The sequence below is a fragment of the Bacillus sp. JJ675 genome, assembly GCF_036963165.1.
Lineage (GTDB): Bacteria > Bacillota > Bacilli > Bacillales > Bacillaceae > Bacillus > Bacillus glycinifermentans.
Genome location: NZ_JBALMR010000043.1, coordinates 1 through 55,413, shown reverse-complemented (window position 1 = coordinate 55,413; position 55,413 = coordinate 1). Strand labels below are relative to the sequence as shown.

Below are 55,413 nucleotides of genomic sequence, written 5' to 3'. Positions count from 1 at the left end.
ATAAAGAAGGCTATGCGCTTATAAGCGAAGACATCCTAGAAGAAGACGGGAAATACTATGAGATTCTTGCAGCCGAAATCGGCGATAAGGATGCGGCATACGAAGACATTTCTTTTGAGGCCGGCTTGCTTGTAGGTCCATTTTTGGCTAAAGAAAAAAGCGCCGTTTTTATAAAAAAATGGTCCCAAGAGCTTGAACATCTGAAAAACATTCATCAACAAATTAAAGGCGCTGCCCCAAGCATGGAAAATCAGCAAAAATTGCATGAGCTGTCAGAGCGGATTGAGATTTTAAAGGAGGTTATAGAACGTGGGTAAGTTGGTGAACGGTCAAGAAATGATTCAACTGTTTGAACAGTTTTCCCCGAAGTCTTTGGCCGTTGAAGGAGATAAAATCGGCCTGCAGATCGGGACGCTTAATAAAAACGTCAAAAACATCATGGTAACCCTTGACGTACTTGAAGAAACTGTGGATGAAGCGATTGCGAAAAACGTAGATTTAATCATTGCACATCACCCTCCGGTCTTTCGGCCGCTGCAGAATATCGTGACAGATCAGCCGGGCGGAAGACTGATTGAAAAATGCATGAAACATGACATTGCCGTTTATGCGGCCCATACGAACCTCGACGTGGCTGACGGGGGTGTCAATGACATGCTGGCAGAAGCTCTTGGTCTTGAGGATACAAAGGTGCTTGTTCCGACGTATGAAGAGCCGCTTAAAAAGCTTGCCGTTTATGTGCCGAAAGATTATGAAGAACAAGTCAGGACGGCTCTTGGGAATGCGGGAGCCGGCCATATCGGGGCGTACAGCCATTGCGCTTTTTCCTCAGAAGGAGTCGGCAGCTTCCGTCCGCTTGAAGAAGCAAACCCGTTTATCGGCCAATCCGGAAAGCTTGAACGGGTTGAAGAGGCCAGGATTGAGACGGTCTACCCGTCAAGCCTTGAAAAGGCCGTATTAACGGCGATGAAGAAGGCTCATCCGTATGAAGAAGTCGCCTACGACATTTACCCGGTCGAACAAAATCCGCTGCAAAAAGGGCTCGGGCGGATCGGCACTCTGAGAGAGGAAATGACGCTTGCTGATTTTGCGCGCCATGTAAAGGAAAGGCTTCATGCGAATGGAGCGCGGATGGTGGGAAAACCCGATTCCAAAGTGAAAAAAGTAGCCGTGCTCGGCGGTGACGGAAACAAGTATATTTACGCCGCAAAACGGATGGGTGCCGATGTATATGTAACAGGAGACCTTTATTTCCATACCGCACACGATGCGATGGCGCTCGGCCTGAATGTCGTAGATCCAGGGCATTACGCCGAACACATTATGAAACAAGGCGTCGCCCAAAAGCTTTCGGAAATGTGTGCAGAGAAAAAATACGAGGTCCGCATTTTCCCTTCAGAAACCGATACTAATCCGTTTGTCTTTCTATAAGAAAAACCTGAGGCAGATGGCCTCAGGTTTTTGACTTTACTTTCGGCAATATTTTTTGCAGCGGGACTTCATGACTGGTTTTCCATGTGGACGGATCATTATGATCAAATTGCTCTAAAAAGCGGATGACTTCTTTAGTAATCGGCGTCGGCGTTGACGCCCCCGCCGTCACGGCCACCGTATCCACTCCTTCAAGCCATTCCAGCTTTAATTCGCTTAAGTCTCCGATCCGGTATGCTTTCGTGCCGGCGATTTCCTCAGAGACCTGTGCAAGACGGTTCGAATTGTTGCTTTTTGGATCGCCGACGACGATGGTCAAATCGGCTTTTTTCGCTTGTTCAGAGACCGCTTCCTGCCGAACCTGGGTCGCCAGGCAAATTTCTTGGTGGAATTCGACATGAGGATATTTCTCTTTCACTTTTTCCATAATGTCGTGGACATCCCATTGTGACATGGTTGTCTGGTTTGTGACGATCAATTTGTCTGCATCAACAGTCAGGCGCTCGACGTCTTCTTCGGTTTCGACAAGGTGAACGATATCGGGCGCAACGCCGACGGCGCCCTCCGGTTCAGGATGGCCCTTTTTGCCAATATAGATGACATGGTAGCCTTTCGCTTTCATTTCCCTGATTAAATCATGGGTTTTCGTCACATCGGGACAGGTCGCATCAATAGCAACAAGTCCTTTCTCCTCAGCCGCTCTTCGGACTTCGGGCGATACGCCGTGGGCGGTGAATATAACGGTTCCCTTGTCGACCTTATTTAAAATCTCAAGCCGGTTCGGACCGTCCAGAGTATAGATGCCTTCTTTCTCAAAAGCGTCTGTTACGTGTTTATTGTGAACAATCATTCCCAAAATATAGATGGGTCTTGGCAGGCTTTTATCAAGAGCCGCGTTTTTGGCGATCACCATGGCGTCAACGACACCGTAGCAGTAGCCGCGCGGAGAAATTTTAATAACGTTCATTCTAGTAGTCCTCCTAAAAAGAAGTAAGAGCCGGACATGATAAAAAGCCGCAAAAACGGCTTATATTCTCACAGTCTCTATAGACCCCATTATATCCGATCCTTTAGGAGATATCAAAGAATGTTATATATACAGTTTCGGGATTGATGCTCCTTCATTTGTTCTTTTTGGGGATTCAGGCCGGCTGGATTTTTGACCGCTCCTTTCCGCTTTTGATTTTTCCGGTTTTTTCGATTTTTCCGGTTTGGAAGAGTTCTTGCTTTGTTCCGCGGCTTTGCCAGTTTCACCGCTTTTTTCAGATTCGGACGATTCCGGTGATTCGGTTTCTTGCTCTTCTTCGCTTTCGCTTGTTTCATCGTCGGCAGAGTTCAGCTGTCTGAACATTTTGACCATGCCCGGCAGGTTGCGTACGAGGGGGCCGTATTGCTGAATCATCGGCGTCACTTGCTGAGCCACGCCAAGCACTTTTTGCACATTGCCGAGCATGTTTGAGATAGAAGCCGGGGTTGCAAGTCCTTGGAGCCCGCCGAGTCCGCTCCCCGTTCCGCCAAGTCCCGCTCCTGCTCCGCTTCCGCCGAGTCCTGCTCCGGTGCCCCCCGAAGCGGCTGGTCCTCCGGGAAGAAACCTGGAAAGAAATCCTTGTATTCCTCCTCCGCGTGCTCCGGCCTGCTGGGCTGTGCCCATCGGATTAAAAAGCTGCTGGAGTCCTTGCTGCTGCCCGGCGGCCGGCCCCGTTCTCATGCCCATGTTTCTGGGAGTGAGCAGCCTGCTCGGTCTCTGCAGCCCCGGAGGCCTTCTCATAGGCTGTTGTGGAAACATATTTGTACCTCCTTTCACATCCTTCTCTAAAGTAGGATATGCAGGTCCTTCATAAAGTGCTTTTGCCCCCGTGCCCGATTCCGTCTGTGATGATGGTTTTTTTCCGCAGGATCAGTTATAATTTAATGATGGACATGATACCAGCCTTTTTTTGAGCCGCACGGCATAAAAAAGGATACATAAGCGCACAATTCAGCCATATAGGATAAAGCTTGGGACGCTATAAATAGGCGCTTTCCAAGAAGGAGTTGGGAAAATGAAGCAAACGAAATTTGACATGTACGATTTAAAGCCGTTTATCATAGAGGCTGTTCACCAATTGGGATTTTACGAGCCGACTGATATTCAAAAAAGGCTGATCCCTTCAGCGCTGAAAGGAGAGAGTGCCATCGGGCAGTCTCAGACGGGGACGGGGAAGACCCATGCATATCTGCTGCCGATCCTAAGCCGGATCGATCCTGACAAAACATTTGTTCAAGCCGTGATTACGGCGCCGACAAGGGAGCTCGCGAACCAGATTCATCAGGAAGTGTTGAAAATCACCAAGTTTTCGGGACCGGATGATGGGATTCGCTCAAAATGTTTTATCGGCGGTACGGATAAGCAAAAATCAATCGATAAATTAAAAACGCAGCTCCACCTTGTTGTCGGAACGCCAGGCAGAATCGCCGATTTGATCAGGGAACAGGCGCTTGACGTCCATAAAGCGGATGCGCTCGTCATTGATGAGGCCGATTTAATGCTCGATATGGGGTTTTTGGAAGACGTCGATTTTATCGGCTCCAATATGCCTGAGAACCTGCAGATGCTCGTGTTTTCCGCGACGATCCCGGAAAAGCTGAAGCCTTTTCTGAAAAAGTATATGGAAAATCCGAAGTATGCGCACGTCGAACCGCGGCATATCACGGCGGAAAAAATAGAGCACATCCTGATTCCGTCGAGGCACAGGGATAAAAATCAGCTTTTATTAGAGGTTATGACTCATTTAAATCCGTATTTGGCGATCGTTTTTGCCAATACGAAGACGACGGCTGACGAAATCGCCGCATTTCTTGCCGACAAGGGAATGAAAGTCGGGCTTCTTCACGGCGGTCTGACACCGAGGGAGCGCAAAAAAGTGATGAAGCAGATCGGCGATCTTGAATTCACCTATATCATCGCTACAGACTTGGCCGCAAGAGGCATCGATATAAAAGGCGTCAGCCATGTCATCAACTATGAGCTGCCGGAAGATCTCGATTTTTACGTGCACCGTGTCGGCCGGACGGCGCGCGCCGGCACATCGGGAACGGCCATGACGTTTTATGATACTTCTGATGAAGATGCGCTCGCAAGGCTTGAACAGATGGGGATTATTTTTGAAAACATGAGGCTTGAAAAAGGCGAGTGGAAAAAGATTGATGACAGAAAGCGCCGGCAAAACCGCAAGCGCACTCCGGATGAAACGGATGAAATCGCCAAGCGGCTTGTCAGAAAACCGAAAAAAGTCAAGCCGGGCTACAAGAAAAAAATGAAGACGGAAATCAATAAAATCAAAAGACAGCAAAAGAGAAAGCAATTTAGAAAAGGAAAGTAGGGGAAACAGCTTTGTTGAAAATCGGTTCTCACGTCTCAATGAGCGGAAAGCATATGCTGCTTGCGGCCAGCCAGGAAGCAAGCTCATACGGCGCCAATACGTTTATGATTTACACGGGCGCTCCGCAAAACACACGCAGGAAAAAAATCGAGGATTTGAATATTGAAGCGGGCCGGGCTCACATGGAAGAGCACGGAATCAGCGATATTGTCGTTCATGCGCCGTATATCATCAATATTGCCAACACGACGAATCCGGCGACATTTGAGCTCGGCGTCGATTTTCTCCGTTCTGAAATCGAAAGGACGGCAGCCATCGGAGCCAAGCAGATCGTTCTTCACCCGGGGGCACACGTCGGAGCCGGGGCGGAAACAGGCATAAAAAAAATCATCGAGGGGCTGAACGAAGTCATCGATCCCGGCCAGGATGTCCAGATCGCTCTGGAAACGATGGCAGGCAAAGGATCTGAATGCGGACGGACATTTGAAGAGCTCGCTCAGATCATTGATGGCGTCACACATAACGAGCATTTGTCGGTCTGCTTTGATACGTGCCATACCCATGATGCAGGTTATGATGTCGTCTCTGATTTTGACGGTGTATTAAATGAATTTGACAAAATCGTCGGAATCGACCGTTTAAAAGTGCTCCACATCAACGACAGCAAAAATGTCAAAGGAGCAAGAAAAGACCGCCACGAAAACATCGGCTTTGGAGAAATCGGCTTTGATGCGCTTCAATATATCGTCCACCACGATCAGCTTCAGGACATACCGAAAATCCTTGAGACGCCTTATGTCGGGGAAGATAAGAAGAACAAAAAGCCGCCATACCGCTTTGAAATCGAAATGCTCAGAAACAAACAATTTGATGCTGAACTGTTGGAGAAAATCAAACAGCAATAATACAAGGGGCTTTTTTAGCCCCTTGATACATACTGTTCAAACAGCTGGTTGAGCAGCTGAACGGCTTCTTTTGAAGTTACGGCTTCCACTTGGCTGAGCAGTTTGTTCCGTTCTTTTTCATTAAAAATGTTAATGTTTTTTCCGTTTACGAGCTTTTCCACTTCGAGCGCTTGCTTTCTAGTCACATGTATTCCGTACTGTTTTGCGTATTTGAGCACCTCATCGGCAGTTACCTGATTTAAGCGCTGCAATACGATTTTCTGAAATAAAATCACGCCCATTCCTCCCTTCTGAAATAATGTATGGCGGAAAATTAAAAATGTGTCATTTTTTTATTTCACGCTGTTAAATGATATGATAGTAAAAGGAGTAGATTTGGCCAGTTCAGATAAAAAGGAGAGACAGCATGGCAACAAAAAAACAACATAAAAAGGAATCATTGGTCCGCCTGTCGTTTCGGATCATCATGATTCTCATCGGTGCTGCCTGTGCAGCCTTAAGCATTGAATTATTTTTAGTACCAAACAACATCATCGACGGGGGCATCATCGGAATTTCGCTTATTTTGGATCACATTTTCAAGGACAACCCTTATTTGAACTTTGCGCTGTTCGTCGTGGTTCTCAACATCCCGTTTATGATTTCCGGCTACAAGCACATCGGAAAAACGTTTCTTATCTCCACGATCATCGGGATTGTCAGCTTATCAGTAATTGAAACGATGTTGCATCATGTAGAAGGGGTTACGACTCAGCCCATTTTGGCAGCCGTTTTCGGAGGGCTTTTGCTCGGATTCGGCGTAGGGCTTGTTATTCGTAACGGCGGTTCTATGGATGGAACGGAAATACTGGGGATTTTGTTCACAAAAAAACTCCCGTTTTCAGTAGGCGAATTCGTCATGTTCGTCAACGTTTTTATTTTTGCGTGGGCCGCTTTCATATTCGGCCTTGAGCAGGCGATGTATTCGGTTATGACGTACTACATCGCGATGAAGACGATCGATGCCGTCATTCAGGGGCTTGACGAAACGAAAGCGGTCATCATTGTGTCAGATCAGTACGAGGAGATTTCCGACGCCCTTTTGCACCGTCTTGGCAGGGGAACGACAAAGCTGAAAGGAAAAGGCGGCTATTCGGATGAAGATACGGAAGTGATCTATGCCGTGGTGACAAGGCTTGAAGTCACAAAGCTGAAGTCAATCGTATTTGAAATCGACAGAAACGCGTTTATTACGATTATGGATACGCACGAAACAAGAGGCGGAAAGTTTAAAAACGCCATTCATTAGGCTTTCATTTACTTTTTTAAAGATTATATGTATAATTTAAAAATGAACTGGTCAAACGATGAAAATGGTTTGCTGCATTAGGCTGCCATTTTCTTTTTGTTTGCTAAATCGTAATGATTCTGGAGAATGTGAAGGTGAACGAAAATTGAAACAACCGATTATCGAGATGAAACATGTATCATATTCTTATGATCATCGAAATGTGATAGAAGATATCAATTTAACCATTGAGGAAGGGACGTTTCTCGGCTTGGTCGGTCCGAACGGCTCGGGAAAAACGACATTGCTCAAATGCATTCTCGGGCTCATTAAACCGCAAAAAGGAGAACTGAAACTGTTCGGCGTCCCCCAGAAAAAGTTTAAGGACTGGAACCAGATCGGATTTGTCTCACAAAAGGCAAACAGCTTTAACACCGGCTTTCCCGCTTCGGTGTACGAAGTGGTGGCAAGCGGTTTAACCGCCAAGCTCGGCCTGTTTAAACGAATGTCAAAAGAGGATAGAAAAAAAGTGGATGAGGCGATTGACGCTGTTGGAATCGGTTCCCTTAAAGGCAAGAACATCGGCGAGCTATCAGGGGGACAGCAGCAGAGAACGTTTATCGCAAGAGCCCTTGTAAGCGAGCCTAAGCTTTTGATTCTCGATGAGCCGACGGTCGGGGTTGATCAGCTGACGGTTGAAAGCTTTTATCGCCTGCTTGAGAAGCTGAACAGGGAGAAAGGAATTACATTGATTCTCGTCACCCATGATGTAGGCACCGTTTCCGATAAAGTTACACATGTTGCCTGCATGAATAAACATCTTCATTTTCATGGCAATGCAAACGAATTTGAACAGGTGACAGATCGGGACCTTTCGCAATTTTACGGGCACGATGTCCAGGCACTCAGCCACGATCACCATCACCATGGAGGACAAGAAACATGCTGACACCTTTTTTTCATTATGAGTTTTTGCAAAACGCATTTATTTCCGGTTTATTAATCGGCCTTATCGCTCCTTTGCTCGGGGTGTTTATCGTCGTCAGACGGCTGTCTTTGATTGCCGACGCCCTCAGCCACGTTTCGTTGGCAGGGATTGCGGCAAGCCTTTATTTAGGAAGCCGGTTTACGATGCTTGCCGGCGTCAGTCCGATTTATTTCGGGATGCTGTTCTCAGTTACAGGCTCTTTAATCATCGAGAAACTCAGGACGGTATATAAACATTACCAGGAGCTTGCGATTCCGATTATCATGTCGGGAGGCATCGGTATTTCCGTTATTTTCATTTCGCTTGCGGACGGATTTAACACAGATTTGTTCAGCTATTTATTCGGCAGCGTCAGCGCGGTGTCAAGAGAGGATCTTCTCGTGATCATCGGAATTTCTGCCGCCGTTCTGATCGTCATTTTTTCTCTTTTTAAAGAGCTGTTTTTGCTTTCGTTTGATGAAGAGCATGCCAAAGCGTCGGGAATTTCAGCCAAATGGATTCATTTTATCTTTATCCTGATCGTCGCGCTCGTGATTGCCGCTTCGATGAGAATCGTCGGCACATTGCTCGTTTCCGCGCTGATGACGCTTCCCGTCGCGGCCAGCATGCGCATTGCAAAAGGATTTAAACAGGCGATCTTCTTTTCTGTTTTGTTCGGGGAACTGTCCGTCATTCTCGGACTTATCCTTGCTTATCAATTGGATCTCGCCCCGGGGGGAACGATCGTGCTGCTGTCCATTCTCATACTGATATTGTGTATCAGCTACAACAAAATCAAAAGGGGGATTCGCCGTGAACGTACAGGAAGCGCTTGATCTATTAAAGGAAAAAGGCTATAAATACACAAGCAAAAGGGAGGATATGCTTCAGCTTTTCAGTGATTCTGATAAATATTTAACGGCGAAAAACGTGCTTTCCGCTTTAAACGATGATTATCCGGGCCTGAGCTTTGATACGATTTACAGAAATCTGTCCCTATTTGAGGAGCTCGGCATTTTGGAAACGACCGAGCTTTCAGGGGAGAAGATGTTCCGTTTTAAATGTTCTTCCGCCCATCACCACCATCACTTCATTTGCATGGCCTGCGGAAAAACAAAGGAAATCGAATTGTGTCCGATGGAAAAGCTTACAGACAATCTTGACGGTTATCAGATCAGCGGGCATAAGTTTGAAATTTACGGCACATGTCCCGGCTGTGAGGAAAAAAGCGCGGAAGTATAAGAAAAAACCGGCATACACGTTTATGCCGGTTTTTTTATGATGAGCATCTTATATGCCTTTGGCCGTTTCGAGGGCTTTCCGGTTGTTTTTCAGCCAGTCCGCAGCTTCCAGCCAGCTGTTGACTCTGACGATGTTGGAGTCGGTCGGAAGCTGATTGTACGGGGTGTTGAACAAAAGGACCGGTATATTGGCTTCTTTTGCAATCATAGTTGCGTTCCCGTGATGGTCTTCAAAGAAAACATCCACTCCGTGTTTCAAAACAGCTTCCAGCTTATTATGGCCGCCGACTAGCTCAATATCGTCGTAATGAACGCCGTTTTTGCGAAACCAATCGAACGTAATATCCTTCAAATGGTGTCTTCTTGCCGTAATATAGATCAGCCTGCAGTGATCTTTTAATTCATCAAGGGTCTGTTTGGCGTACTCCGCAAGCGATGCTTCTCTATAAATGCGCGGCTCGTTTTCGTTCATCCATTCCCAAAATTCCTCACCAGATATATTCAAAAGTTTTGTCAAGTCATATTCCTTTATATCTTCCAGCGTAATGGACAGGCTGAACGCCTCGTTTAAATAGGGAACAAATGTGTCTTGAGCCGTAATCGTACCGTCAATATCGATTCCTAAATGTAACATGTCCACACTCCTTATTCTCCATTCCTTCAGTGTATCATAAACTTTTAACATTTACAGTAAAGTTTAGCAAACATGAATCAGTCTAAAATGCTTAAACTATAAATGCTCCTTTATGGACTCTAAGAGGGGGGATAACGAATGGAAAGAGGACAAAATGTCAATGATCATAACCGTGATCGTTATGACAGTAACCTAGTCGATGCAAATTTGGATCGTGATGACTTTTTAGAAGAAACGGCAACAGAAGTTGCCCCGCAGCCGTATCGCACAGAAAAAAGCGATAATGGCGCAAGGGATCGAGATGCAGATGCCGCCGGCGGAAGGATTACCGGATATATCGCGTTAGCTCTGTCGATTATTTCTTTGTTTATGCTTCCTGTTCTGTTGGGAATCGCAGGAATCATTGTCGGCTATATTGCCAGAAGACAAGGAGCAGCTGGCTTGGGAGCTTGGGCGATGGGGATCGGTGCCGTTTCGCTAGTGCTCGGCATATTTGTAGCCCCGTTTTTCTAATACAAAAGCTTGACGGATATCCGTCAAGCTTTTTTTGATGGTTACGTGTTTAATTTTTCCTTTTCGGCGGCTTGTTTGGCATAATGCTCTTCCGCCAGTTTGTCGATTTCTTTTTTCAGTTCTTCGACCATCGTTTCTTCCGGAACTTTGCGGACGATTTCGCCTTTCCGGAAAAGAAGGCCTTCGCCGCGGGCGCCTGCAATGCCGATATCCGCCTCCCGGGCTTCACCGGGACCGTTTACAGCGCAGCCGAGAACGGCTACTTTAATCGGGGCCTTGATTTTGGCGATGTATTCTTCGACTTCGTTTGCGATCGAGATCAAGTCGATTTCGATCCGTCCGCATGTCGGGCAGGAAATCAGTGTGGCCGCATTTGCAGCGAGTCCAAATGATTTCAGCAGTTCCCTTGCGACTTTGACTTCTTCAACCGGATCAGCGCTCAAGGAAACGCGGAGGGTGTTTCCGATTCCTTTTGAAAGGATCGCGCCAAGACCCGCTGCGCTTTTCACCGTGCCGGCAAACAATGTTCCGGATTCGGTGATTCCGAGATGAAGCGGATAGTCAAAGGCTTTTGCCGCTTTTTCATAGGCTTCAATGGCAAGGTTGACATCTGATGCCTTCATGCTGACGATGATGTCGTGGAAATCGAGATCCTCAAGAATCTTGATATGATGGAGGGCGCTTTCGACCATGCCGTCCGCTGTCGGATAACCGTATTTCTCAAGGATTCGTTTTTCAAGAGAACCTGCGTTGACGCCGATTCGGATCGGAATCCCTTTTTCCTTTGCGGCGTTGACGACTGCTTCGACTTTTTCGCGGCGCCCGATATTTCCGGGATTGATGCGGATTTTATCGGCCCCGCCTTCAATCGCTTTCAAGGCCAGTTTATAGTTGAAATGAATATCCACGACGAGCGGGATGGATATCCTTTTTTTGATCTCAGGAATGGCGTCTGCAGCCCGTTCATCCGGGCAGGCAACGCGGACGATTTGACAGCCGGCTTCTTCAAGCCGCTTGATTTCGGCAACCGTTGCTTCGACATCGTGTGTTTTTGTCGTTGTCATGCTTTGAATCACGACTTCGTTGTTGCCGCCTATTGTTAAAGGCCCTACTTTAACAGGGCGCGTTTTTGTACGATGTGTGATTTCACTCACTTTGATTCGCTCCTTAAGTATAATTCTAGAGGCGCTGCTCTTTCTTATACCATATCGTTTACAAATCCTATTGTAACAGCACGTTCATGAAACTGACAAGAAATTAACGCTTAATCCTCCCGGTAGACCGGGAACTTATACGTAACACCGGCTTGAATGCTTCCCGCTTTTACATTCGGATTCAGCGTTTCGAAGTCTTCTGTCATCTGATCGGCGGGAACGCCGGTTTGTCCGATGATTGAAAAGACGGTATCACCGGGTTTCACGGTGACGGTTTTGTATTCGATACCGCCAGATGCAGCGTGTGCCGCTGAAGTAGAAACAGGCATTGCATTCTGTGGAATCGTGCCCGATTTCAAGTCATAATAAACGATGAACAAGCTCAGTAAAATAGAAAGAAGTACGGTGAGACGCTTCATTGGACTTGTCCCCATTTCAATCGTTTTTTACTATGTTACGCTTGTTCGATGTTCGGCATGACTACAAATTATTTCACTTTCAGTTTTGCTTAGCCGGCGTTTCTTTCACGGCAAGGAAAAGCATCACAAAATTGACAAACCAGTACAGCAATTCCTGGCTCGGCACGACGGCCTGAAGGCTGTCCATAATGATAAAGAATACAGTGGCCAGCGTGATGGAATATGCCGACATCACCCAAAGCTGTTTATAGGATAGCTTTTTCCTCAGGCTGTTGCGGATGAACAGGCCGATAACGGCAAGGACGCTGATGTTAATAAATTTACCTGCAGCCGTCGACAGAAACAAAAGCACGCACAATACGGGGACGATCACGGCTTTATTTTGTTCAACGAGAGACAGGATGTCCTGTTTTGTCATTTCTTCGGGGAGCATCTTGTACGGCATTTCCTGGGCTTGTCCGTCTATTGCGATGACAAGCTTGTCTTTAAGAATGCCGACCGAATTGCGCTTCTCTTGTATCTGTTTTGATCCATAGGCGCCTGTCGGATCAAGGACAATGACAAACCCGAATGACTGTGATTCGACAGGTTTTTTTGCATCTGTATGTAATGATCCGTCTTTAATCGAGAAAGCGGGAAATTCTTTTACCGCAGACTGAAAGCTGTTCATCGTTTGCACGACTCCGCTCGAGATATGGTAAAGGTTTGGAAGAGCGGCGAGAATGCTGAGCAAAAAGACGAAAAAAATAGCTTTTCCTACTCCTTGAAATCGCGTTTTGGCAATTGCCGGAGGGGAATATGTGCTTTTAAAAAATAGCTGAAAGATATTCATTCGGTTTTCACTTCCCATTTCTATAGTGTATCTGCATTATTGTATCGTCAGGAAAGAGTGAATACAAGGAACTTACGCTAAGGTATAATAAAAAGCATGACAAGGATTGGGGGGAAACGATTGGACATTTTATACTGGATCATTGTGGCTGCAATGTTTGTGATCGCTTTTGCGGGTTTGGTCTTTCCGATCATTCCGAGCGTCGTGTTTATAATCGCCGGTTTTGTTCTGTACGGATTCTTTTTTACGTTCGCACATTATTCATATATGTTTTGGATTGTTGAAGGGGTATTTACAGCTGCTCTGTTTGCGGCCGATTACGTCGCAAACCTTCTTGGGGTCAAGCGCTTCGGCGGGAGCAGGGCGGCAGTGTGGGGAAGCACAGCCGGCCTGTTAATCGGCCCCTTCGTGATACCGGTGGCGGGCATTATCCTCGGGCCGTTTATCGGGGCGCTCTTAGGAGAGATGCTCGTCCATAAAAAGGACATCAAGACCGCTCTCAAAATAGGAACCGGCTCGCTGATCGGCTTTTTAACGGGCGCTTTGGCGAAAAGCGTGATTCAGTTGATGATGATCGGGTATTTTTTATATACCGTTCTGCATTGAAAAAAATGTCTGAAAGATGTTTAAAACGAAGAGGGAACGGTTAAAGTTTATATGTCCGCCCGAAATGCAAATTGTGATCATTTTGTGAGCATTACCATTGAAACACGCCTTTTCTTTTGATACATTGAAAGAGGAAAGGCTTGCTAATGGCGGCATTTCAAGTACATACAATTTTAAGGAGGAATCGATAATGGCTTACAAACTTCCAGAATTACCTTATGCTTACGATGCGTTAGAACCGCACATCGACAAAGAAACGATGAACATTCACCATACGAAGCACCATAACACATACGTTACAAAATTAAACGAAGCGGTGGCCGGCAAACAAGATCTTGAAAGCAAATCTGTTGAAGAGCTTGTTTCAAACCTTGATGCTGTTCCTGAAGACATCCGCACTGCGGTCCGCAACAACGGCGGCGGACATGCCAACCATTCGCTTTTCTGGAAGCTGCTTTCTCCAAACAGCGGAGGCGCTCCTACAGGCGAATTGGCTGAAGCGATCGACAAAAAATTCGGCAGCTTTGATCAATTCAAAGAACAATTCGCAAATGCTGCAGCAGGGCGCTTTGGTTCCGGCTGGGCATGGCTTGTTGTCAACAATGGCGAACTTGAAATCACAAGCACGCCAAACCAAGATTCCCCGCTTTCAGAAGGCAAAACGCCAATTCTGGGACTTGACGTTTGGGAGCACGCTTACTACCTGAACTACCAAAACCGCCGTCCTGATTACATCAAAGCATTCTGGAACGTTGTGAATTGGGATGAAGTGGCACGCCTTTACAGCGAAGCAAAATAATCTAAAACAATGATGAAAGGCCCGCTAAAAAGCGGGCTTTTTTATTTTGCCTTTCCGGGTACATAACTGACTTTTGATGTGACAGACTAAGGAGTATCAGAAAAGGGGAGTCAGTTATGAGCAAACTCAAAAACATAATAGGCGATGTTGAAGTAAACAGAGACTTGCTGCTTTTGCTTACTGTCGGCGGCCTTTATTCGCTGAGCATTGCCCTTTCAAATACGTTCGTGAATGTGTACCTCTGGAAGCAGTCCGGAAAGTTTCTTGATTTGGCGATTTACAATTTGTCGATCGTCGTTATGCAGCCGTTGACATTTATGCTCGCGGGACGGTTGGCGAAAACGATCGACAGGGTGTTTATTTTGCGGTTCGGCGTAACGTTTTTGGCCGTTTTTTATTTGACGGTTCTTCTGGCGGGGGAAAATGCGGCGTCACGATTGGTGCTTCTCGGCGGTGTCCTTGGAATCGGCTACGGGTTTTATTGGCTCGCTTTTAATGTGCTGACGTTTGAAATCACAGAACCGGAAACGAGGGATTTCTTTAACGGATTTCTTGGCGTATTGTCATCGGGCGCAGGAATGATCGGACCGATTGTCGCAGGTTATGTGATTTCACGGCTTGCCGATAACACCGGGTATACCCTGATCTTCAGCTTGTCACTCGCTTTATTTACGATTGCCGTCATCACGAGCTTTTTCCTCAAACGGAGGGAATCGCGCGGACGGTATATTTTAAAAAAGATCTGGGCGGAACGAAATGAAGATGCAAGCTGGCGCAATATCACCAATGCGCATTTTTTCCAGGGGCTGAGAGAAGGGATCTTTGTCTTTTTAATCAATGTCTTCGTGTTCATCACGACAAAAAGCGAACTTGCCCTGGGAAAATTCGGACTGGTCAATTCAGCTGTTTCTTTTTTTGCATACTTTTTTGCCACACGGCTGATTAAAAAAAAGGCGCGCAAAAAAGCGATTCTTTTAGGCGGCCTCATCTTATTCGGATCATTGTTCCTGATTTTATTCAACATGACCTATGTGACCCTGCTCCTTTACGCGGTGGCGATTGCGATCGGTTATCCGATCCTCCTTGTTCCGTACTCATCGCTGACATATGACGTGATCGGAAAGGCGAGATACGCGAGAAAGGCGCGGATTGAATATATCGTCGTGCGGGAGGTTTTTCTCAACATGGGCCGGGTCGTGTCTATCTTGGTTTTTTTATTGCTCGTGCTTTTATTAAAAGACGATCTGGGCATTACGGTTTCATTGGTTCTGCTTGGAGCAGGCCATACGCTGATCTACTATTTCGTTAAAGATATCCGCCTGACGGAGCCCGCTCAGGAAACGGTCGGTGAGGACGCACACAAGCAGAGAGCAGAGCCTAATTTTTTGGAAGGAAAAAGATAAGGGAAAATAGTAGAAAAATGTCGCAGAACGCTTTACAATGTAAAATGGCACCTTTAATTAAGGTGTCTTTTCTTTCTTAAAAAAGGTGATGTTGAATGAGGAAAAACAAGTTGAAAACCGAAAAGCGGAAATCGCTGCCCATCAGGCTGAATATACTGTTTCTGCTCGCGTTTATCATTTTTACGGTTGTCATCGTCCGCCTTGGCATGGTGCAGATCGTGTACGGAGAAGACTATACAAACGCAGTGCAGAAGCAGGAGGAAACCGACGTCTCCTCGACTGTTCCGCGAGGGAAAATATACGACAGGAACTTAAATACGATCGTTACAAATAAGCCGCTTAATGCGATTACATACACAAGGACAGCCTCAACCTCACAAAAGGAACGGCTGTCTGTCGCAAAAAAGCTGGCGGACATGATTGACGTCGATACCGACAAGGTAACAGAGAGGGACAAAAAGGACTACTGGATTTTGACGAGAACGAAGGAAGCGAAGAAGTTGATCACCACTGCAGACCGCAAAAAAGTGAAGGACGGGAAATTGTCGGAGGACGATTTATACCAGCTTCAGCTTGAGAGGATCTCAAAAAGCATGCTCAACGAATTGACCGAAAAGGACATGAAAATCCTTGCGATCAAACGCCAGATGGACTCAGGCTATGCGTTGACGCCGCAGTATATTAAAAACAAAGGCGTTACGGCAAAAGAGATGGCCTATGTCAGCGAGCATCTTGACGAGCTACCGGGAGTGGACGTAACATCGGATTGGGAGCGCGATTATCCGTTCAACGGTCTTCTCAGGACGATGATCGGCAGCATTTCAAACTCGAATGAAGGGCTTCCGAAAAATATGCTCGACCACTATTTGTCCCTCGGCTACAACCGGAACGACCGGGTCGGAAAAAGCTACCTTGAAGCCCAGTATGAGGACGTTTTGCAAGGGCAAAAAGAAAAGGTGAAAAGCATAACCGACAAATCCGGAAATGTCATTGACACACAAGTCGTTTCAAAAGGAAAAAGCGGCAAAGACTTAGTGCTCACCATCGATGTCCAGATGCAAAAAGAAATCGAGAAAATCATCGAAGACGAGCTGAAAAGTGCAAAACTGACAAAAAGCGCTCCCCTTCTTGACCGCGCGTTTGTTGTCATGATGGATCCGAGAAACGGGGAAGTGTTGTCGATTGCCGGGAAACAGATTAAAACGAAGAACGGCAAACTGAAATTTGACGACTATGCTCTCGGGGCAATGACATCGTCATATGCCATGGGATCGGCCGTCAAAGGGGCGACCGTATTAACGGGGCTGGAGACAGGCGCGATCAATTTAAATACGACGTTTAAAGATGAACCGTTGTGGATCGGATCAGGACCTGGCGTTAAACCGAAAAAATCGTGGACAAACAGCTTGGGAACATTAGGTATCGAGGGAGCGCTTGAACAATCGTCAAACGTCTTTATGTTTAAAACGGCCATCGCGCTCGGCAAAGGGCAATATAAGCCGCATCAGCCGCTAGACATAGACACGAAAGCGTTCGACACATTCAGATACTATTTCAGTCAATTCGGCCTCGGCGTGAAAACAGGAATCGATCTTCCGAATGAAATGACGGGGTATAAAGGCTCGCAAAAACTGCCTGGTTTCCTGCTTGACTTCGCCATCGGCCAGTATGATACGTATACACCGCTGCAATTGGCGCAGTATGTTTCAACGATCGCAAACGGCGGATACCGTATGAAACCGCAGATCGTCAAGGAAATCAGAGAGCCTGATTCGAAAAAAGGCATCGGCGCCGTCACGCAGGCCGTTCAGCCTGAAGTGCTGAACAAAATCGACATGAGCGAGGCGTATCTCAAAGAAGTGCAAGAAGGATTCAGGCGTGTGATGACTAAAGGTACCGCAGCTGGGCAGTTTGCATCGGCAAAATACAAGCCCGCCGGAAAAACAGGAACGGCTGAGTCGTATTATGACGGACCGGACAAATCGAAAACGGGAACGAAAACATACAATACAACGCTTGTCGCCTACGCACCGTACGATAATCCGGAAGTCGCGATTTCCGTCGTGGTTCCTTGGCCTTATAACGACTATAGTAGGCGATATTCGATCACAAACGAAATCGGCAGAAAAGTGCTTGATAAGTATTTCGAACTGAAATCGAAACAGGCAAAAGACAATACTGCAGAAAAAAATATGAACAAGATTGAAAAAGAAGCTAACGAATAAGCGCTTCTTTCTGGAACGCCCGCATCCAAGCGGGCGTTTTTTTTACCTCAAGGCTCCCCTTCACCCCGCGTTTTATACAAACTTCAAGCTTCTTTTACAAAACCTTAATAATTCATTTAAACAAGATTAACACTGAAAAGTTACGCTATACACGTAGGACAAATTACACATTTACGCGGGAGGATTAAGAAGTGAAATCATTTAAAAAAGTCACACTGATGTTCATCATGTCCGTTTTAGTTGTCTTCGCAGCAGCTTGCGGAAGCAGTAGTACGAACGGCAGCAGCTCGGGAGAAGGCAAACAAAACGATAAAGCAGAGGATAAGGCTTCAGGATCTTTGACGATTTCCGGTTCTTCGGCGATGCAGCCGCTCGTGTTAGCCGCGGCTGAAAAATTCATGGATGAAAATCCGGATGCCGATATTCAGGTGCAGGCTGGAGGTTCTGGAACAGGTCTTTCTCAAGTAGCTGAAGGAACGGTTCAAATCGGAAATTCCGATGTATTTGCTGAAGAAAAAGAAGGCATCCCTGCCAAGGAGCTTGTTGACCATCAAGTCGCAGTAGTCGGCATGGCGGCGGCAGTTAATCCGGAAGTGGGCGTCAAGGATATTTCATTAGAGGATCTGAAAAAGGTGTTTACAGGAAAGATCAAAAACTGGAAAGAGCTTGGCGGCAAAGATCAAAAGATCACCCTCGTCAACCGTCCTGATTCTTCAGGAACCCGTGCGACATTTGTTAAATATGCGCTTGACGGAGAAACTCCTGCTGAAGGCATCACCGAGGATTCTTCAAACACGGTGAAAAAGTTAATTGCTGAAACACCGGGAGCGATCGGATATCTTGCATTTTCATATATCAAGGACAACTCAATCACTCCTCTTTCAATTGACGGAGTGAAACCGACCGCAGAAAATGTGCAAAAAGGAAAATTCCCGATTTGGGCTTATGAGCATTCTTATACAAAAGGCGAGCCTACAGGTTTGGCTAAAAAGTTCCTCGATTATTTGATGAGCGACGAAATCCAAAAATCGATCGTCACGGATCAGGGCTATATTCCTGTAACAGACATGGAAGTAAAACGTGACGCAAGCGGCAAACAATCGGATAAATAATAAAGTTAGGCCGGGAAAGTGTGCTCCTGACACTTTCCCTATTATGACTTGTTTTAATAGGAGTGTAAAAAATGGTTCAAAAAATAGAGAAACTGTCCGCAGAAGAGCGGCTGATCAGCTCCAAACAAAATCGCAAAATGGATGAAGTCCGCGGGAAGGTACTGGTCGCTTCGTGCGCGTTTATTATGATGGCGGCGGCGATTTCGATTACGATCTTCCTCGGAAACAAGGGGTTGCAATCTTTTCTGGCTAACGGTGTAAGTCCAATTGAGTTCTTAACCAGTCTAGATTGGAATCCAACAAATCAAAACCCTGAATTCGGAGCGCTTCCGTTTATTCTCGGGTCATTTGCTGTAACCTTTCTTGCATCTTTGATTGCTGCACCGCTTGGAATCGGAGGCGCGATTTACATGACCGAAATCGCACCTTCGTGGGGAAGAAAAGTATTGCAGCCGGTTGTCGAATTGCTTGTTGGCATTCCTTCCGTTGTTTATGGATTCATAGGCCTTACAGTTTTAGTGCCGTTCATCAGTCATCTGAAAACAAGCGGATCGGGGCACAGTCTGCTGGCGGGGACGATTGTCCTGGCTGTCATGATTTTGCCGACGGTCACTTCAATTTCCACGGATGCGCTCAGCTCGCTGCCAAAAAGCTTGAGGGAAGGATCATATGCTCTTGGTGCAACGAGATGGCAGACGATCAGAAAGGTGCTGATTCCTGCCGCTCTGCCGTCGCTGCTTACGGCCGTTGTGCTCGGAATGGCGAGGGCGTTCGGAGAAGCGCTAGCCGTGCAGATGGTGATCGGAAACTCAAGGAATCTTTTTGAGAGTCTCTTGGATCCAGCGGGAACATTGACAACGATTATTACGTTAAACATGGGACATACAACGTATGGAAGCGTGGAAAACAATACGCTCTGGTCGATGGGACTCGTTCTGTTGATCATGTCGTTCTTGTTCATCCTGCTGATCCGATATCTGTCATCCAGGAGGAAACTGTAATGAACAGCAAAGTAACTGATCGTATCGCAACAGGTGTTTTCGGATTGATCGCCGCGGTGATCACCGCGATTCTCGTCGGGTTGTTTTCTTATATTATCGTAGGCGGTTTTTCGCAGATCAGCCTCGAATTTTTGACGTCGCGTTCCAGCGCGCTGTCAAGCGGAGGAGGTATTCGGGATCAGCTGTTCAACTCGTTTTACATTTTGGTGCTGACCATGATCATCACTGTTCCGCTCGGAGTGGGCGGCGGTATATATATGGCGGAATATGCGCCTGACAACAAGCTGACCGACTTTATCCGGATCTGTATCGAAGTGCTGTCATCCCTTCCTTCCATCGTTATGGGGATGTTCGGCATGCTGGTATTTGTCAACATGACCGGCTGGGGATACACCATTATCGGCGGAGCCCTGGCGCTGACGGTCTTTAACCTGCCTGTAATGGTGCGGGTGACAGAGGACGCGATCCGCTCCGTTCCGAAAGAGCAAAAAGAAGCTTCCCTGGCACTGGGCGTATCGAAATGGCATACGATTAAAACCGTTTTAATCCCGGGGGCAGTCCCGTCCATTATTACGGGAGCAATCCTTGCGTCAGGACGAGTTTTTGGAGAGGCGGCCGCCTTATTGTTTACGGCGGGACTAACAACGCCGAGACTGAATTTTGCCGATTGGAATCCCTTTTCGGAAACGTCTCCGCTCAATATTTTCAGACCGGCGGAAACGCTTGCCGTCCATATTTGGAACGTCAATACACAGGGCATTATTCCTGATGCGGAAGCGATCGCAAACGGCGGGTCAGCGGTTCTCGTTTTGTCCGTCCTGCTGTTTAATCTTGCCGCAAGATGGCTTGGCTCCTTTATTCATAAGAAACTAACGGCTAATAAATAAAAAGGAAGGATGACATCTGATGGTTCAAATTCCGGCTTTGGAGATCGCGCGTGAGACGATTGGAATTGCGCCGCTGCCCGAAACGAAAGAACACATTTTAAAAGTGGAGAACTTAAATATATATTATGGAGAGAAACGGGCTGTCAACGACATTTCTTTCGATATTGACAAACACGCCGTTACAGCTTTGATCGGTCCGTCCGGCTGCGGAAAATCAACTTTTTTAAGAAGCATTAACCGAATGAACGACCTGATCGCATCCGCCAGAACGACGGGTAAAATCGTATATGAAGGGCTTAATATTCTGGATTCGAACATCAACGTTGTCAATCTCAGAAGGGAAATCGGGATGGTCTTTCAGAAGCCGAATCCTTTTCCGAAATCGATTTATCACAACATTACCCATGCGTTAAAATATGCTGGAGAACGAAGGAAATCAGTGCTGGATGATATCGTGGAAGAAAGCTTAACAAAAGCCGCATTGTGGGATGAAGTAAAAGACAGGCTCCATCAGTCGGCACTGTCATTGTCCGGAGGCCAGCAGCAGCGCCTCTGCATCGCGCGGACGCTTGCCATGAAGCCGGAAGTGCTGCTGCTGGATGAACCGGCTTCTGCCCTTGACCCGATTTCAAATGCGAAAATAGAGGAATTAATCGTTGCGTTAAAAAAGGAATATTCGATCATCATTGTCACGCACAATATGCAGCAGGCTTCAAGAATTTCCGATAAAACGGCGTTTTTCCTGAACGGTGATTTGGTGGAATACGACCGGACGGAAAAAATCTTCACCAATCCATCAGAAAAAAAGACAGACGATTATATCAACGGCAGATTTGGATAAGGAGGACGGCTTCATGAGCGCAGTTGCAGCAGTAAAGCAAAAAGAGGTGTACCGGATCAGCGATTTGAATCTGTGGTACGGCAGCCACCATGCATTAAAAAATATTAACCTGACCATTCCGGAATACGAAATTACCGCGATCATCGGCCCGTCCGGCTGCGGAAAATCGACTTTCATTAAGACGCTGAATCTGATGATCAATATGGTTCCGAACGTTAAAATGACCGGTGAAATCGCCTATGACGGAAAAAATGTGCTGAACAGCAAAGTCGATCTCGTCGAATTGAGAAAAAAAGTCGGTATGGTGTTCCAAAAAGGGAATCCGTTCCCGCAGTCGATTTTTGATAATGTCGCATACGGACCGCGAATCCACGGATTAAAAAATAAAAAAGAATTGCACGAAAGAGTGGAAAAAGCGCTGATTGACGTGGCGTTATGGGATGAAGTAAAAGACCGCCTTCAAGCCCCGGCGCTTGGCCTTTCCGGCGGACAGCAGCAGCGTTTGTGCATCGCAAGAGCGCTCGCGACGAATCCGGATGTTTTGCTGATGGATGAGCCGACATCTGCATTAGACCCTGTATCCACCTTGAAAATCGAAGAGCTCATGCTGAAGCTGAAAGAAAAGTACACGATCGCCATCGTGACTCATAATATGCAGCAGGCTTCCAGGATTTCTGACCAGACCGCTTTTTTCCTGATGGGAGAGCTCATCGAATGCAATGATACGGTCAAAATGTTTTCGTCTCCGGACGATGTGAGGACAAAAGATTATATTACCGGCCGATTTGGCTGATGGCAGGCTGCCGACTCATCGGCAGCCTTTTTATTATGCGAGGGGGAGGCTCCGGTCAACGAAAGGAAGCCGTTGGAAGAGGCTTTTTGGCATTGGAAATAGCAAAAAACAGGCTGTGTTGAGACAGCCTGTTTTTTTTAACGGGATAGAGCCTTGACGATGCTTTTTAAGCTCGATCCGCGCTTTAATTCGTATTTGCCCGCGCGGATTTTAGATTCGTAGCCCGCGTCTTTTACATAGTCTTTAAAATCATCTGCTGATGCGACAACTTTTTCTTTTTCGAGAATATCTGCAACCTCTGCCGTGCTCATGCCTTTTTTGATCTCAAGCTTGTATTTGGAGCCTTTTTTCTGCTCGTTGTCTTGTCCTGAGTCTTTCTCATTTTGGCTGGTGTCATCCTGTTTTAACGCCTTTTCTTTATATTGCAGAAGGTCCTGGTAATCTGTGCGTGTAAGCGAGACCTGATCATTGTCTTTCAAATATGTTTTGACATCGGCTTCACTGAGTTTGTTTTTTGAAGATTCTGCGTTTCCGCTGCCCGTCAGGTAAAAAGTGCCCGCCAGAACAGCCGTCGCCAAAATCATTCCCCCGGCGAAAGCTTGTACACTTTGTCTGGTCATACGAGCACCCTCTCATTATCCTTGATGATCGCTTTTACATCTTCAACAGAGACATGCTCTGCTTTGGCAATCGCTTCTTCTGACATACCGTTTTGATATTTTGAAAGAATTTGTTTTGCGATATGCTGGCTGATGCCTGCGTTCGGTCTGCGGACAACGACGTTTGAATCGAGGAGCTCTTCCTCAAGCACCGTCATTTTCTTTTTCAGCTTATAGATTTCCTGCATGGCGGACAGCTGGAGCGTTTCCAGTTCCTGTTCAACTTCTTTAATCGGTTCTCTCTGAAAATATGAGAATGCGATCAGCGCAATGCTGACAACGAGCAGCGCAATGATAGCAATTTCCACGTTCATCACCTTCAATTCTTATTTTCTCCTTCTTTTTTATACCATAAAAACGCTTGCTTCAAAAGGAATTAATAAAAAAAATAAAAAATTTGTCGACAAAATTCATTTTCATTGGTGCCTTTGCATGATGTATAAGAACACAGGCTCTTCGGGGAGCGGCGTGGTAGTGAAGCGGCAAGCCGGGAAAACGCCTTTTCAATATAATATTCGAAACGGTTATTCGTTTTCTAGCGATCGTTTGCAAATAGATTCCGAACATTAGCCGTCCCTCGGAGTTGAGGATTCTATCCTGTCAGCGGCTTAAGCCGTGCCATGGCGGTCGATGAACTATTTCGGGACATAGCGCCCTAAAGAGGACAAATAAAAGAGGAAGGCTATTATTTTCGGCCTGCATGACCGGCAAACAGCAGAAAAGCATTTTTGGAAGGCGTATATGCCTCAAACTTTTGACTAAACCCGCACAAACTGAAAAAAACGCCTGGCATTCCGGCTTCAATAGTGGTATTATAGATAGGTCTGAACAGCAAATGATATATAGTTTGGAGGGAAAATAAATGCGCGTAAATATTACTTTGGCTTGCACTGAATGCGGCGAGCGTAACTATATTACTAAAAAGAACAAGCGTAACAACCCGGATCGCGTTGAATTCAAAAAGTATTGCCCACGTGACAAAAAATCAACTTTACACCGCGAAACAAAGTAAGCAGCAGGAATTTTCCTGCTGTTTTTTTCAATTTGAAAGGGGGATCGATGTGAAGCGTTCGTTACGAAGCGAGGTCAGAAATCAACTTGCAAAGCTTACGGATCAGGAATTTCGGCAAAAAACAAAGGCAATCCATCAGGCATTTTTAGAGTCGAGGGAGTGGGCGGATTCATCTGTCATCGCCATGACCATTTCAAGAAGGCCGGAGGTCCCGACAAGGCCGATTATTGAGCAGGCTTGGCGCGAAGGCAAGACGGTGTGTATTCCAAAATGCCTCCCTGAAACAAAAGAGATGCATTTCCGCCGTTTCAAAGATGACAGTGAGCTGGAGGTCGTCTACTTCGAGCTTCAGGAGCCGATCATACATCAAACAGAGCTGATCAAGCCGGAGGATATCGATCTTATCGTTGTTCCGGGGATATGCTTTGATCTTGAGGGATATAGGATCGGTTATGGCGGCGGTTATTATGACCGGTATTTGGAGGGCTTTATGAATGAGACTGCATCGCTTGCCTTTCATTGCCAAATCGTTGAGCGCGTTCCCCGCGAGGTGCACGATATCCCGGTGAAGCAAATTTTCACTGAGGAAAGGACATTCGTTTGCCGCTGAATAAATATTGTAAAATGAGACACGATACGGTTATAGGAGGGATGATATGAGGAAAATGACTTTTATTGTGCTGGGCACGCTTGCCGCACTCGTATTTTTTCAAAACCGCTATCGTGTGATCAATTTCATTCTTGGCCGCGACCGCATCCGCCACTACTTCATTCATTGGATCATGAGAATTCCGTTTATCCGAAACAAGTTTATCCAGCAGGCGTTTTAAATCCCGTGTAAAAACGGGATTTTTTATGCGCTGATGTGAAACCGCGCAAGAAAGGGCGTTTCCTGTTATAATGAACAAAAACCATTGTGGAGCGACGCTATGTATTCATTTGATTACATGTACTGGAATTTCATCAAACATCTCGTGGAACGGGATTATGAGCTTGTGCAGGCGCCGGCTTCGTTCGGGGAAGCCTGGCTTGAAGCCGGGGGAAGCGCTCCGTACGATTTGATCCGCATCTACCGGCAGGATATTGATTTTAGACACGAGCTCGTCCGCGATCTTGAGTCATTAGCAGAAAGAACGGAGCGTTTAAGGGCCGCCTCAGGCAGACGGAAGCTTTCGGTTTTAACCGTTTATTTATCACAGCAAGCGCCTGTTGACGAGTGGGAAGACGTTGTCAGCCATTCGATTGAAGGCAAAAGAGTCAGCATTGCGCCGATATTCATCGATGAAGCCTCCATAGAGGAAGGCCTCAAGAAAATCGCCGTCGCCTTACACATACATACTGGCGGCTGGACGGAAGACATCAAGGATGCTACATACGAAGAAGCCGAGAAAATCAGGGTTGAAGTTTTGGAGGCTGCAAAGCGCAGGGAAGAAGAAAGAAAGCGGGAAGCGGCGCTTTTTGAAAGGGGAACGCCGATTGTCACCTGGTTTTTCGCCGGTCTTCAAGTCATCATGTTTCTTCTATTAGAAATATCGGGAGGCAGCCAAAATACCGAAACGCTCATTCGGTTTGGCGCAAAGGAAAACAGCTTAATATTGGCGGGGGAGTGGTGGAGACTGCTTACGCCGATCGTCCTCCATATCGGACTCGTCCACTTGTTATTTAACACGTTTGCATTGTTGTCGGTAGGAGCGGCAGCAGAAAGGGTCTACGGTTCATTCCGGTTTCTCGCGATTTACTTAACGGCCGGGATTTTCGGTTCGATCGGCAGCTTTTTGTTCAGTCCGTATCCTTCTGCGGGAGCGTCAGGGGCAATCTTCGGATGCTTGGGAGCCCTTTTGTTCCTCGCTTTTTCAAACCGAAAGGCCTTTTTAAAGACGATTGGAACGAATATTATCGTCATCATCATCCTGAACCTCGGGCTCGGCTTTGCCGTTTCGAACATTGACAACGCCGGGCATATCGGCGGCTTGATCGGGGGATTGCTTTCGGCAATGGCAGTCGGGCTCCCCGGGAAAAGGAACGCGGGGCAGCGGGTGATCGGCTGGGTTTCAGTCCTCGTCATTGGCGGAGGAGCGCTTTACTGGGGCTTTCATTCCGCGCCCGTTCAGGAAAGCGCCCTCCTGTATAATGCCTGGAAGTGGTATGAAGAAGGCGAATACGAAAAGGTGAGGAATGCGCTGCAGGAAGCCGGCGGACGGGAAGACACTTCAAGCGACATTTTGAAAGTCCTCGCCATTTCCGAAATTCAGCTCGGCGAATACGGTACCGCTGAAAAAAGGCTCGCAGCCCTCGTGAAAAAAGATCCTTCAGATCATGCTTCCTTCTATTATATTGCAGTGCTGCACGCCAAAAAGGGAGAATTGAAAAAAGCGGAGCAGTCCGTTGAACAAGCGCTAAAAGAAAAACCGGATGAAGAGATGTATCAAACGCTGAAGAATGAAATTAAAAATGAATTAGACAAGTAATCAAGTATGAAATGCTTCCGTTATGTTAAAAATGGTCTGAAAAACAGATCTTTTGACGGGAGCTTTTTCATGGGAAAAAAACAGTTTGTGAAGGAAAACCTGGCTGAAAATGTCAAATATTTAAATGAAAAATTGGGGATCGGCAAAAGCTTTGACATGATCCGGCTCGATGTGATCTACGCCGGAAGAAACATGGCCCTGTATTTGGTCGACGGGTTTGTAAAAGACGATATTACGCATCATTTGCTAAAAAATCTTTCAAAGCTTTCTCCTGAGTGTCTGGAAGACGATCCGCTCGAAAAGCTGATCAAAACCTATATACCTTATATCGAAGTTTCGACAGAGGATGACCTCGACAAAGCAGCAGACCAGGTGCTGGCGGGTCCGGCCGTGCTGTTTGCAGACGGTGTCGACCATGCCATTGTTATAGATGCCAGGACATATCCGGCGAGAAATCCTGAAGAGCCTGACAATGAACGTGTCGTCAGGGGATCGAGGGACGGTTTTGTCGAAACGATTGTATTTAACACAGCATTGACAAGAAGAAGAATCCGCGACCGTTCGTTGAGAATGGAGATTCTCCAAGTAGGGAGAAGAAGCAAAACGGACGTTGTCGTGTGCTATCTTGAAGACATCGCTGATTTGGAGAACGTGAAAAAGCTAAAAAAATCACTGGAAGCGATCGATACGGATGCTTTGACAATGGCCGAAAAAACGCTGGAAGAGTACATCGGCGGCCGACATTGGAATCCGTATCCGACGGTCCGCTATACAGAAAGGCCTGATACGGCCGCAGTACATTTGTATGAAGGCCACATCCTCGTCTTTGTCGACGGCTCGCCGAGCGCCCTGATTACGCCTGTAACCTTCTGGCACCATTTGCAGCATGCAGAAGAGTACAGAAATAAACCGCTGGCAGGGGCTTATTTGCGTATGGTTCGCTTTATATCGGTATTGGCATCGATCTTCCTGCTGCCGCTGTGGTTTTTGCTGTCCATTCACCCTGAACTGCTGCCGGACGCCCTTCATTATATCGGGCCTGATAAAAAGGGAGCGCTGCCGTTACTGGCGCAGTTTCTGATCATCGAATTAGGGGTCGATATGATGAGAATGGCGGCGATTCACACGCCGTCATCGCTTGCCACAGCTCTCGGTCTTGTGGCTGCGTTAATGATCGGCGAAGTGGCGGTGCAGGTCGGGCTCTTCTCCCATGAGGTCGTGCTGTATTTAGCCGTTGCGGCAATCGGCACGTTCGCCACGCCGAGTTATGAGATGAGCATCGCCAACCGCCTTGTCAGGCTCGCCCTTCTCATTGCTGCGGGGGCTTTTGGTCCGATGGGCTTTGTCATCGGCATTTTCTGCTGGATCATTTATCTGGTAAGGATGAAATCCTTTCATGTTCCTTATTTATGGCCGTTTATTCCCTTTGATTACAGGGCTTTCCGCGATATCGCGATTCGCACTCCGATGCCGCTGAAAAACAGAAGGCCCGTATTTTTAGACCCGCAGGACCCCGACCGCTAAAGTCTGTTTTCACAAATAGAAGACAGGCTTTTTTTTTGCTTGACGCCAACCGGGTTTATTTATACGCTATTGTTAGGTTTTTAAAAGAATGGTGGATGACATGAAAACAGCATACGATGTACAGTTGTTCTTGAAACGATTCGGGTGCTATGTGTATTTCGGAAATCGGGAGCTGGAGCTTGAGTATATGATGGACGAACTCAAAGAAATGCTTCTTGCAAACCTGATCGAAAAAAAAGAATGGGCACAAGCGATGTCGATTTTGCAGAATGAACTGACAAATATAAAGAGAAAATAAAACAGTTGGGTTTTAAGGGGGACTTATGATGAATGAAAGCTGGCTGGTCGGAGTCGACCTCGGGGGAACGACCGTAAAACTCGCTTTTGTAAGCGCTTATGGGGAGATCCGCCACAAGTGGGAAATCCCGACGGATAAATCTGGAAAAATGGTGACGGTAGACATCGCAAAAGCGATTGACAGCAAGCTGAAGGAAATCGGAAAGCCGAAACACATTTTAAAATGGATCGGAATGGGTGCGCCTGGACCGGTTAATATAGAGACGGGCGTTGTTTACAAGACGACCAATATGGGCTGGGAAAACTATCCGTTAAAAGACCATCTGGAGGCGGAAACAGGGCTTCCGGCCGTCATCGAAAACGACGCAAACATCGCCGCGCTCGGGGAAATGTGGAAAGGTGCGGGTGACGGCGCAAAAGATCTCATTCTCGTTACGTTAGGAACCGGTGTCGGCGGCGGCATTATCGTCAACGGTGAAATCGTCCACGGCAAGAATGGAGCCGGAGGAGAAATCGGCCACATTTGTGCTGCTGCAGAAGGAGGTGCCCCTTGCAACTGCGGGAAAACCGGCTGCATTGAAACGATTGCGTCCGCCACCGGCATTGTCAGGATCGCCAAAGAGAAAATTGCGGCAGGCGATTGTGAAACCGTTTTAAAAGATCACCCTGCACTATCTTCACGCGAAATTTTCGAAGCGGCTGAACAAAACGATCCGGCAGCAGCGTATGTCATCGAATATGTTACAAACCACCTCGGACTGGTTCTCGGCAATCTGGCAAGCTCCTTGAATCCTTCAAAAATCGTCATTGGCGGCGGCGTGTCAAAAGCGGGCGAAATCCTCCGCGCCAATGTTGAAAAATCGTTTAAAAAGTACGTGTTTCCAAGAGCTGGAGAGGCTGCTGATATCGTGATCGCTTCACTCGGAAATGATGCCGGCGTTATCGGCGGGGCGTGGATCGCAAAGAACGCATGGCTGCAAAGCGAGGCCCAGCTTCATTAAGGGAAGCTTTGTAAAAATGGATTGATTTTTTTAAAAAGACACGCTAAGATATAATTTAGTTATTTTTAACTTTTTTACTAAAACATGAAATTTATGGAATCTGCCCGAGTGCTGCATAGGGAGGTTTGGAATGCAAAAGTCATTTTTTTCGAAAATTTCGTTTTTGCTCATTGCGACATTGCTGATGTGGCTGAAAACGTATGTCGTGTATAAAACAAGCTTCAACATTAAAATCGAAAATTTTATGCAAGAGTATATTTTGTTCATCAATCCACTAAGTTTTTTGCTGTTTATTTTCGGATTCGGCCTGTTTTTTAAAGAAAAAAACAGAAATCGTTTTATTATCGGGGCGAGCATCGTTCTGACGTTCGTCCTCTTGGCAAATATGATTTTCTACCGTTTTTACAATGACTTTCTGACGATCCCGGTATTGTTCCAGACGAATAACATGGGCGACTTGGGAAGCAGCATCAATTCCTTGTTCATGCCTACCGATCTCCTTCTCGTCGTTGACATCATCATTTTGATGTGGCTGTACAAGCGCCAGCCGGAGAAAACCGTCGGTGCGGCGACAAGGAAAGAGAAGGCGGCTTACTTTCTGTTTGTCGCAGCCGTTTTCTTTTTTAATCTGGGAGTATCGGAAACAGAGAGGCCGCAGCTCTTGACGAGATCGTTTGACAGGGAAGTGCTCGTCAAAAACATCAGCCTCTACAATTTCCACATCTACGATGCCCTGATCCAGTCCAAGCAGTCTGCCCAGCGCGCACTGGCTGACAGCAACAGCCTCACCGAAATCGAAAACTATCTCAGCGCAAACCGGACTGACCCGAGCAAGAAAATGTCCGGAATCGCCAAAGGGCGCAATGTGATTTTAGTTTCATTGGAATCCACCCAAAGCTTTGTCTTGAACCGGAAATTGAACGGCAAAGAAATCACTCCTTATTTGAACGACCTGATCAAAAAAAGCTACAGCTTTGAAAACGTTTATCATCAGACAGGACAGGGGAAAACAGCAGATTCTGAATTCATCGTCGACAACTCTCTTTATCCTTTGGGAAGAGGAGCGGTCTTCTTTACAAATGCCGCAAACAAATATACGGCGATGCCTGCCATTTTAAAAAATCACGGCTACTATTCCGCGGTTTTTCATGCAAACAACAAAAGCTTCTGGAACCGGGACATCATGTACGAGTCGCTTAAATATGATAAGTTTTACGATGTCAAATCGTATGACGTAAATGATGAAAACTCGGTAGGGTGGGGATTGAAAGATAAAGAATTTTTTGAGCAGACATCAGAGCTGATGAAAAAAATCCCGCAGCCGTTTTACACCCGTTTGATCACGCTGACGAATCATTTTCCTTTTGAACTGAACGAAGAGGATAAAATGATCGACGAATTCGATTCGAAAAGCCGCACGCTGAACAGATATTTCCCGACCGTCCGCTATCAGGACGAAGCGCTTAAACGGTTCATTGAAAAGCTGAAAAAGGACGGACTGTATGATAATTCGATAATCGTTTTATACGGGGACCATTACGGAATTTCGGAAAACCATAATGAAGCGATGGGACAGTTCCTCGGCAAGGAAATCACGCCTTTTGAAGAAGTCCAGCTTCAACGAGTCCCGCTCGTGATCCACATTCCGGGCGTCACGGATAAAAAGCCGAAAACGATTGACACCGTCGGCGGTCAGGTAGATATCCGACCGACATTGCTCAACTTGCTCGGGATCGATTCAAGCGATCAAATCCAGTTCGGGAACGACCTGTTTTCCAGCGATAAAACGGAATTCACAGTTCTTCGCGACGGCAGCATCATTACGAAGGACCGCATATATACAGACGGCGTATGCTATGATAAATCAACCGGCGAGCCTGCGAAAGATCCAGAAAGCTGTGAAGCTTTTGCCGAAAAAGCAAAACAGGAGCTTTCATACTCTGATCAAATCATTTACGGGGATCTATTGAGATTTTATGACAGTGAACGTTTAAAAAGTCACCGAAAGAAAAGCAATAAAGAATAAGAAAAAGCTTCCGTGCATTGGCCGGAAGCTTCAGCATGTAGAGAAAACGATGTCTTTTCTACAGGCTTTTTTGTTTATGTGCTGTTTCTTTAGATATTCATCGGATTTTAGATACAAAAAGAGAGCTCCCACATATCTGGCCCTGCTTGGCTGGGTATGTTGCAATCTGTTCTGGCATGCGGCTGTGAGGAGAACTTGTTCAATCACATTCCGTTTTCCCCTCAACCTGCAATAGCGAAGCCCCTGCAGCTGTTTTGAATCTGCAAAGCTTTGCTCTATTTTTTTTATTGGGTTTTCCCTGAAACAGACAAACGATTTTGTCTGACCTTTACTTTGTGGTCCTCCTACTCATGCCGGTGATGTTTTCGCTGTAGTAAGGCTTAACCTTTTCAATGATAAAAGAGAAGTCTATGTGTTTATCAATTTTTCGAAGTGATGATCCTCTTCGACGAGTTGATCAAGCAGAACAAATTCGGCTGCGTCGTGTGAAACATGAGAAAGACACCATCCTTTTTAGTCTTTCTTTTATTACAGGAGAATGGATATTTTAAGGAAAAATAAAGGCTGTCGAGATTTTCTCGACAGCCTCCTTTGCTTTTGTAAGTATATCCACCAAAGTCCATTTTATGGACGGGATTGATATGATTCATCGAGTGGATTTGCCCTGTTTATGATACCTGTTTCATTTCTTTTCTGGAGCGGTCTTTCTTGTGGTATCCAATAAAATAAATGAGACCGACAAACACGGCTCCGCCAATGACATTGCCGATAAAGGCCGGAATGATGTTTCCGATAAACTGCCCCCACGTGAACGAGCCTGCAAAAATGGCTGCGGGAATCACAAACATGTTGGCGACAACGTGCTGAAATCCGATTGCCACAAAAGCCATAATTGGGAACCAGATGCCAAGGATTTTTCCTGCTCCGTCTTGTGCGCCGAAAGAAAGCCATACCGCAAGACATACAAGCCAGTTACAGCCGATGCCGGAAATGAGAACCTTGCCGAAGCTCATATCGAGTTTTCCTTGTGCAACGGCGATCGTTTTTTCCAAATAAGGACCTGTTTCAGTCAAACCAACCAAATGTCCGAAAAAATAAGCAACAAACAGTGCTCCGATTAAGTTCATCATCGTGACGATTCCCCAGTTAACCGCCAATTGTTTTAATGATATTTTTCTTGAAAATAAAGCCATCGCAACGGACATCATATTCCCTGTAATCAATTCAGCGCCAGCGAGCACCACAAGTATCAGACCGACAGGAAATACGGCAGCTCCGATCAGGCTGGACAGGCTTCCCCATTCTTTCGGCAGGTCGCCGATTACCCTGATGTCAAGCAAGTACCCAAGCGCGATAAATGCGCCGCCTAAAAACCCCAATACAAGCAGAGACGGCAGCGGGAGCTGTATTTTTTTCATCCCTGCTTCAATTGCTGCATCCGCTATTTCATCCGGTTTTCGAAAAGCCATACTAAAACCCTCCAATATTTCTTCTTTTTTCACAGTTATGGCAGAAAGACAATAAAAAAAGGCAGCACTCAAATAACCTGTGTCAACCAGGCGTTCGAATGCTGCCTAACTTGTATGCAGACCCATACAACAAAATCAAGCAGAATTAAGATATTGAAAGAGAATATATACAGTTCGTGCATACATTCCAGTGCTTTTGTCTTCTATAGCCGTAGCAACATTATATCAAATGTGACAAAAATGTGTCAACGACAAATATGCTAGCTTTGCAGCGCTTCTTTTTGATCAAAGACAAACACAGATAAAGCGGGATGGTCCTCAATTTTTATATCAGAAAACACATGAACTAACCCAGCCCAGATCAGCTCCTCTCCATTCCATCCGGCGTTCGTTTGGGATAAAGATCTTGAATCAGGATTGTCCGGGCCGCATGCACCATTTCTCTTCCTTCAGGTCTGCGGGGATAAACTGCTCGCTTGCACTCAGATTTCTGTACAGTGTTGAGACTGCCATGTTTTCTACAAATACAGTATGAATCCTTTCAGGCCCTTTCCCGAACAGTTCTTTGCGAAGTTTTCGAATAATATCATTGAACTTATGAATTTTCTTAGACATGCTGAAGCTTCCGTGCATTGGCCGGAAGCTTTTTTGGCGCTGTCGGAATACAGTAGAGAAACATTTCAAAAAACATCGTGTTTACCTTTGTTTTGTTGTGATATAATCATTTTGATAATGATTCTCTTTATCAAAACTCGGAAAGAAGGAATGAAAGATGACTCATAGATGCAAGAAAATCACGGCGGCTTTTTTTGCCTTATTATTGATTGCAGCCTTGGCAGCATGCGGAAATCAATCAGCGAACAAAGGCTCTTCTTCAGGCTCAAAGCAGAAAGAAACCATTACATACAAGGCCGAAAACGGAACGGTTAAAGTCCCTAAGCATCCAAAACGGGTGGTCGTCTTGGCCGATGACTATTACGGATATCTCAAGACGCTCGGCATTCACGTGGTCGGGGCTTCTGACAGAGTATTCAAAAACCCGTACTTCAAAGGAAAAACCGATGGCGTGACAAACATTGGCGACGGAGTTTCAGAAGAAAAAATCATTAATTTAAAACCCGACCTGATCATCGTTTGGACAACTCAAGGGGCGGATGTCGAAAAGCTGGAAAAAATCGCGCCTACGGTCGCTCTGAAATACGGAAAGGGCATGAGAGAACAACTCGAAGATTTCGGGAAGATGACAGGGACGGAAGATAAAGCGGAAAAATGGCTGGCTGAGTGGGACAAAAAAGTTGCGGCGGCAAAACCGAAGGTTCAAAAAGCCGTCGGTGACAAAACGGTCTCCATTATGCAGACGAACGGCAAAGAGATTTACGTGTTCGGCGAAAAATTCGGACGGGGCGGAAGCATTGTCTATAAAGAACTCGGATTAAACGCCACGAAGCTAACAAAGGAAAAAGCCATCAGCACCGGCCCCGGGTATACGAGCATTTCGTTGGAAAAGCTGCCTGACTTCGCCGGAGACTATATTTTTATAGGTCCTTGGCAATCAGGCGGAGACGACGGCGGTGTGTTCGGCACTTCCATTTGGAAAAACCTTGACGCCGTCAAAAACGGCCATGTCTATAAAATCGACCCGATCGGCTTCTATTTTTCCGATCCGATTTCATTAGAAGGACAGTTGAAATTCATAACGGACAGTTTAACGAAATAGAATAAAAGAGCTGCTTGATTTGCGGCGCTTCCGTCCTTGGGGCGGAAGCTTTTTTTATGATTGATGTTCGCCGAACAAGCATTCTTCATATGCTATTGTGGGAGGGATCATTGATGGCATTCATCAACATTAAACCGGAGTTAAAACAAGACATGTCAAGATTGTCAGACATCCTGAACATTCCCGAACCGCTTTTAGTCAGTGCGAACCTTAACGCGGACGTCGGGGAATTTTATTTTCCCGGATTGCATCCACAGGCAGGAAAAGATGCGGCGGCAGCAGAAACATATGAACAGCTGCAATTATTGGTGAATGGAGAGCCCGGGCTGGAAAATGAGCCGTGGCTGACTGATACGGTGATATATGATTCGCAAACGCTGAAACACGAAATTGAAAAAATCGCGGAATGCTTTCCGTTTGTCACATACCATAGTATTGGACGCTCTGTATTGGGCCAGCCGATATACGAGCTGAACATCGGAGCTGAGCATGCTGAAAAAAGAACGCATATCAATGCTTCTTTTCATGCGAACGAGTGGATCACCACTTCGGTGCTAATGAAGTGGGTCAAAGAATATTGTCTGTCTTTATGCAAAGGCGGTGAGATTCTCGGTTTTTCGCCGCTCAGGCTTTTTCAGATGACGAAGCTCTCAATCGTTCCGCTCGTGAATCCCGACGGAGTCGATCTTGTGCTGAACGGCCCGGAGCATCTCGGAATAAATCTTGAGCCCCTTGATGAAATGAACGAATATCAGTCTGAATTTAGGGAATGGAAAGCGAACATTAACGGAGTCGATCTGAACAACCAATTTCCGTCTTTTTGGGAAATCGAAAAACAGCGCAAGCCTCCTAAGGCGCCCTCATACCGGGATTATCCGGGAGACGCTCCGCTTACAGAACCTGAAGCGATCGTCATGCACGATCTAATCGAGAGCCGGCCGCCTGACCGGCTTATAGCGCTTCATACGCAAGGGGAAGAGATCTATTGGGGCTATGAAGGATTCGAGCCTCCGGAATCTGTCAATGTTGTTCAAGTGTTTGAGCGGCTCAGCGGTTATAAAGGCATCAGATATATTGACAGCTACGCCGGTTTCAGGGATTGGTTCATCCATTTTTACGGCAAAGAAGGATACACCGTTGAGCTTGGAAAAGGGAAAAACCCTTTACCCATAGCCGATTTTGACGATATATATTGTAAAAGCAGAGGAATTCTTTGGGCATCTTGTTTTTTTGAAAGCTGAAACCTTTACCGGCGCCACATCGTAAAGGTAGGCAGCGAAACATTTACGGAGGGAGAATGGCCGGTTTGAGAGTTTCATTATGGATCATTGCCGCTGTGTTTACCGTTTTAACAGCCGCCTGCACACCTTCGCAATCAGGCGGTTCAAAGGGCTCCTACAATGCGGATTCTGCTGGAAAGAATCATAGCGATGCAAAAGAAGAAAAGATAATACCGGTGAAGGACCGGTATTTTGATGCGGCGGCAGGGTGGCTTGATAATGAAACGATATTATATACCGCAACTGACCCGGTTGCGGGAAGTGAAGTAAAGTCATATGATATATTTACAGGGACCAAGAAAACGATATACAAAACCGATGAACGGCTGATCACAGCTGAACTGAACCGTAAAAAAGACATGATCCTCATCCAAACCGCCGGAGACGGCTCCGAGTTCAAATTGACGCTGATGAATGTGCGGGGCGAAAAGCTGTTTACAAAAGGTTTTAACACGAACGAACTGCAGGTTGACTGGAATGAGTTTGATCCTTATCTTCTATATGTGACGGCATTCACGAAAGATTGGAACTATCATTCATATTTGATCAATGCAAAAGAACAGACAACGGAGCAAAACATTGCCCAGGCTGCCTTTGTTCATTGGACATCGCCCGATTCATTCGATTATGTAAAGTGGGATAACAGGGACCGGGAAAAGCCGGCCCCTGTGTATTCCTATGACATACCGGCGGGAAGGCAAACGAAGCTTGCCGATGATGCGCTGCTTTCCGACGTGTTTGACAATGTCAGGCTGGTCGTGACATCATCGGGTAAAAACGGGTACGGGACCTACATATTTTCTGATGTGAAGTCATCGGAAAAACGGCTGTCTGTCACGCTCCCGCTGTTTTCCGATGATACAGGACAGTCGCCTATGGAATACGGCTATGATCAGAAAAACGAATGGTTTTACACGTATCAGCCGGGTGCATCGAGCTCCCTGTGCGATCTGATCGCCATCAGCCTTAAGACGGGGGAGCGGCGCGTGATTCAGAAGAGTGTGGAAATGCTTCCGATCACCGTGTCTCCAGACGGTCAATATCTATTGTACGGCTATGCGCACGATGAGATCATTTCACTCGGTTCGAAAACAATAGAACCACTTGTAGTCAAAGAATAGAAAGGAGCATGTTGCGATGGCAATAGCAGACGTAACCATCATCCCGATCGGAACGGAAACCCCGAGTGTGAGCAGTTATGTAGCGGAGATTCAAACGATTTTAGAAGGGTTTCAAAAGGAAGGAAGAATCAAATATCAGCTGACGCCGATGAATACCTTGATTGAAGGGGAGCTAAGCGATTTATTTCACGTCATTCAAACCATCCATGAAGCCCCTTTTCAAAAAGGGATACACAGGGTGGCCACAAACATCAGAATCGATGACAGGCGCGATAAGAAAACGACAATGGAAGGCAAACTGTCAAGCGTTCAAAAACATTTAAACAAATAAGCCCAAGCTTAAAAGCCTTGTTCCGTTTCATAACGGAACAAGGCTGTCCATTCAGCGGCAGAGGCGGTCTTTAGTGAGCCGTCGGATACCCGCTGTTTATAATTGTCATTACCGTAAACCAGCCGAAGACAAAAAAAGCCGCTCCTCCGAACAATATCCCGAGAACGTTGATTTGTTTAAGCGAACGAAGTGCCCCAACAGCAGATAATATCGTGACAAGGCCGAAAATGATCACGAGCAACATCAATATTAACCCCCTTCGTTTGGATCCCCTGCAGTTTATTTCCAATTTTATTTTAACCGTTTTCATTAGCTTTGTCGAGTGGAACATGGTTCATTGAAAGTTTCTCACAAAACGTTCATAATGAGACTGAGGTGAAAAGGATGAAATGGAGAAGAATGCCGTTAGGGCCGATTCAAACAAATGCGTATATTTTAGCAAATGATGACGGCGCCTGCTTAATATTTGATCCCGGCGGTGAAGCCGGTAAACTGAATGCTTATATAAAAGAACATCATCTTAGACCGCTCGCCGTTCTATTGACGCATGCCCATTTTGACCATATCGGAGCTGTTGACAAGGTGAGAAAAGAGTGGGATATTCCCGTCTATGTCCATAAAAATGAAGCGGAATGGCTGACAGATCCTTCATTAAACGGGTCGTCTCTGTTAACTGGTCAGGCTGTTACAGCAGAGAAAGCCGACCGGCTGATCGACAAAGAGCACGAGCTGAAAATCGGTCCGTTCAAGCTTCAGGTTCTTTTTACGCCAGGCCACTCGCCCGGAAGCGTCTCTTATTATGCAGAAGAGGAAAACCTGATCATTTCAGGCGATGTTCTGTTTAAAGGGAGCATCGGCCGCACAGATCTCCCGGGCGGAAGCCACGATGTTCTAATGGACAGCATTCACAAAAAGCTGCTTACTCTTCCTGAAGATACGCTCGTATTGAGCGGACACGGCCCTGAGACGGATTTGCTGACGGAACAGGAACAAAATCCGTTCATCAACGGCTTCACATTATAAAATGAAAAAAGAGACGAAATCCAGGCGGATCGTCTCTTTTTTCGTGCCTTAATGGCCTCCTTGCCCGGGGACCATAATAAACACGGAATAGTATGTAAACGCGGCAAAAAAGACCGTCAAGTATGCGCCGAAAATATAAATGTACATCCGTTCTGTCAAGTTAAGATACGATAAGAACACGAAGAAAACAGTTTGGCCGAAAAACAGCAATGACGCATCTTTCATATCTCCTAAATAAAACATGACCGCAAAAATACCTGTCCAGAAACCTAACACGCGGAACATGCGATTCATTGATATCCCTCCCAGAAAGCCCCTTTGTTTCTATTATAGATCAATCGCTCTTGGAATGTAAACATTTTCATTTTGGGAAAATCAATTCATTTTTTACAATTTTGTGATAACGGAATGTTTTTTGCACGTGTTTAATGAAACAAGATTCCGGGTACTAATCATAACAAAGACAGGACAGAACAATACAGAGGAGGAAACCAACCATGGAAGAGCTGATCTTTTATTCTTACCCGAGCTGCACGTCATGCAGGAAAACAAAGCATTGGCTGAAAGCGAATCAGATCGATTTTAAGGAACGCCATCTGTTCAGGGAGACGCCGAATCAAGAGGAATTAAAACACATTCTGTCTTTGACAACGGAAGGATTCGATGAAATATTGGCGACGAGGAGCCAAGCATTCAAAGAGCTCAATTTGAATATCGAGGAGCTGACGGTGAGCGAAGTAGTAGACTTGCTCATTGAAAAGCCGAAGCTCTTGAGGCGCCCGATCATCGTCAACGGTGAAAAGCTTGTTGTCGGATATAACCCCGGCGAGCTATTAAAGCTATTAAAGAGAAGCGCTTTGCAACGCTCTGTTTCGTGAAAAAACCGAAGATATGCTGAAAAAACTTCATTTTCAGCAATCTTCGGTTTTTACGCTTGGAAACTGGGCTAGCTGGATTCGAACCAGCGCATCACGGAGTCAAAGTCCGTTGCCTTACCGCTTGGCTATAGCCCAATGCCGCTACAAAATTAGTGTTGGCAAAATCGCTTGTTTTATACATAAGCATTTCCGTTTTTGATAAGGAGGATAGTTATGAAAAACAAACATTCTGCCCTGTATCATTATTTAATCAAACGATCGGACAAAATAACGAATCAATGGTTATCCAAAACGTCCGGCATCTCGTCGCCCGATAAGGCAAAGCCGTATATCCGGGCGGTTGCCCACCTATTGACAGCGCATCAGCCGGAAAAAGAATGGGAGGAAGCGCTGGATTGTGCGAGAGAAATGGCGCGGGACAGGGCAGCGAGCCAAGTTCCCATCTATGAAAGCATAAACGGAATCAACGTGTTCCGGAGAATTATTATTGATGAAATCGGGATGTTTTCTCATGAAGAAGCACCCGAAAGTTCCAAGTGCGACGTGTTGGAATGGAGCAGACGGCTCAATTTGATAATGGATGAAATCATCGGGCAATTCATGACGGAATATGATCTGTTGACGATGAGCCAATTAAAGACCCAAAATGAAATGATTCATGAATTAAGCGCCCCGGTGATCCCGATATCAAGCCATATAGGCGTTTTGCCGATCATAGGAGAAATCGATACACATAGAGCGAAGGGGATTTTGGAATCCGCTCTTGAGCGATGCGCAGGGCTCCGTTTATCGCATTTATTTATCGATATTTCCGGGGTTCCGATCATCGATACAATGGTTGTTTATCAGTTGTTCAGAATACTTGACACAACGAAGCTCTTAGGAATTGAAGCGACGATCTCCGGCATTCGTCCCGAAATGGCCCAGACGGTGGTCAAACGGGGCATCGATTTTTCCAATGTCAAAACAGAGCAGAATCTCGCAAAAGCTCTTTCGAAGAAAGGGTTCCGCATCCTGGAAGAAGGCGATGGCACATATAAAAACACGGTTTGAAGAGCAGTATTGTAAAAAATATGAGCCGGAAAAAGCAATTTTCGTGTTTCATAATCTTTTTTTGTCCCACGATAACGGCATATTTCCGTTTTTTGCGGATTTGAAGCTTCCGATGCTTTTCGCTTAAACTGCGATTAGAAAGGAGGCGTAACGATTGTGTACGCGATTGAATCATTAAGCGGGAAATTGATCGAAGAGGCGTGTGCGATGAGAGCTTCTGATATTCATATCGTTCCGGGGGAAAAAGAGGCGGTTATCCGCTTTAGAATTGATGATGAACTATTTCAAAAGGGCAGACTGACGAGAATGGAGTGCTCAAGGCTCATTTCTCACTTTAAATTTCTTTCTTCAATGGATATCGGGGAGCGAAGGCAGCCGCAAAGCGGTGCTTTAACCATTAAAGTGAACAATCAGCCCGTTCACTTGAGAATGTCGACTTTGCCTACCATATACGACGAAAGCCTGGTTATTCGCGTATTGCCGCAGGCAAGCGCCCCGCCGCTCAGAAGCCTGTCTTTGTTTCCAAACGCAACGGCAAAGCTGCTGTCTTTTCTGAAACATTCCCACGGTCTGCTGATCTTCACAGGTCCAACCGGTTCGGGAAAAACGACGACCCTGTACTCGCTGATCGAGTATGCCAAACAGCATTTCAACCGCAATATTATCACGCTGGAGGACCCGGTTGAATCCAGAAGCGAGCATGTTCTTCAAGTACAGGTGAATGAAAAAGCGGGCATGACGTATTCAGCAGGTTTAAAGGCTGTTCTCCGTCATGATCCCGACATGATCATCCTCGGAGAAATCCGCGATGCCGAAACAGCCAAAACCGCCGTCAGAGCTGCGCTGACGGGACATCTTGTATTATCTAGCATGCATGCGAAAAACGCAAAAGGAGCTATATACCGGCTGCTTGAGTTTGGCATTCATATGACCGAAATTGAGCAGACGCTTGTCGCTATAAGCGCACAGCGTCTCGTCAACCTTGTTTGTCCGTTTTGCGGGGAGCGGTGTTCTTTGTATTGCAGGATGTCGGGGAACGGAAGAAGAGTGAGCGTTTTTGAGCTTTTGTACGGGAAGAGTCTGAACCTGTGCATAAAAGAGGCAAAAGGCGCATACGTGAACAGCCGTTTTGAAACGCTGAGAAAATTGATTCGAAAAGGGATAGCGCTCGGCTATCTCCCGAAGGAAACTTATAACAGATGGGTGCATCATGAGACTGAATAACATAAGATGGCCCCTTCGGAAGCAGGCGGAGCTGTTTGAGAAGCTCGGCGAAATGATGATGAACGGGTATACGCTTCTCGACGCTTTGAATATGCTTGAGCTGCAATTCGACAATAAGCAAAAAGCGGACATTTCATTCGGAAGAAAAAAGCTGGCAGAAGGTTATCCCGTTTTTCAGGTTTTGAATATGATTTCGTTTCATAGGGACGCCGTCAGCATTGTTTATTTTGCCGAGCAGCACGGAAATTTGCCATTCGCTTTCAAGCAAAGCGGCGAATTGCTCAGCCGCAAAGTCGACCAGTCCGAAAAATTGAAGAAGGCTGCAAAATATCCGTCATTCCTGGTTGCAACGGTCTGTCTCATCGCCTATATTATGAAATCGGCGATTATTCCGCAGTTTTCCGCGATCTATGACTCCATGAATATCGAAACATCTTTTCTGACCTCCTTCATCTTTTTATTTTTTGACAGCCTCCCGCTGTTTTTTATGTGCATTCTCATCATTGCTGTGGTTTTGTTAACGTATTATGTTTCGATTTTCCGAAAAAAAGCCCCGGAAGAAAAAATGGCCCTCCTCGTTAAAATCCCGCTGGCAGGCAGAATCCTCAAATTATTCAACAGCTATTTTTTATCGCTTCAGCTAAGCAATCTTTTAACATCGGGATTGTCTGTATATGACAGCTTAAAAGCGTTTGAGAGCCAGCCTTTTTTGCCGTTTTTTCACAAGGAAGCAAAGCGCATGATCGAAAGGCTGAAACAGGGGGAAGCGCTGGAACAGATGCTGGACAGGCATCCGTTTTATGAAAAGGATCTCTCCAAAGCGGTGGCTCACGGTCAATTGAACGGTCATCTCCACAGGGAGCTATATTCATACAGCCAATTTTTGATCGACCGGCTTGAAAAGAAAGCGGAAAAGTGGACAAGCATGCTTCAGCCTCTGATTTACGGATTTACCGCAGCCATGATTTTAATCCTCTATCTGTCGATGCTTTTGCCAATGTATCAAATGATGAATCAGTTATAAAGGAGGACATCCATTTGAATGAAAAGGGATTTACGCTGATAGAAATGCTGGTCGTTATGCTTGTCATCTCAATTCTGCTCTTAATTACGATCCCGAATGTGACGAAGCATAATCAAAACATTCAAAAGAAAGGCTGTGAGGGATTGATCAATATGGTTCAGGCCCAAATTACCGCGTATCAGATGGATCACGACGGGAAAACGCCAAGTCTTGGAGAGCTTGAATCAGAGGGATATATCAAGAAAAATTTGGCGTGTCCTAATGGAAAATCGATCGTGATTTCAAATGGCAAGGCACAAACACAATAATGGGAAGGGACCAAACAGGGTTTACCCTTCTAGAAAGTTTAACCGTGCTATTGTTCAGCTCGATCATGCTGATTCTTTTGTTTGACAGACTGCCTTCCGCATATGACGCAAGGATCGTCAAGCATTTTGCCGAACAGCTTGAAGGCGATTTGCTTTATGCTCAGCAGGCAGCGCTCGCTCAAAACAAAAAAATAAACGTGCTGTTTGATGCTGATCATTGTGAATACACCATCAAGCCTGCGGATGAGAGCTTGACTCCTTATCTTATCAGGGAATATGATCACAAAATTGCCATCAAAAAGTCGACGCTCAGACAACATTTCACATACAGCCCAAACGGGGCTCCGAGTCAAGGAGGAAAGATGTTGATTGAAGCAAACCGGGCCTCCTTTGAACTGACGATTTATTTAGGAAGCGGTAAGATCAATGTTCAAAAAAAATAGAGGCTTTATGACAATCGAAACTGTTTCTGCATTCAGTATATGGGTGATGATAGCGGCTCTAATGATTCCCGTGTACCATCAGCTTGAATTAAAAGCCGAGATGGCAAAAAAAGAAGAAGCCGGGTACCGCATATTAGATGAGAAGATCAGCGGCTACATGCTGACCGGTCGCTACAAGCCCGCTGAAACCGTGTTTTATCAGGGAGCCGCATATTTGATTGAATGGGAGGAAAAAGGAGAAGAATATGAAGTCTGCATCTCTGTTGAAAACAGGCATGACCGTCAGTATTGCCTTGCGATTCTCAAAACAAAAGGGCTTTACCCTTCTTAATGTTTTGCTGTCATTAACGGTCTACATGTTTATCGCCGGAACGGCTGCCACGATTTTTCAGCTGTTTTTATCCCCGGGTGTCAAAAAAAATGAAATTCGCCCGGAAGAATGGACGATCACAGCTGAACAAATGCAGAAAGAATGCAAAGAAGCCGTTGCCGTTAAAGTGGCAGACAACGGACAGGCGCTTGAAATGACGAATTCCTCAGGTGATGCCGTTCGTTATGAACCGTATCAGGCGCTCATTCGAAAACGAGTGAATTCTAAAGGCCATGTGCCGATGCTGCAGCATGTCAAACGCATCGCATTCCGGCTTCAAGATCACCAAGTCATCATTGAAGCAATCAGTCTTAACGGTACTCAATACCGTGCGGCATTTCCGATCTATCATTCTTTATGAAGGTGATTCATGTGAATAATTCCAGAGGCTTTATTTACCCTGCAGCGGTTTTTTTGGCGATGATCTGCATGCTTTGCGCCGCCCATTCGACAGCGGCTTTTATGACGAAGCATGCTTTTATCAAACAGACGAAAGATTTTTACATTCAGCAAAATCTTCTGCAAAATGGAATCCTTCACTCCATCAGGCACATGCAAGACGAAGAAGCTGGAGAGGAGAACAAAGCGTATGGCTCTGTGATGTATGCCATTGCTTCAGCCGGCAAGGAAACGAAGCGTGTCAGGCTAAAAGTGAAGACGGCAGCTGATTCTGAAAAGACTGCTGATTTTCAATTCCATCTAAGGAAAAAGACCATCAGTCACTGGAAAGAGCATTAGCGATCAAAACGGTTTGGTGTATAAAAAAGAGAGGGGCTGACAACACTTCATCATAAGAGGACTCTCTCATGAGGTGATTTGATGAAAACGAACGATTATGTGAAATATATGACAGAACAGCTTGTCAAATATATGGACACGCCGAAACAAGAAAGAAAAGAAATGAAAGAAAGACGCAGGGAAAGCAAACCGCCGTCCCGCATTTTTCGGTGGTTCGGCATTATCCCGCTCGGCTGTATGATGTTTTTTAAACGTCATAAATAGCGAAGCAAAGGGCCGTTATTCCGCCCAGGTACGGACATGGTCCGGGCATACCGAAAATGAAGCCGCTTTTCAACAGAAAGCGGCTTATTTATATTCTTCGACGACTACCACTTTATTTATTTTATGGGTTGAGGGCTCATATGAAATGGTGACAAATACGCCAAATTTTCGATTTCCTTCGCTTAATGTTACATGATATTGCTTTACTGCTTCATCGGTTCGTTTTCGGTCCCATACTTTTTGAGTGAGCCGGACTTCAGCTGCAGGGTATCTTTTTTTCGCTGCCTGGACAGCTTTTTCTTCCCATTTTGTCATGCCGGCTGTTGTTTGCTCTGCCGCATGTATATCAAGCGGTCCGGCGATTATTGGCAGTAAAAAAAAGCATGACACGATGATTTTTTTCAGCATGGGTCATCATCCTTTCTCCCCTATTTTTTTCCTCGTTCATTTGGTTTATACGGAAAAATAAGAATAACATGTGTATTTTATAAAGAACTTCATATTTTTCAAAAAGATGAGAATTTGAGAGATTTTTTGAGGATTTAAACGATAATGTTCTGTAAAACGAACTAAATCGACCATTTCGGCAGTTTTCAATTCAATGGTTTGTTCTTTATACTCTAACTGTAAGGTTCTTTAAAACGAACAAAAAGCTGCTAGGAGGGTAGTCATGATTCGATTATCTCGAACTAGGAGATGCCGAAAAAGAAGCAAAAAGGCAGTCATCGGTTTTCAAATAATTTTGATCATTTACCTTTTGATTGGATTGGGGAGTCAGCTGAATCATTATACGAACGCATCATTTCATGATGTGGAAACATACAGCTTGACGATGAAAGCGTCTGCAAAATTTAAGGACATAGATGATAAGGTGTGGGACGGAAGCGATTTAAAGCTTCATAAACAGACAAAAACAAAAGGAAACACTTGTGCGCCGTTGGTTTTATTTGCTGAATTTAAAAACAGCGGCAAACACATTACTTCTTCTGAATGGAAATGGGAGCTGCACAAAATCGATGGTTCTTCAAAGTCGAAAGACGGGACTGTCATCGATAAAGGTACGATTGGCAAAGAAACAAAAAGCCGTGTATACAGGATAGAGTCAAATCGCGCGACAAAGGGAGGAACTTACGTTTTTAAATTGATCAAACCTGAAGGGCATCCCGATCACAAACGGGGAAAGCCGTTTATTTGGTCAAAGGCGATGAAGCTGAACGACTGCAAGGAAAAAACGCCGAAGCCTCCAAAAAAGGCCGAGTCTCATCGTAAGTCTGAGTCAGAAAAAACGAACAAGGTGGAGCGGAAAGAACAAACAAAAGATACAGATGCCAGCCAATCTGTTCGTGAGGAAAAAAATAAAGAGAAACATTCATTAGAAAGCGGGGATGAGTCATGAAAAAAATCATGAAATGGGTCAGCAATATCTTATATGTGATTATTTTCACGCTGATCATTGGGACGGTTATCGTCGTGATTTCGACAAAATCGTCCGGCGGGGAGCCCCAGCTCTTCGGATATCAATTGAAGACGGTTTTATCGGGTTCGATGGAGCCGGAATTTAAAACGGGGTCGATTATCGCCGTTCAAAAGGTTGACAATCCCGAGGCATTGAAAAAGGGCGACATTATTACATTCATGCAAGACCAGAACACAATGGTTACTCACCGAATTATCGGTATAACAAAAAATAAATCAAATCTCATGTTTCAGACAAAAGGGGACAACAACCAAAATCCTGATTCCGATCCAGTTCTTTCGGAAAATGTTGTCGCCAAATATTCCGGAATTACGGTTCCTTATGCCGGATATCTGTTGGACTTTGCCGGCAAACCGATCGGCACGGCCATCTTATTGATCGTACCGGGCCTATTGCTAATCCTTTATGCGGTGATCACTGTTTCGGCGGCATTGCGTGAGATTGAGCAAAAAGCAAAAGCGATCGAAACTGCCGGCAAAGACCGGGTTTCAATGTAACTTTCGTTGGTCACCTGTTATTCAGGTCTCCATATATAGATTTTCTTATTATAAAAGGAGGAGTTATCATGGGTACAAAGAAAAAAATCGGATTGGGAGTTGCATCCGCTGCTCTTGGACTGGCATTAGTAGGAGGAGGAACTTGGGCTGCGTTTAACGATATCGAATCGACTCATGCTACTTATGCAGCAGGAACGCTTGACTTAAATGCAAAAGAAACGTCTGCAAGAGTGAGCCTGTCAAACTTAAAACCGGGTGATAAATTCAAAAAAGAATTTACCTTTAAAAATGACGGATCATTGGCTATTAAAGAAGTGTTAATGCAAATGGGCTTCAGCAATTTCGTTGACGGAAACGCGAAAAACGGCGGGAAAAACTCTGCCGAGGATTTCCTGAAACAGTTTAAAGTGAGCGTACTGACGGTCGGCGTTGAAGGCGGAAACGGCTATCCTAAAAACATCATCCTGGATTCCGCAAACCTCTATGACTTGTACAATATGTCTGTGAAAAAAGATAAAGCATCAATGGACAAAGTCAAAAAGCTGATCGAGCCTGGCTTCCTGCATGACAACGGCAAAATCAATGTAGCGACAATCAACGGAAAGACTGCGCCTGAGTACGACGGAATTCCAAAAGATCCGTACGATTTTGACAAAGTCGAAATGGTCATTGAATTTGTCAATGACACAACAACAGACAGCAACGGCAACATGGTGCAGAACAAATATCAAGGAGATTCTGTACAGCTCGATTTCTCGTTTGAAGCTACTCAATGGAACGGCCTGACCATCGACGGAAATAAACATGCCGATGAAAAAGGTTATGTAAAAGAGAACGAAAGAGCGCACAGTGAAGATAAATAAACGAATGATGAAAAAACGGATCTGGTATGATCCGTTTTTTTATGTATACTTGATCGGCGCCGTTTTATTTTTACAATGCCAAAGGGAGTAAGATATGCGGCACTTACTCCTTTTCCTGACTCTTCTTCCATTTTTGGTAATCTAAAAATTCTCGAAATTGTTTTTTAGAAACCCCTGATGCCATCGCGTCACGAACTAGATTTTCCCATTCACTATCTAATTGACCATCGTATTCGGTTTCATCTTTTTCATCAAGCAGGGTATGAACCGAGACGTCCAGAACAGCGGAGACTTTTTCTAGAAATTGAATGGAGGGGTTTGTTTGCAAATTTCTTTCTATTGAACTTAAATAAGACTTCGCTACCCCAGCCTTTTCAGCTAGTTCAGATAGTGAGTAGCCTTTTTCTTTTCGATATTGTTTAATACGCTGGCCAATCAATGTCATCACCTTCCTTTCGATATTATAGCACATTCAGAAGGGATTTATTGAATGACTTCTTTCAATTGGTGTGGAAGCTTCGGAAGTCTTATTTCCTAAATTGAGAAATATTCTTATTTCTTCCGGACTAATGCCTTCATTGAGAGCACTTTTGATCAGCTCTTCCCACTCCTTGTCCAATTCTTCTTTCTCATGTTCCACTTTATTCATGGCATTTCCCCCCAAAATACTTCATTATGTATTTCAGTTAAACGTGTTGTGATAAACAAAGATCGATCTCTGGTCTCGACACTTTTCCGAGATTTTCCAATTTGTGTTCCAAAAGTTATTCTCCCCACATTCATTATAATGGGAGGGATCTGAATAAAAAGAAGAACGGTGTCGAATCGGAAAATTTATCCTGAAATTTTTTTCTGTAAATAAAACAATCCGCCGTTTTCAATTTTAATTTCGATTTTCGGTTCGTAAAGCGCTTGAAGGGCTTTTTTTTCAATTTCGTATTCTTCGGGCTTTTCTTCCGTCTCTTCGTAAAATTGATTCAGAAGAGAAAGGTCGTTGTTCCATCTTTTAAGAGAAGCTTCGGCCCAGTCGAGGGGTTCTGTTCTGGCCGCTTGTTCGATATAGCGCTCGAGCCGTTTGATGGCGCTTTCCGGTTTGATTAAGGGCGATACTGTATAGCAGTAGTCGGAAATGTGCGAAGAAAGCGACCTGGCTTCCATTCGTTCCTGAAAGTTTTCTGTTAGCTGCCCGCTGATTAAATGGAGGCCGAGGGACAAAAGCTTGTCTTTTTTCATGTCGGACTGGTAGGAAATCGTTACATTCAAACCGAGCCACGGCTCAAGCGGAATATGTCCCTCCGCGGAGCTGATTTTTTCATAGAGGCGGATAAATTTTCCGTTCTTTTTGACCGCCTGAAATATTTGAAACAGCCGCGGCGACCCGAAGTGAATGAATTCGCCGTCAATATCTGCGGGCGCTGCTTCTTCATTTGTGATCAGCGTAATTTTCATCGGGTTGGGCACCCCGCCCGTCTTTTCAAGCCAGTGCCAATAAAATGGCCTGTTCATGATTTGCTTATCGACTTCAGCCGTCAGCTGCACCGTTAAGTGGCCGGGGCTTTTGTCGGTGATGTCGCACCCGTTTGCGGTGAAAAAACGTTCCAAAAACCTTTGAATTTCCTCCTGTCTCATGTATTAGCCTCCGATCTGTTTATGATCATGTCCGTAGGAGATGAACGATGCCAGATTTTCCATTTTAATTTTCATTTCCTCATCTGATGACGAATAAAAGAGAATGTCGTGCAGATGCTCTTCAAAATTGCCGACCTCTATTTTTGTTAAAATATCATCCAGGTCGCCGACGACTTTTTCGAATAAATGGATTTTTTCATAGAGAAGCTTCAAAATATGCTCTTCCACCGTGTGTTTTGTAGCCATATTGTAGATATACACATCGCGCTCCTGGCCGAGCCGGTGAATCCGTCCGATTCTTTGCTCAAGACGCATCGGGTTCCACGGAAGGTCATAGTTGATGATTTTGTTGCAAAATTGCAGGTTGATCCCTTCGCCGCCCGCTTCTGTGGCGATCAGCACCTGAACCTTGCCCCTGAACAAGTCTTTCATCCAGTCTTTTTTTCCTCTTTTAAAGCCGCCCCGAAACGGTACGGAACTGATTCCGTTTTGCTGGAGGAACCATTGGAGATAAATTTGCGTCGCTCTGTACTCCGTAAAGATAATGACTTTGTCATCCAGCTCTTCAATCAGCTCAACGACTTTAAGCGCCTTTGAGTTTTGCGTGACCTCATTGACCTTGTTGATCAGCCGGTGTATCGCGGCTTCTCCGATGACGGGCGCTTCGCGGTCTTTTTTGTCAAGCATGTTTTTTAAGGTCATGTAGACCGCTTCTCTGCTTGAGCAGCATTCGCGCTCCAATGTCATAATCGAAAACATGCCTGCAGAATGGCGATGATCTTTTTTTAGGCTTGTGATCTCGTCATATAAAGCCTGTTCGGTCGGAGAAAAGGAGATCGGCACCGTTTCGACGTGGCGCTTCGTCCATGTAATGCCGGTATCCTGCCGCCTGTTTCTGATCATCACTTTATTGATGAGCGATTTCAATCGTTCATGCGCCTCTTTCGAATCGATTTGTTTTGAATAATCTTTGTTGAAATTGCTTTCATTGCCCAAATGCCCCGGTTTTAACAGGGAGACGAGGTTGAAAATTTCGTCGATCTTGTTTTGGATCGGCGTCGCCGTCAGCATCAGGCAATATTTTTTCTTTAAATTGCGGACGAATTCGTAGTTTTTGGTTTTGCTGTTTTTTAGTTTGTGAGCCTCATCAATAATGACTACATCGTATTGAATCGATAATACGGTTTCCCGGTGCGGCGATCGTTTCGCCGTATCGAGAGAGGAGACGACAACGTCGCACTGCTCCCATACGTAGCTTTTTTTCTGTTCGACGGCCGGGATCAAAAATTTTTCGCGCAGCTCTTTGACCCATTGCGAGACAAGCGAAGCGGGCACGAGAATCAAAATTTTCTTTGCGAGTCCGCGAATCATGTATTCTTTTAAAATCAGGCCGGCTTCGACCGTTTTGCCGAGACCTACTTCATCGGCCAATATGGCTTTTCCGTTCATCTGTTCAACCACTTTTTGAGCGACCTCAAGCTGATGGGGAAGCGGAGTAAAGTCAGGCAGGTGATACGGCGCCTGCAGCCCTTCAAAGGTCGGTATGGCCAGCCTTTTTTGCACCTCGCATGAAAGCTGGTAAAGCTCCCAGTTTGCCCAGGGGCCGTCCTGGTCAAGGTGTTTTGCAAACTGTTCCGGCCACTCATGGTCAAAATGAATGTCTGGTATCATCGTAACGCCGCCTTTCCTCTCACACAAAATGTTCTTTTCTTCTGAAGATCACCATTTGTAAATCGGGCTGATGTGATAATCGGATTGATAAAATACGAACATTTTAGAGAAAAAATAATGGATTGTTAATGATTTTTCCTGTTGCCCAAACGCTTTGATGATGGTAGGATATTTGTAGATCATCAGCGAAAAAATCGAAAGTCCTTATGTAGTATGTCCAGAAATGAAGCGAATATGAGCGAATGACGGCAAGGGGAGAGACCGGTAAGGAATGCCTTATGACGGCGCCGAAGGAGCAAGCTCTTGAAACAAGCGAATCTCTCAGGCAAAAGAACTCTTGCTTGACGCAACTCTGGAGAGAGTTTGCACCATTATCATGTTTAGCAAACCACCAAAGGGGACATCTTTGCTTTCGTGCAAAGTAAACTTTCAGGTGCCAGGACAGAGAACCTCCGAACTGACAAAGGGGGTTCTCTGTCCTTTTTTGTGCCGTCTATAAAGAGCTTTTAATATTGGAATCTTTCGCGTTTTCTGATGATTGGCAAACTTATGGTGATAAAAAACGAAGGGGGAAAGAGGATGCTTAAACGAACGCCTTTATTTGACCTGTATAAGGAATACGGCGGAAAGACGATTGATTTCGGCGGCTGGGAGCTGCCTGTTCAATTTTCATCGATCAAAGAAGAACATGAAGCAGTGAGGACGAAAGCCGGATTGTTTGACGTCTCCCACATGGGGGAGGTCGAGGTCACGGGAGCCGGCAGCCTTCCGTTTTTGCAGAAGCTTTTAACAAACGATGTCGCCGCATTGAAAGAAGGCGGCGCCCAGTATACGGCGATGTGCGATGAAAACGGCGGGACGATCGACGACCTCCTTGTTTATCAAAAGGGAAGCGGCCGCTATTTGCTGGTCATTAATGCAGCTAACATTACGAAGGATATCGATTGGCTGAATCGGCACGCCGAAGGGGATGTCAAGATTCAAAACGTGTCTGGCGAGATCTCTCTGCTCGCCCTTCAGGGACCGAAAGCAGCACAGATTTTAAAGCAGGTGACAGATCTTGATCTCAATGCTCTAAAGCCGTTTACATTCCGCGATGAAGCCCCGGTAGGAAATGTACGGGCGCTTGTGTCAAGAACGGGGTATACCGGAGAGGACGGCTTTGAAATCTACTGCAGGAATGAAGATGCACCATACATTTGGAAGCTTCTTTTGGAAACAGGCAAGGATGACGGTCTCATTCCGTGCGGACTCGGCGCAAGGGACACGCTCCGCTTTGAAGCAAAACTGCCGTTATACGGGCAGGAGCTTACAAAAGAGATAACGCCGATTGAAGCGGGGATCGGCTTCGCCGTGAAAACGAATAAAGAGGCCGATTTCATCGGAAAGTCAGTATTGGCAAGGCAAAAAGAACACGGGGCTGCCAGAAAGCTCGCCGGTCTTGAAATGATCGATAAAGGGATTCCGCGGCACGGGTATGCCGTTTTTCACCAAGGCGAGCGAGTCGGCGAAGTGACGACCGGAACGCAGTCGCCCACTTTGAAAAAAAACGTCGGCCTTGCCTTGCTGGAAAAAGAAGCAGCCGAAATCGGCACCATTGTCGAGGTTGAAATCAGGAAGAAACGGCTGAAAGCGAAAGTTGTAAAAACCCCATTTTATAAACGGCAGTCATAAGTTTGCCACGATCATGAAAGGAGACGAAAAGATGAAGCACCGCTACCTTCCTGCGACAGAACAGGATAAACAAGAGATGCTTGAGGCGATCGGAGTCGAAAAGATCGACGACTTATTCTCCGATATTCCCGAGAGCGTTCGATTTAAAGGCGAATACCAAATCAAAAAAGCAAAGTCAGAGACGGAGCTTACGAAAGAGCTGACTAAGCTCGCGGCAAAAAATAAGGACACGGCATCATATGCCTCGTTTTTGGGAGCGGGGGTCTATGACCATTACCAGCCTGTCATTGTCGACCATGTCATTTCAAGATCTGAATTTTATACGGCTTATACCCCGTATCAGCCGGAAATTTCGCAAGGGGAGCTTCAGGCGATTTTTGAGTTCCAGACGATGATTTGCGAATTGACGGGAATGGACATCAGCAATTCATCGATGTATGACGGAGGGACCGCCTTGGCGGAAGCTGCGATGCTTGCATCAGGGCATACGAAAAAGAAAAAAATCGTCGTCTCTGAAACGGTTCATCCGGAATCGCGCGAGGTGCTGAAAACGTATGCGAAAGGGCAGTACATCGAAGTCATTGAAGTGCCTGCAGGTAAAGGGACGACAGACCTCGAAGCGCTTGATGCCGCAGTGTGTGACGAGACGGCAGCCGTGATCGTCCAGTATCCGAACTTTTTCGGACAGATCGAACCGCTGGACAAAATCGAGCCGATCGCACATAAAGGAAAAAGCATGTTCATCGTTTCCGCCAATCCGCTGGCGCTCGGTATTTTAACGCCGCCTGGAGTGTTCGGGGCGGACATCGTCGTCGGAGACGCCCAGCCGTTCGGAATACCGGCTGCGTTCGGCGGACCGCACTGCGGATATTTCGCCGCGACGAAAAAGTTGATGCGGAAGGTTCCGGGGCGCCTTGTCGGACAGACGGAAGACGAAAACGGCAAACGCGGCTTCGTCTTAACGCTGCAGGCCAGGGAACAGCATATCAGACGGGATAAAGCGACCTCGAACATTTGCTCAAATCAGGCGCTCAATGCGCTTGCTGCTTCCGTTGCAATGACAGCCCTCGGCAAAAAAGGCGTTAAGGATATCGCCTGGCAGAACGTGCAGAAAGCGGCCTATGCAAAAGAAGCCGCCAAACGGGCAGGCCTTGAAGTCGCATTTGACGGGCCGATGTTTAACGAATTCGTCGTCAAGCTGAAGGAGCCTGTCTCTTCGGTGAATGAACGCCTGCTTGGAAAGGAGATCATCGGCGGATATGACCTCGGTGCGGTATACACGGATTTAAAAAACCACATGCTGATCGCTGTTACCGAGCTCCGGACAAAAGAAGAAATCGATACACTCATCAAGGAATTGGGGGATCGCCATGCATAATCAGGATCAATCGCTTATTTTTGAAATATCGAAAGAAGGCCGGGTCGGCTACAGCCTTCCTGAGCTTGACGTCCCTGAAACAGATGTGTCGAACCTTTTCGACGAGACGTACATCAGGAAAGAGCCGGCTGAGCTTCCGGAAGTGTCTGAGCTCGATATCATGAGGCATTATACCGCTCTGTCAAAGCGAAATCACGGCGTTGATTCAGGCTTTTATCCGCTCGGTTCCTGCACGATGAAATACAATCCGAAGCTGAATGAGAAAATCGCGAGAATACCCGGCTTTGCGGCGATTCATCCGCTTCAGGACGAGCGTACGGTGCAGGGGGCGCTAGAGCTGCTTTACGATCTGAGCAAGCATTTGGAAGAGATTACAGGCATGGATGAGGTTACGCTTCAGCCGGCGGCCGGGGCACACGGAGAGTGGACCGGTCTGATGATGATCCGCGCGTTCCATGAGGCAAACGGCGATCATAAAAGAACGAAGGTGATTGTCCCGGATTCTGCGCACGGAACGAATCCTGCGTCTGCGACCGTTGCAGGCTTTGAAACGGTCACTGTTCAGTCGAATGCCGACGGGCTCGTCGATCTGGAAGATTTAAAACGGGTCGTAAGCGACGAAACGGCTGCATTAATGTTGACAAATCCGAACACGCTTGGTCTTTTTGAAGAGCATATTTTAGAAATGGCCGAAATCGTCCACCAAGCAGGAGGGAAGCTGTATTATGACGGAGCCAACCTCAATGCGGTGCTGAGCAAAGCAAGGCCCGGCGACATGGGGTTTGACGTCGTACATTTAAACCTTCATAAAACCTTTACAGGGCCGCACGGCGGCGGAGGTCCGGGCTCAGGTCCTGTCGGCGTCAAAGCCGAGCTTATCCCGTTTTTGCCAAAGCCCGTTTTAGTCAAAAAAGACGGCCGCTTCACGTTTGACTATGACCGCCCGCAATCGATCGGCAGGGTCAAGCCGTATTACGGAAACTTCGGCATCAATGTGAGAGCCTATACGTATATTCGTTCGATGGGTCCTGACGGGCTGAAGGAAGTTACGGAAAACGCCGTTTTAAACGCGAACTATATGATGAGGAAGCTTGCGCCGTATTATGATCTGCCGTATGACCGCCACTGCAAGCATGAATTTGTGCTGTCAGGCAGGCGCCAGAAAAAGCTCGGCGTCAGGACGCTCGACATCGCCAAGCGCCTGCTCGATTTCGGCTTCCATCCGCCGACCATTTACTTCCCGCTTAATGTGGAAGAATGCATCATGATCGAACCGACGGAAACCGAATCGAAAGAAACGCTTGATTCGTTTATCGAGAAGATGATCCAGATCGCCAAAGAAGCGGAAGAAACCCCTGAAATTGTTCAGGAAGCCCCGCATACAACGGTTGTGAAACGAATGGATGAAACAAAAGCGGCGCGCAAGCCTGTGCTTCGCTATGAAAGAGGATAAACATAAAGAAAACCGGCGGATTTGATATGCTCCCCTAAAGGTAGACAGATGAAATAAAAAAATCTGTTTGCCTTGGGGGAGTTTTTTCATGGCTGGAAAATGGTTTTCAAAAGAAGAAAAATTGAATATTCTATCAGAATGTGATCAGG

The 55,413-nt window shown here is 46.0% G+C and carries 64 protein-coding genes, 1 tRNA gene, 2 pseudogenes and 1 riboswitch (1 of these 68 only partly in view); of the genes and pseudogenes, 47 read left to right on the top strand and 20 right to left on the bottom strand.

All coding sequences use genetic code 11. The features are described 5' to 3' along the window. Window positions 1–317: the 3' portion of a tRNA (adenine(22)-N(1))-methyltransferase gene (locus V7126_RS11925; RefSeq protein WP_272901876.1), read on the top strand. Its footprint begins 391 nt before the window's first position; the window shows 317 of its 708 coding nt (coding positions 392–708); its start codon lies beyond the left edge, outside the window; its stop codon occupies window positions 315–317. Then, window positions 310–1,431 carry a Nif3-like dinuclear metal center hexameric protein gene (locus V7126_RS11920; protein ID WP_175077015.1) on the top strand — a complete coding sequence of 374 codons (1,122 nt, stop codon included), beginning with the start codon at window positions 310–312 and terminating at the stop codon, window positions 1,429–1,431. The genes V7126_RS11925 and V7126_RS11920 overlap by 8 nt, the downstream gene beginning before the upstream one ends. 22 nt (window positions 1,432–1,453) lie before the next feature. Here the strand turns inward: V7126_RS11920 and V7126_RS11915 are convergent, their stop codons facing one another. Both V7126_RS11915 and vrrA read right to left on the bottom strand, forming a co-directional pair. Then, the gene (locus V7126_RS11915; RefSeq protein ID WP_046130013.1) at window positions 1,454–2,398 is read right to left on the bottom strand and encodes a 4-hydroxy-3-methylbut-2-enyl diphosphate reductase; all 945 of its coding nucleotides are present in this window, start codon (window positions 2,396–2,398) and stop codon (window positions 1,454–1,456) included. 123 nt (window positions 2,399–2,521) lie between these two features. Next, window positions 2,522–3,217, bottom strand: a complete 696-nt coding sequence (vrrA, locus tag V7126_RS11910) for a VrrA/YqfQ family protein (RefSeq protein WP_175077016.1) — start codon at window positions 3,215–3,217, stop codon at window positions 2,522–2,524. A gap of 256 nt (window positions 3,218–3,473) precedes the next feature. On the opposite strand from vrrA, the gene V7126_RS11905 reads away from it, so the two are divergent. Beyond that, complete coding sequence (locus tag V7126_RS11905) at window positions 3,474–4,793, top strand: DEAD/DEAH box helicase (protein WP_175077017.1); 1,320 nt, start codon at window positions 3,474–3,476, stop codon at window positions 4,791–4,793. An 11-nt stretch (window positions 4,794–4,804) separates the two neighbouring features. Further along, window positions 4,805–5,698 carry a deoxyribonuclease IV gene (locus V7126_RS11900; protein ID WP_046130010.1) on the top strand — a complete coding sequence of 298 codons (894 nt, stop codon included), beginning with the start codon at window positions 4,805–4,807 and terminating at the stop codon, window positions 5,696–5,698. Between the two features lie 14 nt (window positions 5,699–5,712). Here the strand turns inward: V7126_RS11900 and V7126_RS11895 are convergent, their stop codons facing one another. After that, window positions 5,713–5,973, bottom strand: a complete 261-nt coding sequence (locus V7126_RS11895; protein ID WP_046130045.1) for a DUF2624 domain-containing protein — start codon at window positions 5,971–5,973, stop codon at window positions 5,713–5,715. Window positions 5,974–6,104: 131 nt separating this feature from the next. Here V7126_RS11895 and V7126_RS11890 point away from each other — a divergent pair, with 131 nt between their 5' ends. From V7126_RS11890 to V7126_RS11875, 4 genes are all read left to right on the top strand, one after another. Continuing rightward, the gene (locus tag V7126_RS11890; protein WP_046130009.1) at window positions 6,105–6,986 is read left to right on the top strand and encodes a YitT family protein; all 882 of its coding nucleotides are present in this window, start codon (window positions 6,105–6,107) and stop codon (window positions 6,984–6,986) included. 145 nt (window positions 6,987–7,131) lie between these two features. After that, window positions 7,132–7,914, top strand: a complete 783-nt coding sequence (locus tag V7126_RS11885; RefSeq protein ID WP_046130008.1) for a metal ABC transporter ATP-binding protein — start codon at window positions 7,132–7,134, stop codon at window positions 7,912–7,914. Next, complete coding sequence (locus tag V7126_RS11880) at window positions 7,908–8,768, top strand: metal ABC transporter permease (protein WP_046130007.1); 861 nt, start codon at window positions 7,908–7,910, stop codon at window positions 8,766–8,768. The genes V7126_RS11885 and V7126_RS11880 overlap by 7 nt, the downstream gene beginning before the upstream one ends. Further along, window positions 8,746–9,174, top strand: a complete 429-nt coding sequence (locus V7126_RS11875; protein WP_046130006.1) for a Fur family transcriptional regulator — start codon at window positions 8,746–8,748, stop codon at window positions 9,172–9,174. Before V7126_RS11880 ends, V7126_RS11875 begins: the two co-directional genes overlap by 23 nt. Window positions 9,175–9,222: 48 nt before the next feature. Here V7126_RS11875 and V7126_RS11870 read toward each other — a convergent pair whose 3' ends face one another. Then, window positions 9,223–9,807: a 5' nucleotidase, NT5C type gene (locus tag V7126_RS11870; protein ID WP_046130005.1), complete on the bottom strand. Its 585-nt coding sequence runs from the start codon at window positions 9,805–9,807 to the stop codon at window positions 9,223–9,225. A gap of 138 nt (window positions 9,808–9,945) precedes the next feature. Between V7126_RS11870 and V7126_RS11865 the strand changes: the two genes are divergently transcribed. Beyond that, on the top strand, window positions 9,946–10,320 hold the full coding sequence (locus V7126_RS11865) for a DUF4190 domain-containing protein (RefSeq protein WP_175077018.1): 375 nt from the start codon (window positions 9,946–9,948) through the stop codon (window positions 10,318–10,320). Between the two features lie 41 nt (window positions 10,321–10,361). Here the strand turns inward: V7126_RS11865 and ispG are convergent, their stop codons facing one another. From ispG to V7126_RS11850, 3 genes are all read right to left on the bottom strand, one after another. Then, window positions 10,362–11,480, bottom strand: coding sequence for a flavodoxin-dependent (E)-4-hydroxy-3-methylbut-2-enyl-diphosphate synthase (gene ispG / locus V7126_RS11860; RefSeq protein WP_099047060.1), 1,119 nt, complete (start codon window positions 11,478–11,480; stop codon window positions 10,362–10,364). Between the two features lie 104 nt (window positions 11,481–11,584). Further along, the gene (locus tag V7126_RS11855; protein WP_046130002.1) at window positions 11,585–11,893 is read right to left on the bottom strand and encodes a LysM peptidoglycan-binding domain-containing protein; all 309 of its coding nucleotides are present in this window, start codon (window positions 11,891–11,893) and stop codon (window positions 11,585–11,587) included. Window positions 11,894–11,972: 79 nt separating this feature from the next. Next, a complete protein-coding gene (locus V7126_RS11850) occupies window positions 11,973–12,725 on the bottom strand; it encodes a DUF1189 domain-containing protein (protein WP_335497612.1) in 753 nt (250 codons plus the stop codon). Between the two features lie 120 nt (window positions 12,726–12,845). Here V7126_RS11850 and V7126_RS11845 point away from each other — a divergent pair, with 120 nt between their 5' ends. From V7126_RS11845 to pstB (V7126_RS11805), 9 genes are all read left to right on the top strand, one after another. After that, on the top strand, window positions 12,846–13,331 hold the full coding sequence (locus V7126_RS11845) for a DUF456 domain-containing protein (protein WP_175077019.1): 486 nt from the start codon (window positions 12,846–12,848) through the stop codon (window positions 13,329–13,331). Between the two features lie 190 nt (window positions 13,332–13,521). After that, window positions 13,522–14,130, top strand: coding sequence for a superoxide dismutase SodA (sodA, locus tag V7126_RS11840; protein WP_175077020.1), 609 nt, complete (start codon window positions 13,522–13,524; stop codon window positions 14,128–14,130). A gap of 116 nt (window positions 14,131–14,246) precedes the next feature. Further along, window positions 14,247–15,533 (top strand): MFS transporter, encoded by a 1,287-nt coding sequence (locus tag V7126_RS11835; RefSeq protein WP_046129998.1) that lies wholly within the window; start codon window positions 14,247–14,249, stop codon window positions 15,531–15,533. 95 nt (window positions 15,534–15,628) lie between these two features. Further along, window positions 15,629–17,758, top strand: coding sequence for a peptidoglycan D,D-transpeptidase FtsI family protein (locus tag V7126_RS11830; protein ID WP_046129997.1), 2,130 nt, complete (start codon window positions 15,629–15,631; stop codon window positions 17,756–17,758). Window positions 17,759–17,949: 191 nt separating this feature from the next. Then, window positions 17,950–18,870 (top strand): phosphate ABC transporter substrate-binding protein, encoded by a 921-nt coding sequence (locus tag V7126_RS11825; protein ID WP_269082022.1) that lies wholly within the window; start codon window positions 17,950–17,952, stop codon window positions 18,868–18,870. A 71-nt stretch (window positions 18,871–18,941) separates the two neighbouring features. Next, window positions 18,942–19,871 carry a phosphate ABC transporter permease subunit PstC gene (gene pstC, locus V7126_RS11820; RefSeq protein WP_335497611.1) on the top strand — a complete coding sequence of 310 codons (930 nt, stop codon included), beginning with the start codon at window positions 18,942–18,944 and terminating at the stop codon, window positions 19,869–19,871. After that, window positions 19,871–20,758: a phosphate ABC transporter permease PstA gene (pstA, locus tag V7126_RS11815; protein ID WP_046129995.1), complete on the top strand. Its 888-nt coding sequence runs from the start codon at window positions 19,871–19,873 to the stop codon at window positions 20,756–20,758. The genes pstC and pstA overlap by 1 nt, the downstream gene beginning before the upstream one ends. A 19-nt stretch (window positions 20,759–20,777) precedes the next feature. Then, complete coding sequence (gene pstB, locus V7126_RS11810) at window positions 20,778–21,599, top strand: phosphate ABC transporter ATP-binding protein PstB (protein WP_046129994.1); 822 nt, start codon at window positions 20,778–20,780, stop codon at window positions 21,597–21,599. Window positions 21,600–21,612: 13 nt separating this feature from the next. After that, a complete protein-coding gene (gene pstB, locus V7126_RS11805; RefSeq protein ID WP_046129993.1) occupies window positions 21,613–22,392 on the top strand; it encodes a phosphate ABC transporter ATP-binding protein PstB in 780 nt (259 codons plus the stop codon). 137 nt (window positions 22,393–22,529) lie between these two features. Here pstB (V7126_RS11805) and V7126_RS11800 read toward each other — a convergent pair whose 3' ends face one another. Continuing rightward, window positions 22,530–23,012 carry an endolytic transglycosylase MltG gene (locus tag V7126_RS11800; protein WP_335497610.1) on the bottom strand — a complete coding sequence of 161 codons (483 nt, stop codon included), beginning with the start codon at window positions 23,010–23,012 and terminating at the stop codon, window positions 22,530–22,532. Next, entirely contained in the window at window positions 23,009–23,359 is a 351-nt protein-coding gene (locus V7126_RS11795) for a hypothetical protein (RefSeq protein WP_046130043.1), read from the bottom strand. The genes V7126_RS11800 and V7126_RS11795 overlap by 4 nt, the downstream gene beginning before the upstream one ends. Before the next feature lie 554 nt (window positions 23,360–23,913). Here V7126_RS11795 and rpmG point away from each other — a divergent pair. From rpmG to V7126_RS11755, 8 genes are all read left to right on the top strand, one after another. Further along, window positions 23,914–24,063: a 50S ribosomal protein L33 gene (rpmG, locus tag V7126_RS11790; RefSeq protein ID WP_006637557.1), complete on the top strand. Its 150-nt coding sequence runs from the start codon at window positions 23,914–23,916 to the stop codon at window positions 24,061–24,063. 49 nt (window positions 24,064–24,112) lie between these two features. Beyond that, window positions 24,113–24,673, top strand: a complete 561-nt coding sequence (locus V7126_RS11785) for a 5-formyltetrahydrofolate cyclo-ligase (RefSeq protein ID WP_335497609.1) — start codon at window positions 24,113–24,115, stop codon at window positions 24,671–24,673. 46 nt (window positions 24,674–24,719) lie between these two features. Then, window positions 24,720–24,893, top strand: a complete 174-nt coding sequence (locus tag V7126_RS11780; protein WP_096891857.1) for a hypothetical protein — start codon at window positions 24,720–24,722, stop codon at window positions 24,891–24,893. A 99-nt stretch (window positions 24,894–24,992) separates the two neighbouring features. After that, window positions 24,993–26,531: a rhomboid family protein gene (locus V7126_RS11775; RefSeq protein WP_046129989.1), complete on the top strand. Its 1,539-nt coding sequence runs from the start codon at window positions 24,993–24,995 to the stop codon at window positions 26,529–26,531. Window positions 26,532–26,600: 69 nt separating this feature from the next. Continuing rightward, entirely contained in the window at window positions 26,601–28,055 is a 1,455-nt protein-coding gene (locus V7126_RS11770; RefSeq protein ID WP_046129988.1) for a spore germination protein, read from the top strand. 100 nt (window positions 28,056–28,155) lie between these two features. Continuing rightward, complete coding sequence (locus V7126_RS11765; RefSeq protein WP_046129987.1) at window positions 28,156–28,353, top strand: YqgQ family protein; 198 nt, start codon at window positions 28,156–28,158, stop codon at window positions 28,351–28,353. A 28-nt stretch (window positions 28,354–28,381) separates the two neighbouring features. Beyond that, window positions 28,382–29,353 carry an ROK family glucokinase gene (locus V7126_RS11760; protein WP_175077022.1) on the top strand — a complete coding sequence of 324 codons (972 nt, stop codon included), beginning with the start codon at window positions 28,382–28,384 and terminating at the stop codon, window positions 29,351–29,353. A gap of 130 nt (window positions 29,354–29,483) precedes the next feature. Continuing rightward, window positions 29,484–31,379: an LTA synthase family protein gene (locus V7126_RS11755; protein ID WP_046129985.1), complete on the top strand. Its 1,896-nt coding sequence runs from the start codon at window positions 29,484–29,486 to the stop codon at window positions 31,377–31,379. Window positions 31,380–31,409: 30 nt separating this feature from the next. Here the strand turns inward: V7126_RS11755 and V7126_RS11750 are convergent. From V7126_RS11750 to V7126_RS11740, 3 genes and pseudogenes are all read right to left on the bottom strand, one after another. Beyond that, window positions 31,410–31,664: pseudogene (locus V7126_RS11750) on the bottom strand (transposase); the annotation flags it as partial. Window positions 31,665–32,047: 383 nt separating this feature from the next. Next, window positions 32,048–32,848, bottom strand: coding sequence for a formate/nitrite transporter family protein (locus V7126_RS11745; RefSeq protein ID WP_046129984.1), 801 nt, complete (start codon window positions 32,846–32,848; stop codon window positions 32,048–32,050). A gap of 260 nt (window positions 32,849–33,108) precedes the next feature. Further along, window positions 33,109–33,463, bottom strand: a pseudogene (locus tag V7126_RS11740) (DUF2294 domain-containing protein). Between the two features lie 157 nt (window positions 33,464–33,620). Here V7126_RS11740 and V7126_RS11735 point away from each other — a divergent pair. The 4 genes from V7126_RS11735 (at window position 33,621) to V7126_RS11720 (ending at window position 37,297) form a co-directional block, all read left to right on the top strand. Next, the gene (locus V7126_RS11735) at window positions 33,621–34,565 is read left to right on the top strand and encodes an iron-hydroxamate ABC transporter substrate-binding protein (RefSeq protein ID WP_335497608.1); all 945 of its coding nucleotides are present in this window, start codon (window positions 33,621–33,623) and stop codon (window positions 34,563–34,565) included. A 113-nt stretch (window positions 34,566–34,678) separates the two neighbouring features. Beyond that, window positions 34,679–35,806, top strand: coding sequence for a M14 family metallopeptidase (locus V7126_RS11730; RefSeq protein WP_046129982.1), 1,128 nt, complete (start codon window positions 34,679–34,681; stop codon window positions 35,804–35,806). A gap of 56 nt (window positions 35,807–35,862) precedes the next feature. Next, window positions 35,863–36,966, top strand: coding sequence for a hypothetical protein (locus tag V7126_RS11725; RefSeq protein ID WP_175077026.1), 1,104 nt, complete (start codon window positions 35,863–35,865; stop codon window positions 36,964–36,966). Between the two features lie 16 nt (window positions 36,967–36,982). Further along, window positions 36,983–37,297: an MTH1187 family thiamine-binding protein gene (locus V7126_RS11720; RefSeq protein ID WP_046129980.1), complete on the top strand. Its 315-nt coding sequence runs from the start codon at window positions 36,983–36,985 to the stop codon at window positions 37,295–37,297. 70 nt (window positions 37,298–37,367) lie between these two features. Here V7126_RS11720 and V7126_RS11715 read toward each other — a convergent pair whose 3' ends face one another. Next, window positions 37,368–37,541 (bottom strand): DUF2759 domain-containing protein, encoded by a 174-nt coding sequence (locus V7126_RS11715; RefSeq protein WP_046129979.1) that lies wholly within the window; start codon window positions 37,539–37,541, stop codon window positions 37,368–37,370. Between the two features lie 140 nt (window positions 37,542–37,681). Here V7126_RS11715 and V7126_RS11710 point away from each other — a divergent pair, with 140 nt between their 5' ends. Further along, a complete protein-coding gene (locus tag V7126_RS11710; RefSeq protein WP_046129978.1) occupies window positions 37,682–38,320 on the top strand; it encodes an MBL fold metallo-hydrolase in 639 nt (212 codons plus the stop codon). A 48-nt stretch (window positions 38,321–38,368) separates the two neighbouring features. Here the strand turns inward: V7126_RS11710 and V7126_RS11705 are convergent, their stop codons facing one another. Continuing rightward, window positions 38,369–38,614, bottom strand: coding sequence for a DUF2626 domain-containing protein (locus tag V7126_RS11705; protein WP_046129977.1), 246 nt, complete (start codon window positions 38,612–38,614; stop codon window positions 38,369–38,371). A 203-nt stretch (window positions 38,615–38,817) separates the two neighbouring features. Here V7126_RS11705 and V7126_RS11700 point away from each other — a divergent pair, with 203 nt between their 5' ends. Further along, on the top strand, window positions 38,818–39,198 hold the full coding sequence (locus V7126_RS11700) for a Spx/MgsR family RNA polymerase-binding regulatory protein (protein WP_046129976.1): 381 nt from the start codon (window positions 38,818–38,820) through the stop codon (window positions 39,196–39,198). A gap of 63 nt (window positions 39,199–39,261) precedes the next feature. Here the strand turns inward: V7126_RS11700 and V7126_RS11695 are convergent. After that, a tRNA-Gln gene (locus V7126_RS11695) sits at window positions 39,262–39,333 on the bottom strand. Window positions 39,334–39,411: 78 nt separating this feature from the next. On the opposite strand from V7126_RS11695, the gene V7126_RS11690 reads away from it, so the two are divergent. From V7126_RS11690 to V7126_RS11650, 9 genes are all read left to right on the top strand, one after another. After that, window positions 39,412–40,251: an STAS domain-containing protein gene (locus V7126_RS11690; RefSeq protein WP_175077028.1), complete on the top strand. Its 840-nt coding sequence runs from the start codon at window positions 39,412–39,414 to the stop codon at window positions 40,249–40,251. A gap of 156 nt (window positions 40,252–40,407) precedes the next feature. Next, window positions 40,408–41,475 (top strand): competence type IV pilus ATPase ComGA, encoded by a 1,068-nt coding sequence (gene comGA, locus V7126_RS11685; RefSeq protein WP_175077029.1) that lies wholly within the window; start codon window positions 40,408–40,410, stop codon window positions 41,473–41,475. After that, complete coding sequence (gene comGB, locus V7126_RS11680; protein WP_046129973.1) at window positions 41,462–42,499, top strand: competence type IV pilus assembly protein ComGB; 1,038 nt, start codon at window positions 41,462–41,464, stop codon at window positions 42,497–42,499. The genes comGA and comGB overlap by 14 nt, the downstream gene beginning before the upstream one ends. A 14-nt stretch (window positions 42,500–42,513) precedes the next feature. Beyond that, window positions 42,514–42,807, top strand: coding sequence for a competence type IV pilus major pilin ComGC (gene comGC / locus V7126_RS11675; protein ID WP_046129972.1), 294 nt, complete (start codon window positions 42,514–42,516; stop codon window positions 42,805–42,807). Further along, window positions 42,807–43,250, top strand: coding sequence for a competence type IV pilus minor pilin ComGD (gene comGD, locus V7126_RS11670; RefSeq protein ID WP_335497607.1), 444 nt, complete (start codon window positions 42,807–42,809; stop codon window positions 43,248–43,250). The genes comGC and comGD overlap by 1 nt, the downstream gene beginning before the upstream one ends. Beyond that, window positions 43,234–43,581, top strand: coding sequence for a competence type IV pilus minor pilin ComGE (gene comGE / locus V7126_RS11665; RefSeq protein WP_175077031.1), 348 nt, complete (start codon window positions 43,234–43,236; stop codon window positions 43,579–43,581). The genes comGD and comGE overlap by 17 nt, the downstream gene beginning before the upstream one ends. Beyond that, window positions 43,496–43,981 (top strand): competence type IV pilus minor pilin ComGF, encoded by a 486-nt coding sequence (comGF, locus tag V7126_RS11660; RefSeq protein ID WP_236809842.1) that lies wholly within the window; start codon window positions 43,496–43,498, stop codon window positions 43,979–43,981. Before comGE ends, comGF begins: the two co-directional genes overlap by 86 nt. 11 nt (window positions 43,982–43,992) lie before the next feature. Then, window positions 43,993–44,358, top strand: coding sequence for a competence type IV pilus minor pilin ComGG (gene comGG / locus V7126_RS11655; protein ID WP_046129969.1), 366 nt, complete (start codon window positions 43,993–43,995; stop codon window positions 44,356–44,358). An 81-nt stretch (window positions 44,359–44,439) separates the two neighbouring features. Next, a complete protein-coding gene (locus V7126_RS11650; RefSeq protein WP_335497606.1) occupies window positions 44,440–44,622 on the top strand; it encodes a YqzE family protein in 183 nt (60 codons plus the stop codon). Between the two features lie 84 nt (window positions 44,623–44,706). On the opposite strand, the gene V7126_RS11645 is transcribed toward V7126_RS11650, so the two are convergent. Beyond that, window positions 44,707–45,030 carry a DUF3889 domain-containing protein gene (locus tag V7126_RS11645; RefSeq protein ID WP_175077032.1) on the bottom strand — a complete coding sequence of 108 codons (324 nt, stop codon included), beginning with the start codon at window positions 45,028–45,030 and terminating at the stop codon, window positions 44,707–44,709. A 262-nt stretch (window positions 45,031–45,292) separates the two neighbouring features. On the opposite strand from V7126_RS11645, the gene tapA reads away from it, so the two are divergent. The 3 genes from tapA (at window position 45,293) to tasA (ending at window position 47,459) form a co-directional block, all read left to right on the top strand. After that, complete coding sequence (gene tapA / locus V7126_RS11640; protein ID WP_175077033.1) at window positions 45,293–46,018, top strand: amyloid fiber anchoring/assembly protein TapA; 726 nt, start codon at window positions 45,293–45,295, stop codon at window positions 46,016–46,018. After that, window positions 46,015–46,596 carry a signal peptidase I SipW gene (gene sipW / locus V7126_RS11635; RefSeq protein WP_175077034.1) on the top strand — a complete coding sequence of 194 codons (582 nt, stop codon included), beginning with the start codon at window positions 46,015–46,017 and terminating at the stop codon, window positions 46,594–46,596. The genes tapA and sipW overlap by 4 nt, the downstream gene beginning before the upstream one ends. A gap of 68 nt (window positions 46,597–46,664) precedes the next feature. Continuing rightward, the gene (tasA, locus tag V7126_RS11630) at window positions 46,665–47,459 is read left to right on the top strand and encodes a biofilm matrix protein TasA (RefSeq protein ID WP_046129964.1); all 795 of its coding nucleotides are present in this window, start codon (window positions 46,665–46,667) and stop codon (window positions 47,457–47,459) included. Window positions 47,460–47,562: 103 nt separating this feature from the next. Here tasA and sinR read toward each other — a convergent pair whose 3' ends face one another. The 4 genes from sinR to V7126_RS11610 all read right to left on the bottom strand — a co-directional run bounded on the left by sinR (window position 47,563) and on the right by V7126_RS11610 (window position 50,759). Continuing rightward, complete coding sequence (sinR, locus tag V7126_RS11625) at window positions 47,563–47,898, bottom strand: transcriptional regulator SinR (protein WP_096891855.1); 336 nt, start codon at window positions 47,896–47,898, stop codon at window positions 47,563–47,565. A gap of 33 nt (window positions 47,899–47,931) precedes the next feature. Further along, window positions 47,932–48,108 carry an anti-repressor SinI gene (gene sinI / locus V7126_RS11620; RefSeq protein WP_046129962.1) on the bottom strand — a complete coding sequence of 59 codons (177 nt, stop codon included), beginning with the start codon at window positions 48,106–48,108 and terminating at the stop codon, window positions 47,932–47,934. A 185-nt stretch (window positions 48,109–48,293) separates the two neighbouring features. Beyond that, a complete protein-coding gene (locus V7126_RS11615) occupies window positions 48,294–49,088 on the bottom strand; it encodes a YqhG family protein (RefSeq protein WP_046129961.1) in 795 nt (264 codons plus the stop codon). A gap of 3 nt (window positions 49,089–49,091) precedes the next feature. Further along, complete coding sequence (locus tag V7126_RS11610) at window positions 49,092–50,759, bottom strand: DEAD/DEAH box helicase (protein ID WP_046129960.1); 1,668 nt, start codon at window positions 50,757–50,759, stop codon at window positions 49,092–49,094. Between the two features lie 242 nt (window positions 50,760–51,001). Beyond that, window positions 51,002–51,106: riboswitch (glycine riboswitch) on the top strand. Between the two features lie 232 nt (window positions 51,107–51,338). Between V7126_RS11610 and gcvT the strand changes: the two genes are divergently transcribed. From gcvT to gcvPB, 3 genes are read left to right on the top strand one after another with little or no spacing between them, the layout of a single operon-like run. Further along, entirely contained in the window at window positions 51,339–52,433 is a 1,095-nt protein-coding gene (gcvT, locus tag V7126_RS11605; protein WP_175077035.1) for a glycine cleavage system aminomethyltransferase GcvT, read from the top strand. A 31-nt stretch (window positions 52,434–52,464) separates the two neighbouring features. After that, window positions 52,465–53,811, top strand: coding sequence for an aminomethyl-transferring glycine dehydrogenase subunit GcvPA (gene gcvPA, locus V7126_RS11600; protein ID WP_175077036.1), 1,347 nt, complete (start codon window positions 52,465–52,467; stop codon window positions 53,809–53,811). Continuing rightward, on the top strand, window positions 53,804–55,264 hold the full coding sequence (gene gcvPB / locus V7126_RS11595; protein WP_175077037.1) for an aminomethyl-transferring glycine dehydrogenase subunit GcvPB: 1,461 nt from the start codon (window positions 53,804–53,806) through the stop codon (window positions 55,262–55,264). The genes gcvPA and gcvPB overlap by 8 nt, the downstream gene beginning before the upstream one ends. Window positions 55,265–55,413: the final 149 nt, after the last annotated feature.

Bases quoted from the DNA above. Each gene is read 5' to 3' on its own strand.
- V7126_RS11915 (WP_046130013.1), bottom strand. From the start codon at position 2,398: ATGAACGTTATTAAAATTTCTCCGCGCGGCTACTGCTACGGTGTCGTT.
- vrrA (WP_175077016.1), bottom strand. From the start codon at position 3,217: ATGTTTCCACAACAGCCTATGAGAAGGCCTCCGGGGCTGCAGAGACCG.
- V7126_RS11905 (WP_175077017.1), top strand. From the start codon at position 3,474: ATGAAGCAAACGAAATTTGACATGTACGATTTAAAGCCGTTTATCATA.
- V7126_RS11890 (WP_046130009.1), top strand. From the start codon at position 6,105: ATGGCAACAAAAAAACAACATAAAAAGGAATCATTGGTCCGCCTGTCG.
- V7126_RS11880 (WP_046130007.1), top strand. From the start codon at position 7,908: ATGCTGACACCTTTTTTTCATTATGAGTTTTTGCAAAACGCATTTATT.
- V7126_RS11870 (WP_046130005.1), bottom strand. From the start codon at position 9,807: ATGTTACATTTAGGAATCGATATTGACGGTACGATTACGGCTCAAGAC.
- V7126_RS11865 (WP_175077018.1), top strand. From the start codon at position 9,946: ATGGAAAGAGGACAAAATGTCAATGATCATAACCGTGATCGTTATGAC.
- V7126_RS11855 (WP_046130002.1), bottom strand. From the start codon at position 11,893: ATGAAGCGTCTCACCGTACTTCTTTCTATTTTACTGAGCTTGTTCATC.
- V7126_RS11850 (WP_335497612.1), bottom strand. From the start codon at position 12,725: ATGAATATCTTTCAGCTATTTTTTAAAAGCACATATTCCCCTCCGGCA.
- sodA (WP_175077020.1), top strand. From the start codon at position 13,522: ATGGCTTACAAACTTCCAGAATTACCTTATGCTTACGATGCGTTAGAA.
- V7126_RS11835 (WP_046129998.1), top strand. From the start codon at position 14,247: ATGAGCAAACTCAAAAACATAATAGGCGATGTTGAAGTAAACAGAGAC.
- V7126_RS11830 (WP_046129997.1), top strand. From the start codon at position 15,629: ATGAGGAAAAACAAGTTGAAAACCGAAAAGCGGAAATCGCTGCCCATC.
- pstC (WP_335497611.1), top strand. From the start codon at position 18,942: ATGGTTCAAAAAATAGAGAAACTGTCCGCAGAAGAGCGGCTGATCAGC.
- pstA (WP_046129995.1), top strand. From the start codon at position 19,871: ATGAACAGCAAAGTAACTGATCGTATCGCAACAGGTGTTTTCGGATTG.
- pstB (WP_046129994.1), top strand. From the start codon at position 20,778: ATGGTTCAAATTCCGGCTTTGGAGATCGCGCGTGAGACGATTGGAATT.
- pstB (WP_046129993.1), top strand. From the start codon at position 21,613: ATGAGCGCAGTTGCAGCAGTAAAGCAAAAAGAGGTGTACCGGATCAGC.
- V7126_RS11800 (WP_335497610.1), bottom strand. From the start codon at position 23,012: ATGACCAGACAAAGTGTACAAGCTTTCGCCGGGGGAATGATTTTGGCG.
- rpmG (WP_006637557.1), top strand. From the start codon at position 23,914: ATGCGCGTAAATATTACTTTGGCTTGCACTGAATGCGGCGAGCGTAAC.
- V7126_RS11780 (WP_096891857.1), top strand. From the start codon at position 24,720: ATGAGGAAAATGACTTTTATTGTGCTGGGCACGCTTGCCGCACTCGTA.
- V7126_RS11775 (WP_046129989.1), top strand. From the start codon at position 24,993: ATGTATTCATTTGATTACATGTACTGGAATTTCATCAAACATCTCGTG.
- V7126_RS11770 (WP_046129988.1), top strand. From the start codon at position 26,601: ATGGGAAAAAAACAGTTTGTGAAGGAAAACCTGGCTGAAAATGTCAAA.
- V7126_RS11765 (WP_046129987.1), top strand. From the start codon at position 28,156: ATGAAAACAGCATACGATGTACAGTTGTTCTTGAAACGATTCGGGTGC.
- V7126_RS11760 (WP_175077022.1), top strand. From the start codon at position 28,382: ATGAATGAAAGCTGGCTGGTCGGAGTCGACCTCGGGGGAACGACCGTA.
- V7126_RS11755 (WP_046129985.1), top strand. From the start codon at position 29,484: ATGCAAAAGTCATTTTTTTCGAAAATTTCGTTTTTGCTCATTGCGACA.
- V7126_RS11745 (WP_046129984.1), bottom strand. From the start codon at position 32,848: ATGGCTTTTCGAAAACCGGATGAAATAGCGGATGCAGCAATTGAAGCA.
- V7126_RS11735 (WP_335497608.1), top strand. From the start codon at position 33,621: ATGACTCATAGATGCAAGAAAATCACGGCGGCTTTTTTTGCCTTATTA.
- V7126_RS11730 (WP_046129982.1), top strand. From the start codon at position 34,679: ATGGCATTCATCAACATTAAACCGGAGTTAAAACAAGACATGTCAAGA.
- V7126_RS11725 (WP_175077026.1), top strand. From the start codon at position 35,863: ATGGCCGGTTTGAGAGTTTCATTATGGATCATTGCCGCTGTGTTTACC.
- V7126_RS11720 (WP_046129980.1), top strand. From the start codon at position 36,983: ATGGCAATAGCAGACGTAACCATCATCCCGATCGGAACGGAAACCCCG.
- V7126_RS11715 (WP_046129979.1), bottom strand. From the start codon at position 37,541: ATGTTGCTCGTGATCATTTTCGGCCTTGTCACGATATTATCTGCTGTT.
- V7126_RS11710 (WP_046129978.1), top strand. From the start codon at position 37,682: ATGAAATGGAGAAGAATGCCGTTAGGGCCGATTCAAACAAATGCGTAT.
- V7126_RS11705 (WP_046129977.1), bottom strand. From the start codon at position 38,614: ATGAATCGCATGTTCCGCGTGTTAGGTTTCTGGACAGGTATTTTTGCG.
- V7126_RS11700 (WP_046129976.1), top strand. From the start codon at position 38,818: ATGGAAGAGCTGATCTTTTATTCTTACCCGAGCTGCACGTCATGCAGG.
- V7126_RS11690 (WP_175077028.1), top strand. From the start codon at position 39,412: ATGAAAAACAAACATTCTGCCCTGTATCATTATTTAATCAAACGATCG.
- comGB (WP_046129973.1), top strand. From the start codon at position 41,462: ATGAGACTGAATAACATAAGATGGCCCCTTCGGAAGCAGGCGGAGCTG.
- comGD (WP_335497607.1), top strand. From the start codon at position 42,807: ATGGGAAGGGACCAAACAGGGTTTACCCTTCTAGAAAGTTTAACCGTG.
- comGE (WP_175077031.1), top strand. From the start codon at position 43,234: ATGTTCAAAAAAAATAGAGGCTTTATGACAATCGAAACTGTTTCTGCA.
- comGF (WP_236809842.1), top strand. From the start codon at position 43,496: ATGAAGTCTGCATCTCTGTTGAAAACAGGCATGACCGTCAGTATTGCC.
- V7126_RS11650 (WP_335497606.1), top strand. From the start codon at position 44,440: ATGAAAACGAACGATTATGTGAAATATATGACAGAACAGCTTGTCAAA.
- V7126_RS11645 (WP_175077032.1), bottom strand. From the start codon at position 45,030: ATGCTGAAAAAAATCATCGTGTCATGCTTTTTTTTACTGCCAATAATC.
- tapA (WP_175077033.1), top strand. From the start codon at position 45,293: ATGATTCGATTATCTCGAACTAGGAGATGCCGAAAAAGAAGCAAAAAG.
- sipW (WP_175077034.1), top strand. From the start codon at position 46,015: ATGAAAAAAATCATGAAATGGGTCAGCAATATCTTATATGTGATTATT.
- tasA (WP_046129964.1), top strand. From the start codon at position 46,665: ATGGGTACAAAGAAAAAAATCGGATTGGGAGTTGCATCCGCTGCTCTT.
- sinI (WP_046129962.1), bottom strand. From the start codon at position 48,108: ATGAATAAAGTGGAACATGAGAAAGAAGAATTGGACAAGGAGTGGGAA.
- V7126_RS11615 (WP_046129961.1), bottom strand. From the start codon at position 49,088: ATGAGACAGGAGGAAATTCAAAGGTTTTTGGAACGTTTTTTCACCGCA.
- V7126_RS11610 (WP_046129960.1), bottom strand. From the start codon at position 50,759: ATGATACCAGACATTCATTTTGACCATGAGTGGCCGGAACAGTTTGCA.
- gcvT (WP_175077035.1), top strand. From the start codon at position 51,339: ATGCTTAAACGAACGCCTTTATTTGACCTGTATAAGGAATACGGCGGA.
- gcvPA (WP_175077036.1), top strand. From the start codon at position 52,465: ATGAAGCACCGCTACCTTCCTGCGACAGAACAGGATAAACAAGAGATG.
- gcvPB (WP_175077037.1), top strand. From the start codon at position 53,804: ATGCATAATCAGGATCAATCGCTTATTTTTGAAATATCGAAAGAAGGC.